Source organism: Psychromonas sp. SA13A (assembly GCF_011378715.1).
Classification (GTDB): domain Bacteria; phylum Pseudomonadota; class Gammaproteobacteria; order Enterobacterales; family Psychromonadaceae; genus Psychromonas.
Genome location: NZ_WTKU01000015.1, coordinates 1 through 57671, shown reverse-complemented (window position 1 = coordinate 57671; position 57671 = coordinate 1). Strand labels below are relative to the sequence as shown.

46 protein-coding genes (1 of these 46 running past the window's edge) are annotated in these 57671 nt (G+C 37.5%); 24 read left to right on the top strand and 22 right to left on the bottom strand.

From position 1 onward, the window contains the following. Positions 1-1196, top strand: partial view of a hypothetical protein gene (locus GQR44_RS13440; protein ID WP_166372271.1) — the 3' portion only. 355 nt of this gene lie to the left of the window's left edge; only the last 1196 of its 1551 coding nucleotides appear in the window; the start codon falls outside the window, past its left edge; it ends in the stop codon at positions 1194-1196. A 59-nt stretch (positions 1197-1255) separates the two neighbouring features. Here the strand turns inward: GQR44_RS13440 and dacB are convergent, their stop codons facing one another. After that, a complete protein-coding gene (dacB, locus tag GQR44_RS13435; protein WP_166372270.1) occupies positions 1256-2710 on the bottom strand; it encodes a D-alanyl-D-alanine carboxypeptidase/D-alanyl-D-alanine-endopeptidase in 1455 nt (484 codons plus the stop codon). Positions 2711-2881: 171 nt separating this feature from the next. Between dacB and pyrB the strand changes: the two genes are divergently transcribed. From pyrB to rraA, 3 genes are all read left to right on the top strand, one after another. After that, positions 2882-3817, top strand: a complete 936-nt coding sequence (pyrB, locus tag GQR44_RS13430; RefSeq protein WP_166372269.1) for an aspartate carbamoyltransferase — start codon at positions 2882-2884, stop codon at positions 3815-3817. Between the two features lie 9 nt (positions 3818-3826). Continuing rightward, positions 3827-4282, top strand: a complete 456-nt coding sequence (gene pyrI, locus GQR44_RS13425) for an aspartate carbamoyltransferase regulatory subunit (protein WP_205963075.1) — start codon at positions 3827-3829, stop codon at positions 4280-4282. A gap of 107 nt (positions 4283-4389) precedes the next feature. Next, entirely contained in the window at positions 4390-4905 is a 516-nt protein-coding gene (rraA, locus tag GQR44_RS13420) for a ribonuclease E activity regulator RraA (protein ID WP_166372267.1), read from the top strand. A 249-nt stretch (positions 4906-5154) separates the two neighbouring features. Here rraA and GQR44_RS13415 read toward each other — a convergent pair whose 3' ends face one another. After that, a complete protein-coding gene (locus tag GQR44_RS13415) occupies positions 5155-5388 on the bottom strand; it encodes a cell division protein ZapB (RefSeq protein ID WP_166372266.1) in 234 nt (77 codons plus the stop codon). A 171-nt stretch (positions 5389-5559) separates the two neighbouring features. On the opposite strand from GQR44_RS13415, the gene GQR44_RS13410 reads away from it, so the two are divergent. Beyond that, positions 5560-5781, top strand: coding sequence for a DUF1653 domain-containing protein (locus GQR44_RS13410; RefSeq protein WP_166372265.1), 222 nt, complete (start codon positions 5560-5562; stop codon positions 5779-5781). An 82-nt stretch (positions 5782-5863) separates the two neighbouring features. Here the strand turns inward: GQR44_RS13410 and cysE are convergent, their stop codons facing one another. After that, positions 5864-6643 carry a serine O-acetyltransferase gene (cysE, locus tag GQR44_RS13405; RefSeq protein ID WP_166372264.1) on the bottom strand — a complete coding sequence of 260 codons (780 nt, stop codon included), beginning with the start codon at positions 6641-6643 and terminating at the stop codon, positions 5864-5866. Positions 6644-6703: 60 nt separating this feature from the next. Then, entirely contained in the window at positions 6704-7636 is a 933-nt protein-coding gene (locus GQR44_RS13400) for a cation diffusion facilitator family transporter (protein ID WP_166372263.1), read from the bottom strand. A 572-nt stretch (positions 7637-8208) separates the two neighbouring features. Between GQR44_RS13400 and GQR44_RS13395 the strand changes: the two genes are divergently transcribed. Both GQR44_RS13395 and trmL read left to right on the top strand, forming a co-directional pair. Continuing rightward, on the top strand, positions 8209-8916 hold the full coding sequence (locus GQR44_RS13395) for a response regulator (protein ID WP_166372262.1): 708 nt from the start codon (positions 8209-8211) through the stop codon (positions 8914-8916). A gap of 415 nt (positions 8917-9331) precedes the next feature. Then, positions 9332-9796, top strand: a complete 465-nt coding sequence (gene trmL / locus GQR44_RS13390) for a tRNA (uridine(34)/cytosine(34)/5-carboxymethylaminomethyluridine(34)-2'-O)-methyltransferase TrmL (RefSeq protein WP_166372261.1) — start codon at positions 9332-9334, stop codon at positions 9794-9796. 162 nt (positions 9797-9958) lie between these two features. Here trmL and recJ read toward each other — a convergent pair whose 3' ends face one another. The 3 genes from recJ to xerD form a co-directional block, all read right to left on the bottom strand. Continuing rightward, a complete protein-coding gene (gene recJ / locus GQR44_RS13385) occupies positions 9959-11689 on the bottom strand; it encodes a single-stranded-DNA-specific exonuclease RecJ (protein ID WP_166372260.1) in 1731 nt (576 codons plus the stop codon). Positions 11690-11758: 69 nt separating this feature from the next. Further along, the gene (dsbC, locus tag GQR44_RS13380; protein WP_166372259.1) at positions 11759-12511 is read right to left on the bottom strand and encodes a bifunctional protein-disulfide isomerase/oxidoreductase DsbC; all 753 of its coding nucleotides are present in this window, start codon (positions 12509-12511) and stop codon (positions 11759-11761) included. A gap of 105 nt (positions 12512-12616) precedes the next feature. Then, complete coding sequence (xerD, locus tag GQR44_RS13375; protein ID WP_166372258.1) at positions 12617-13513, bottom strand: site-specific tyrosine recombinase XerD; 897 nt, start codon at positions 13511-13513, stop codon at positions 12617-12619. A 56-nt stretch (positions 13514-13569) separates the two neighbouring features. On the opposite strand from xerD, the gene fldB reads away from it, so the two are divergent. After that, positions 13570-14088, top strand: coding sequence for a flavodoxin FldB (gene fldB / locus GQR44_RS13370; protein WP_166372257.1), 519 nt, complete (start codon positions 13570-13572; stop codon positions 14086-14088). A gap of 453 nt (positions 14089-14541) precedes the next feature. Continuing rightward, complete coding sequence (locus GQR44_RS13365; protein ID WP_166372256.1) at positions 14542-16062, top strand: DUF3360 family protein; 1521 nt, start codon at positions 14542-14544, stop codon at positions 16060-16062. 214 nt (positions 16063-16276) lie between these two features. Here GQR44_RS13365 and GQR44_RS13360 read toward each other — a convergent pair whose 3' ends face one another. Continuing rightward, complete coding sequence (locus GQR44_RS13360) at positions 16277-16780, bottom strand: ACT domain-containing protein (RefSeq protein WP_028869099.1); 504 nt, start codon at positions 16778-16780, stop codon at positions 16277-16279. A gap of 540 nt (positions 16781-17320) precedes the next feature. Between GQR44_RS13360 and GQR44_RS13355 the strand changes: the two genes are divergently transcribed. From GQR44_RS13355 to rlmA, 4 genes are all read left to right on the top strand, one after another. Next, positions 17321-17605 (top strand): hypothetical protein, encoded by a 285-nt coding sequence (locus GQR44_RS13355; RefSeq protein WP_166372255.1) that lies wholly within the window; start codon positions 17321-17323, stop codon positions 17603-17605. Positions 17606-17623: 18 nt separating this feature from the next. After that, the gene (pflB, locus tag GQR44_RS13350; protein ID WP_166372254.1) at positions 17624-19909 is read left to right on the top strand and encodes a formate C-acetyltransferase; all 2286 of its coding nucleotides are present in this window, start codon (positions 17624-17626) and stop codon (positions 19907-19909) included. Between the two features lie 199 nt (positions 19910-20108). Then, a complete protein-coding gene (pflA, locus tag GQR44_RS13345; protein ID WP_166372253.1) occupies positions 20109-20849 on the top strand; it encodes a pyruvate formate lyase 1-activating protein in 741 nt (246 codons plus the stop codon). A gap of 131 nt (positions 20850-20980) precedes the next feature. Further along, the gene (rlmA, locus tag GQR44_RS13340; protein WP_166372252.1) at positions 20981-21796 is read left to right on the top strand and encodes a 23S rRNA (guanine(745)-N(1))-methyltransferase; all 816 of its coding nucleotides are present in this window, start codon (positions 20981-20983) and stop codon (positions 21794-21796) included. Position 21797: 1 nt separating this feature from the next. Here rlmA and yfbV read toward each other — a convergent pair whose 3' ends face one another. Continuing rightward, on the bottom strand, positions 21798-22247 hold the full coding sequence (yfbV, locus tag GQR44_RS13335; protein WP_166372251.1) for a terminus macrodomain insulation protein YfbV: 450 nt from the start codon (positions 22245-22247) through the stop codon (positions 21798-21800). 278 nt (positions 22248-22525) lie between these two features. On the opposite strand from yfbV, the gene GQR44_RS13330 reads away from it, so the two are divergent. Continuing rightward, complete coding sequence (locus GQR44_RS13330) at positions 22526-23725, top strand: acetate kinase (RefSeq protein ID WP_166372250.1); 1200 nt, start codon at positions 22526-22528, stop codon at positions 23723-23725. A 63-nt stretch (positions 23726-23788) separates the two neighbouring features. Continuing rightward, a complete protein-coding gene (gene pta, locus GQR44_RS13325) occupies positions 23789-25951 on the top strand; it encodes a phosphate acetyltransferase (protein ID WP_166372249.1) in 2163 nt (720 codons plus the stop codon). Positions 25952-26051: 100 nt separating this feature from the next. Here pta and GQR44_RS13320 read toward each other — a convergent pair whose 3' ends face one another. Both GQR44_RS13320 and GQR44_RS13315 read right to left on the bottom strand, forming a co-directional pair. After that, entirely contained in the window at positions 26052-27008 is a 957-nt protein-coding gene (locus tag GQR44_RS13320; RefSeq protein ID WP_240923659.1) for a class I SAM-dependent methyltransferase, read from the bottom strand. Between the two features lie 145 nt (positions 27009-27153). Beyond that, a complete protein-coding gene (locus GQR44_RS13315) occupies positions 27154-28272 on the bottom strand; it encodes an AI-2E family transporter (RefSeq protein ID WP_166372248.1) in 1119 nt (372 codons plus the stop codon). A 425-nt stretch (positions 28273-28697) separates the two neighbouring features. On the opposite strand from GQR44_RS13315, the gene adhE reads away from it, so the two are divergent. Beyond that, entirely contained in the window at positions 28698-31355 is a 2658-nt protein-coding gene (adhE, locus tag GQR44_RS13310) for a bifunctional acetaldehyde-CoA/alcohol dehydrogenase (RefSeq protein ID WP_166372247.1), read from the top strand. A gap of 707 nt (positions 31356-32062) precedes the next feature. Here the strand turns inward: adhE and GQR44_RS13305 are convergent. Then, positions 32063-32374, bottom strand: coding sequence for a hypothetical protein (locus GQR44_RS13305; protein ID WP_240923658.1), 312 nt, complete (start codon positions 32372-32374; stop codon positions 32063-32065). A 646-nt stretch (positions 32375-33020) separates the two neighbouring features. Between GQR44_RS13305 and GQR44_RS13300 the strand changes: the two genes are divergently transcribed. After that, positions 33021-33776: a PEP-CTERM sorting domain-containing protein gene (locus tag GQR44_RS13300; protein WP_166372246.1), complete on the top strand. Its 756-nt coding sequence runs from the start codon at positions 33021-33023 to the stop codon at positions 33774-33776. Positions 33777-34746: 970 nt separating this feature from the next. Here the strand turns inward: GQR44_RS13300 and GQR44_RS13295 are convergent. Next, complete coding sequence (locus tag GQR44_RS13295; protein ID WP_166372245.1) at positions 34747-35394, bottom strand: hypothetical protein; 648 nt, start codon at positions 35392-35394, stop codon at positions 34747-34749. 1258 nt (positions 35395-36652) lie between these two features. Between GQR44_RS13295 and GQR44_RS13290 the strand changes: the two genes are divergently transcribed. The 3 genes from GQR44_RS13290 (at position 36653) to GQR44_RS13280 (ending at position 40237) form a co-directional block, all read left to right on the top strand. Then, complete coding sequence (locus GQR44_RS13290; RefSeq protein WP_166372244.1) at positions 36653-37450, top strand: PEP-CTERM/exosortase system-associated acyltransferase; 798 nt, start codon at positions 36653-36655, stop codon at positions 37448-37450. Positions 37451-37461: 11 nt separating this feature from the next. Further along, positions 37462-39438, top strand: coding sequence for a ThiF family adenylyltransferase (locus GQR44_RS20065; RefSeq protein WP_166372243.1), 1977 nt, complete (start codon positions 37462-37464; stop codon positions 39436-39438). 343 nt (positions 39439-39781) lie between these two features. Then, positions 39782-40237, top strand: a complete 456-nt coding sequence (locus tag GQR44_RS13280) for a MerR family transcriptional regulator (protein WP_166372242.1) — start codon at positions 39782-39784, stop codon at positions 40235-40237. Between the two features lie 257 nt (positions 40238-40494). On the opposite strand, the gene GQR44_RS13275 is transcribed toward GQR44_RS13280, so the two are convergent. The 5 genes from GQR44_RS13275 to purL all read right to left on the bottom strand — a co-directional run bounded on the left by GQR44_RS13275 (position 40495) and on the right by purL (position 50475). Then, positions 40495-40680: a DUF1289 domain-containing protein gene (locus tag GQR44_RS13275; RefSeq protein ID WP_166372241.1), complete on the bottom strand. Its 186-nt coding sequence runs from the start codon at positions 40678-40680 to the stop codon at positions 40495-40497. A gap of 45 nt (positions 40681-40725) precedes the next feature. After that, the gene (locus GQR44_RS13270; RefSeq protein ID WP_166372240.1) at positions 40726-41166 is read right to left on the bottom strand and encodes a hypothetical protein; all 441 of its coding nucleotides are present in this window, start codon (positions 41164-41166) and stop codon (positions 40726-40728) included. A 614-nt stretch (positions 41167-41780) separates the two neighbouring features. Next, the gene (cls, locus tag GQR44_RS13265) at positions 41781-43259 is read right to left on the bottom strand and encodes a cardiolipin synthase (RefSeq protein ID WP_166372239.1); all 1479 of its coding nucleotides are present in this window, start codon (positions 43257-43259) and stop codon (positions 41781-41783) included. Between the two features lie 442 nt (positions 43260-43701). Continuing rightward, a complete protein-coding gene (locus GQR44_RS13260) occupies positions 43702-46446 on the bottom strand; it encodes an EAL domain-containing protein (protein ID WP_166372238.1) in 2745 nt (914 codons plus the stop codon). 132 nt (positions 46447-46578) lie between these two features. After that, positions 46579-50475, bottom strand: a complete 3897-nt coding sequence (purL, locus tag GQR44_RS13255) for a phosphoribosylformylglycinamidine synthase (RefSeq protein WP_166372237.1) — start codon at positions 50473-50475, stop codon at positions 46579-46581. A 157-nt stretch (positions 50476-50632) separates the two neighbouring features. On the opposite strand from purL, the gene mltF reads away from it, so the two are divergent. Then, a complete protein-coding gene (mltF, locus tag GQR44_RS13250) occupies positions 50633-52537 on the top strand; it encodes a membrane-bound lytic murein transglycosylase MltF (protein ID WP_346774356.1) in 1905 nt (634 codons plus the stop codon). A 462-nt stretch (positions 52538-52999) separates the two neighbouring features. Further along, complete coding sequence (locus GQR44_RS13245; RefSeq protein ID WP_166372236.1) at positions 53000-53413, top strand: CBS domain-containing protein; 414 nt, start codon at positions 53000-53002, stop codon at positions 53411-53413. Positions 53414-53546: 133 nt separating this feature from the next. Here the strand turns inward: GQR44_RS13245 and GQR44_RS13240 are convergent, their stop codons facing one another. The 4 genes from GQR44_RS13240 to ndk form a co-directional block, all read right to left on the bottom strand. Next, entirely contained in the window at positions 53547-53717 is a 171-nt protein-coding gene (locus tag GQR44_RS13240; RefSeq protein WP_166372235.1) for a hypothetical protein, read from the bottom strand. Next, a complete protein-coding gene (gene tadA / locus GQR44_RS13235) occupies positions 53710-54255 on the bottom strand; it encodes a tRNA adenosine(34) deaminase TadA (RefSeq protein ID WP_346774359.1) in 546 nt (181 codons plus the stop codon). The genes GQR44_RS13240 and tadA overlap by 8 nt, the downstream gene beginning before the upstream one ends. Before the next feature lie 191 nt (positions 54256-54446). Continuing rightward, positions 54447-55319, bottom strand: a complete 873-nt coding sequence (locus GQR44_RS13230; RefSeq protein ID WP_166372234.1) for an A24 family peptidase — start codon at positions 55317-55319, stop codon at positions 54447-54449. Between the two features lie 384 nt (positions 55320-55703). Next, complete coding sequence (ndk, locus tag GQR44_RS13225) at positions 55704-56138, bottom strand: nucleoside-diphosphate kinase (RefSeq protein ID WP_166372233.1); 435 nt, start codon at positions 56136-56138, stop codon at positions 55704-55706. Between the two features lie 110 nt (positions 56139-56248). On the opposite strand from ndk, the gene GQR44_RS13220 reads away from it, so the two are divergent. Continuing rightward, positions 56249-57181 (top strand): endonuclease/exonuclease/phosphatase family protein, encoded by a 933-nt coding sequence (locus GQR44_RS13220; RefSeq protein ID WP_166372232.1) that lies wholly within the window; start codon positions 56249-56251, stop codon positions 57179-57181. A gap of 101 nt (positions 57182-57282) precedes the next feature. Next, positions 57283-57671, top strand: a 389-nt coding sequence (locus GQR44_RS13215) for a helix-turn-helix domain-containing protein (RefSeq protein WP_166371881.1), incomplete at its 3' end; no start/stop codon positions are given.

Sequence of the window (57671 nt, the reverse complement as noted above, 5' to 3'; positions counted from 1 at the left end):
CCGTAGCATTACGTGTTGATAGAATTCATCATATGGCTTTAGCACAATCCTCATTACAATGCGCTAAACCACTTAATACCTTTCGTTTTAAAGCAAAAGGAGAAGATCCCTACTGGCGTATTAATATGCACGACAACCAGTTATTTTTTGCGACAAAAGCCAGTAATCAATCTTACCTATTAGGCAACGCTAACTTCGAAGCAACACAAATTAACCACTTAAAAAGCAGCAATGCTGAAGGCCAACAGTTAGCTTTAAATATTCAACCTGGGCATTGTTATATGTCTGACGATAAAGAATATTGGGGATATATCACTGAAGCAGAAACCGTTTATGGACACTTTAGCGGCTGTGGCCAACCTGGTTGGTTAGAAACTTCTACTACCTTTGCAGGTTACTACTTAAAAGCAGCAACCAATCAATCCCCAGCAATTAATTTGACCTTAAATGAAAATCATAGCGCCGAATATGTACAAGGTAATAAACCTTACCAAATTATAAAAACAGGTTATTGGAAAAGTAATACACCAGACAATGTTGTCGTCATGCTCGCGCAGCAAGGTGATCAACCGATACAAGAAGAAATCATCTTCAAACAAAGTGGTTTAAGTATTTCAAGCAATGCGATTAATATAAGTAATATACAAACTTCATTTGCTACTCCTTTAACCTTTAAAAAAATGAATTTACAGGCTGGTTTATCTGAAGATGAAACTGTACAAATTACGCGTCAGTTTACCGCTCAAAACATTGCGCCTAAAATGCAAATAGATACGGAAGTACAAGCAGCATTACGTCAATATTTTAAAATTCATAGAACCGACCCTAAACAGACTAAATTTAGTTCAGTTAGGTTCGATTTAAATGGAGATGGGCAAGATGAAGCTATCGCCTTTTTAGATTGGTGCTCTAGTACTGGCTGTGAAATGATAGTGTTTGAATCAAAAGACGATAACCTTGTTTTTTCAAGCCGTATATCAAGAGTTTACGCACCGATCACGGTTGCTAAAAGCCAGCATTTTTCATGGCAAAGCTTAGCCTCGAAAAAAGGTCAACAGTGGTCACAGTTAGAATTTGACGGTTTAAGCTATCCATTGAAAATACATAAAATAGCAAGTTCAGAACAGTTACCAGAACCCACTGGTGTGGTTTTATTCAGCCAAGGTAAACCCAATAAGTGGTTCCCAATTAAATAGCTTGAATGGATTACTCAATGCAGATGATTGAGTAATCCACAATATAAAAACTTCACACATTAATCTAAAATGCGCTCAAAAAAGGCTTTTTCAAATAAATACACAGACGCTTTTTGATGGCGAGGAATATTAGCGTCCACGGAGCTATTTTCTGGATTATATCCGTTAAGCATTAGCACAAATAATCTGTCCCCTGCTTCACCTTTCACAAGTCCGACTAAATTAGCAACGCCCTTTAAGGAACCTGTTTTAGCAATCACCTTACCTTTAAGTGCAGCTGTATTAACGCCACGGTGATACTTTAAAGTGCCATCGATACCGGCAATGGCAAAACTATTGATTAACCCTAATTGCTTATCCTGCGTATAAACAAACTTCATCACAGACATAAATAATTCGGCGCTCATTAAGTTGTGTCTAGATAAACCAGAGCCATCTGCTATATAAGCATTTTCAAGGTCAATACCATGTTCTTTAAGGATCGCTTTCATCGCCTGAGAGCCATTACGAAAGTTACCAGGTTGGTGAAAATAATGAGCACCAATAGTTTTAAATAAGCTATCAGCAATTAAGTTATCGGACTCTTTCATCATTTGTTGCAATAACACATCTAATAAAGGCGATTGATAAAGCGCTAACGTCGATGCAGGATCTAGTTTTAGCTCGGGTGTTATCGGCTGTGAATCAATTTTTACTGTCCCCGCTAACGAGATCCCTACTTGCTGTAGTTCACTTGTAATGATTCGCTGTGCATAAGTATTAGGATCAGTAACTGCAAAGGCTAAAGGAAAAGCACGTTTTCTCGGCACCATACAGCCCCAAAGGTGATAATTATTATTGCTGTTGCGAGTCACTTCTAGCGCACAAAATTGCTCTGCACGTTGTGCTTTAGACACAACAGACACATCACTACTAATCTCCACTGGCTCATAACTTGGAATAAACAGGGTTGCTTTGGTGGCATCAGCACTGGCTAAACTTAAATTACCTAACACACAGTTTCTATTAACAATGATGGCATTAGCTGGTGCTGTATAACATACACCTAAGTCGTTCCATGCTTGACCATCACTCCACTGATAACCATTAAATTGACTGTTATTGAGTAAGAAGTTTCCCTTAATACGATTGATCCCTTGTGCTTTAAGAGCGCGTAATAATTTACGGATATGCTGCCGCGTTAAAGTTGGGTCTCCACTAAAATATAAACTAATGTCACCTTGATACTGGCCTTTCTTAATCGCTTTTTTATCGCCTTTAATAACCGTTTGATAACGATATTTTTCACCCAAATACAACTTAGCGGTAGTCGCCGTCAGTAGCTTTTGAACGCTAGCTGGTGTTCTTAATGACTCTTCTTGAAAAGAAGCGACTTTAATTTTTGTTTTAGCATCGATAACTAAATATGAAACCTGAGTACCCTTTGGCAATAATGCCTGTAAATCCTGCCATTCTCGCGCGATGACACCTGTACAAAAAATACTACTTATTATTAATAAACAAACTTTTAACATCTCAAACCACTCAACCAGAAAATCAATTTTGAGGATAACCTTTATCAGCAACCCATGCGATCAAAATTTAGTAGGATTAATAACAACAAAAGCAATTGATAGTGATATAATTTTTGCCATTATCTGCTTCACTTATCCGAATAACATGGCCGACAACATGAGTGTGAAAAAATGAATAATCCGTTATACCAAAAAAATATTATCTCCATTGCTGATTTATCACGTTCAGACCTAGAACTAATCCTTCAAACTGCCCACTCCTTAAAACAAACTCCACAACCTGAACTGTTAAAAAACAAAGTGATAGCAAGTTGCTTTTTTGAAGCCTCAACGCGAACTCGTTTATCCTTTGAAACAGCAGTACAACGTTTAGGTGGCAGCGTCATTGGATTTGATAGTGGTGGTAATACATCATTGGCACAAAAAGGTGAAACACTGGCCGATTCGGTAAAAATTATTGCGTCCTATGCGGATGCTTTTTTTATGCGTCATCCACAGGAAGGAGCAGCGCGTTTAGCTTCTGAGTTTACTGAAATCCCAGTAATTAATGGCGGTGATGGTTCTAACCAACATCCCACGCAAACTCTCTTGGATTTGTTCACCATTTATGAAACACAGGCAACCTTAGATAATCTAAATATTGCCTTTGTTGGCGACCTTAAATATGGGCGAACCGTGCATTCTTTAGCGCAAGCTTTATCCTTATTTAATTGTAACTTCTACTTTATTTCGCCCGAAGCGTTAGCTATGCCTGATTATATTATCGAAGAGCTGAATGAACGTAATATCAATTTTTCTCTGCACAGCAGCATTGAAGAAGTGGTCGATGAACTGGATATTTTATATATGACCAGGGTGCAAAAAGAACGCTTTGATGAAACAGAATACCAGCATATGAAGTCAGCTTTTTTATTAAATGCCAGCATGCTAGGTAATGTTAGAGACAACCTGAAAGTCTTACACCCTTTGCCACGCGTTGATGAAATCAATATAGATGTCGACGACACGCCCTATGCGTATTATTTTCAGCAAGCGCAAAATGGGGTGTATGCACGCCAAGCATTACTTGCTTTATTATTAAGCAATCATTTTCAAGCAAACGCTTAAGGTTTTATGATGCAAAAAAAATTACAAGTAGAAGCAATTGAACACGGTTCGGTGATTGACCATATTCCAGCACAGCAGGGTGTAAAAATACTAAAATTTTTTAAATTTACACAGACCAATGAAAAAATAACCATCGGTTTAAACCTTGCAACACATAATGGTCAGGGTAAAGATTTAATTAAAATCGAAAATACATTCTTTAATGATCAACAAGCGAATCAATTAGCTTTATTTGCACCTAATGCAACCATTAATCAAATTAAAGATTTTAAAGTGGTTAATAAATTTCAGGTGCAATTACCAAGCTCATTTATTGGTGTTCTTGCCTGCCCTAATAGCAATTGTATTAGCCATAATGAACCGGTTCAAACACGCTTTTATGTTAAACAAAAAAGCACCTTAAAACTAAAGTGTCACTACTGTGAGAAGTCCTTTGAACGCAGTACTTTTGACGAATTAGACTAACTTAAAAGATTGCTCTAATTTTCGACAAATATCAGAGAATAAGATTGAAATAGAGTGTGTTACGTTTATACTGAACTTATACTTCATCATTAAAAGTGAGCATGCATATGCAATACAATACCTCTGTTTTATGTGATATCTACGCGGATACCATTGACGTCGCAGAACCACTATTAACTAATTTTGGTGGGCGTAACTCCTTTGCGGGGGAAGTGGTAACCATTAAATGCTTTGAGTCTGTTGGTTTAATATATAAAGCATTAGAAGAAAATGGTGCAGGTAAAGTATTACTGATTGATGGTGGCGGCTCTTTACGTCGTGCCCTAATTAATGCACATATTGCCGATTTAGCCGTGGAAAATGGTTGGGAAGGTATTGTAGTTAACGGTTGTGTACGTGAAGTAGACACACTAGAAGAATTAGATATTGGCATTCAAGCGATTACTGCAATGCCAGTCGGTGCAGATGATAACGAAGTGGGTGAAATTAACTCACCGGTGAATTTTGCTGGGGTGACTTTTTTACCTGAAGACTTTTTATATGCCGATAGTACAGGTATCGTTATTTCTCCAGAGCCTTTAGTTTTAGAAACTGAAGATGCCGATGAAGAAGATGTGTTCTAGCGTTTTTAGTTAGTGGTATTGGCGACTCATAGAATCACTCCAAACAATGAGCATAGCCTTTACATTAATTAACCTTTGCATTAAGTAGCAATGTAATTAACCTTCGCATTAAGTAGCAATGTAATAGACACAAAAAAGCCCAATTTAATTGGGCTTTTTTAATGCTTCTTTTTAACGTTTAACTTGTGATCAGTTATTTAATCAAACAATTATTCGTTTTAAAATAGAGTCCAAAAAATCGATTATCAATTATTCAACATTCTCTTCAGCTTGTTCAATCTTACCCACTAAAGCGCTTAAACGATCTTGCCATTGTTGATGCTCAGCATTCAAACGTTCGTTGTCAGATTGTAATTGTTCAGTTTTGTTTGCTAGATTAACTTTATCTTCTTTAAGTTCTTCAATTTCCATTTGCAGTAGTGCAATTGTCTCTACAGCTTGGTTGATTTTGTTTTCTAATTTTTCTAATAGCTCAAATGTCATTTGGAGTCCCTTAATACAAAGTAGTTGTTAACTGGAATGCAACGAGAATAAGCATTCCAAGACGCTTATTCAACCTTTGTTTTGATTTTTATGGAAAAAACCGCCAATTCCTCTTTAAAGTTGAAGTATGTTAGTCTAATCTGCAATTTTTTTAATTTTTTAGGTAATAAAATGTCAAAACAATTACAAATGGGTAAATACCAACATTATAAAGGCAGCTTTTATCAAGTTGAAGGAATAGCTTTTCACAGTGAAACTGAAGAAGAAATGGTCATTTACCGACCTTTATATGGACAAGGCGATTTATGGGTAAGACCCTTAGCAATGTTTGTAGAAAATGTCGAAATAGAGGGGAAAAGCCAACCACGCTTTGCGTATGTTGACTCAGAATAATTAGTATTTAAGCAATTTAGGATTTAAGCAACTCAAGATTGAATTTGCCAAGCCCGTTATTTATAACGGGCAAGCGAGCTATTCACAAACACTGTTCCATGGATAACGACGGCATATCACAAGATGGTCTACCAACAATTTTAGCCGGTACACCTGCTACGGTAGTATGAGCCGGCACAGCCTCTAGAACGACACTACCCGCACCTATTTTTGCTCCGATACCGATTTCGATATTACCCAATACTTTTGCACCCGCGCCAATCATAACTCCTTGGCGAATTTTAGGATGACGATCACCGCTCTCCTTACCTGTGCCTCCTAAGGTAACACCTTGTAAGATTGAAACGTTATCTTCAATAACCGCGGTTTCACCCACCACCACGCCAGTAGCATGGTCAAACATAATACCTTTACCAATAGTCGCTGCAGGATGTACATCTACACCAAAGATAACTGAGCTGCGATTTTGTAAATACAATGCTAATGCAATACGATTTTGTTGCCATAACCAATGTGCTACACGATGGATTTGAATCGCATGAAAGCCCTTTAGATATAATAACGGAATAGAATAGTCTTCCACGGCAGGGTCACGCTCTTGTACAGCAAGAATATCGGCCATCGCACTTTCTAAAATACTTGGATCATGCTCAAAGGCTTCATCAATCACTTCTCGTACTAATATACCCGGCATAGTACGGCTATCTAAGCGATTAGCTAATTGGTAACTTAATGCTGATGATAAGTTTTTATGGTTTAAAATGGTAGAGTGAAAAAAGCTAGCCAAAATAGGCTCACTAGACGAACTTGCCCATGCTTCTTCCCTGATTTTTTTCCATAGATCTTTAATTTTGTCTTCCATTTTTTACCCTTAAACTTTCAAATCAATGTTATACGGTTCTATATTTATCTTATATCTGTACTAGACCGGTGCGTCGATGTTTACTGCTTCATTTCGTTTCTCTATCGGTACCACAGAAATAGGGTCAAGATGAATCAATATATCTGCACCGGGAAAAGCGGCTTGTAAGCCAAACTCAAGCTTGTCTGCTTTGTTATGCGCATCATATAAGCTTTGTCCATCATCTAACTCTAGATGTAATTGTATAAATTTAATGTAACCGGAAGAACGTGTTCTTAAATCATGCACACCACGCACGCCCTCTACTTTATAAGCCAATTTAAGGATCAGCTCATTATCTTCTTGAGGGAGTTGTTTATCCATCAAAGCATCAATTGATTGGCTGCCGATTTCCCATGCACCGTGTAAAATATAAAGGCTCACTGCAATGGCAAACACACCATCAGCCCACCCCCAACCATAGCCAGCTAAAACAATAGCCAATAACACCGCACCATTCAGCACAATATCAGTTCGGTAATGTAAAGAATCGGCTTTTATCGCCATGCTGTTGGTTTTTTTCACCACATAACTTTGAAAGAAAACTAATGCAAGCGTCACAACTAAGGATAAGATCATCACCGAGATCCCTAAATTAGTAGCAACGATTTGATGATTGTTAATCACCGCTGAAATACCATTGATCATCAGGAAAACAGAAGACCCAGAAATAAACGCGGCTTGTACTAATCCGGCTAAGCTTTCTGCTTTGCCATGACCAAAACGGTGCTCTTTATCGGCAGGCTGTAGGGCAACCTTAATTGCAAAAAGGTTAATAATAGAAGTGGTTACATCCATTAATGAATCCGTCAACGCAGCAAGGATACTTGATGATCCGGTCACCATCCAAGCAACAAGCTTCACAATAATCAATAAAGAGGCGGCAATAATAGCTGCTTGACCTGCTCGTTTTACTAAGTATGCATATTCTTCAGGTTGTTGTGTTTTTTTCACAAGATTACAGCTCTAAAAAGTGTTGGTTGGCTATTATACCCGTTAAGATTTAATAAACAAAACGCAGTGACAACACAATGAAAAGGCAGTACACATAACTCAATTTAAACGATTAACTTGAAGTCTTGCGGTTTTAACTTCAGGTATTACGTTTTTAACTTCAGATATTGCGCTTTTAACTTCAAGTATTGCACTTAATTCGAACCGATAAAAAATCATGGTTAAGCAGGCACATTAACAAATAGAAAATATTGTAGTTTATTAAACTCCCCCTATTTATCAGTGCAATTATGTTGACCTACTTCAATAGATTATCATTTATTCAATCATTTACGTGCAAGATATAAAATAGAGACCTACAATATACCTCTTTATAGGGTATAGTGTAGTCAATCTATTGAATTCATTGATTTACTTAAATATGCAGAGCCAAGTTTAAGATTCATTTTTACAAAAATCTTAATAAATAAAACGCTAAACATAGCTTACTTTTCCCTGAAATAACAATAATGCCACTTCAAGCAGACTCGCTACTTGATATTGCTATTCACACGATTTACATAGGCTATACAATGAAAAATTTATTATTAATCGATGATGATAAAGAGTTAGTTTCCTTACTCGATAAAAACTTAACTTCCGAAGGTTTCATTGTTGAAACAGCCTACGATGGCGAGGAAGGCTTAAATAAATTCTTAATAAAAGATTACGATTTGATCATATTAGATGGGGTAATGCCACGTATGTCTGGCTTTGAGATGCTAAAACTAATAAGACAAAAAACGGATACCCCAGTATTAATGCTGACAGCAGAAAATGATCAAACCGAACAAGTGATCAGCTTAGGAATGGGAGCAGATGATTATTTAACCAAACCTTTTAGTGAGCGTGATTTATCCGGTCGAATTAAAGTGATGTTACGACGAATTCAATACAAAAAAGGCAATGCAGATAATAAAATATCACATTTAGATATTGAGTTATTTCCTAGTCAACAACAAGCCTTGTGCCAAGAACGTACCATTGAGCTTACTAATACTGAATTATTGTTATTAGAAAAATTCTTAACCAATCCCGGTCAGTTATTGGAAAAATCAGCATTAAGTGAACAGGTTTTAGGTAAAAAATTACAAAAATTTGACCGCAGTATTGATATGCATTTAAGTAACTTACGTCGTAAATTACCTACTCGTTTAGATGGTCAAATTAGGGTAAAAAACTTTCGTGGCAGAGGTTATATGTGGTTAGATAATGACGCACCTTCAGTAAATGAACATTAATATAATCACCCCATGCAATACTCTGTATCAAAGTCGTCATTACATCATATTGTAACTGCGCGAATACCAGTGAGGGCAAAGTTGCCCTTGTTGCGATATAGCAGTTATGGTTCAACAAAAATCTTTTATTAATCCTATCTGATTATCCTCAGTAAAGTGGTACACTTTTTATTTGAATTCAAGTTTAGATAAATAGCGCTCTTATGCATTTATCATTGCTCATAAAATTCCATTACGTTAAGAAGTGATCACCAATAGACGGTAAAAATAGTTAGCAGCAAGTAGAGAGTCTTTAAACATGACTCCCTATTTTTTATGGCATTTTGTGAAGGTTCCTCAAAATCCTAGACTATTTTTTCAAATAAATTGATCAGTTATTTATTGGCGTTAATATCAATAACAGTAGAGTAAAAAAATGATTGAAGTTGCATTGTACGAACCAGAGATCCCACCTAATACTGGTAATATTATTCGCCTATGTGCCAATACAGGATGTGTATTGCATTTAATTGAACCGCTCGGTTTTGACTTAGATGAAAAAAAAGTAAGACGTGCAGGGTTAGATTATCACGAGTTGACCAATGTACATTTGCATAAAGATTTTGATAGTTTCTTAAAAGTAATAGAAGGTAAACGTTTACTGGCTTGTACAACCAAAACAACTACCTACCATCATAATGCAAATTTTCAAGATGGTGATGTTTTGTTATTTGGCCCAGAAACACGAGGATTACCAGCATCGATATTAGATGCTTTACCCTTACAGCAAAAATTACGTATTCCAATGAAAGCCGATAGCCGTTCTATGAATCTATCCAATGCGGTGTCTGTTTTTGTTTATGAAGCGTGGCGCCAACTAGATTTTCCGGGCGCAGTATAATAGTAAGTTAGCACTTAATATTTGAATCTAAATAATGTTGTAATAGTCATGTAATAATAGTGTAATAATTGTGTAATAATCAAAAGGTGATGACTTACCTTTTGATTATCGTCTCTTAAACCCTGTTAAATGTCATTTAAATTAGTGCTGCTATTATTCTGGTCATTTTGGTTGTAACAATTGTACTAATAACTGCACAGTTCTCTGCCCTCTAAATTCATTAACATCTAAACTATAAACACAAAAAACCTCTTTTACTGACAAATCAGGCCAAGCTTCAGGGTCAATGTTAAAGGCAATGGCGTCAATTAATTTATCCCCCTGCTGTAACACCATTTTTAAATGTTTTTGCCCTACAATTCGCTGTTGCTTTAATGCAAAGACTCCATCAAAAATAGGCGCGGGGAACCCTTGTCCCCACGGTCCTGCATCACGCAACTCTTGAGCAATACTCAAGTCAAACTGCTCAGAGGATAATTGTCCGTCTGATAAAATAACGTTATTTAATAAATCCTCATCCACTTGCGCTTTTAAAATGGCATTTAGCGTATCATTAAACAGATCAAAATCTTTTTCTAACATACTCAATCCTGCAGCCATAGCATGACCACCAAACTTTAAAATAACGCCGGGCAGAGTTTTATCAACTAAGTCCAGCATATCGCGAATATGTACGCCAGGAATAGAACGAGCAGAACCTTTGATCTCACCGCCATTTGCACGGGCAAAAGCAAAGGTAGGACGGTAATATTTTTCTTTGATGCGAGAAGCCACCAGACCAATAACACCTTGATGCCAGTCAGCCTCAAACAAACATAATGCCAAGGGTAAGTTATTTTGATCAATCGATAATTTTTGCAAGCTCAGCATCGCTTCCTGCTGCATGCTTTGTTCTATCTCTCTGCGTGAGAGATTTAGTGCATCTAACTCAGAAGCCAACGTATTCGCACGTAAATAATCATCGCATAACAGCAATTCAACGCCATGACTCATTTCATCCAAACGTCCCGCCGCGTTAAGTCTAGGCCCTAATGAAAAACCTAAATCCGTAGCAACTAATTGTTGTTGATTACGTTTTGCCACTTGAATAAGCGCACTAATACCCGGTCGGCAGAACCCAGCACGAATACGTGCTAACCCTTGATGCACTAAAGTTCGATTATTTGCATCTAATTTAACCACATCAGCAACGGTGCCTAACGCAACAATATCTAGAAAGTTAGCTAAATTAGGCGCAGCAAAATCGGTGAAACAGCCCTTTTCCTGCATCAAAGAGCGCAACGCCAACATGACATAAAAAGCAACTCCCACACCTGCTAAGTTTTTACTGGGGAACTGACAACCGATTTGATTCGGATTAACAATAGCATCGGCAACCGGTGTTTCCTCCCCAGGAAGATGATGGTCAGTCACTAATACTTCAATGCCTAAATCTTTAGCATGAGCCACACCACTAATACTCGAAATACCGTTATCCACTGTCATCAACAATTGAGCACCTTGCTGTGCAGCTAAATCTACAATTTCAGGGCTTAAACCATAGCCATAATCGAAACGGTTAGGAATTAAATAATCAACATGTTGAAACCCTAAAGCACGAAGCGATAAAACGCTCAAGGCGGTGCTAGTTGCACCATCGGCATCAAAATCGCCCACAATAATTATTTTTTTACTATCTAAATAAGCTTGATATAACAACTCACAAGCAGTCGCCATACCTTTCAATTGATTAGCATGAATGAGTGTTTTGGTGCTGTTATCTAACTCGCTGTCGGCAGTAATGCCACGGTTAGCATAAAGCTTAGTTAATAATGGAGAGCAAGATAATGATAGCAGGCTAGTATCATGCTGAAGGCGTTGTTGAACTTGTGTTTTTGGTGTTTCTGAAGACATAAAAAAACTGCACGATATTGGATTATCAATGCAGTTTATTATGAAACAGACAATAGCAGAAGTATTAGTCTAAATTTTTTCTTGTATTGCTTGAAGTAAACGGTCTGCAGGTAAGTAACCTGGCATCGCAGTACCATCTTCTAAAAACAAAGTAGGTGTACCAGTAATGCCTAGTGAAACACCTAAATTGTATTGATCAATTACAGTATTGTCGCAAGATAATGATTTAATTGAGCGATTACTTTTTTCATCGTCCATTGCTGACTTAGGGTCATCAGCACACCAGATTGAAACCATCTTACGGTAAGCATTAGATCTTTCTCCTCCACGAGGAAAAGCTAAGTAACGGATAGTGATACCTAATTTATTATAATCGGCAATCTCTGCGTGCAATTTTTGGCAATATGGACAACTTGTATCGGTAAATGCCGTAACAACATATTTTTCGTTAGCCGCTTTATAGACAATCATGTCTTTTTCGAAGCTTTTAATCTCTGCAAATTGCTCAGCTGAATTTTCGCGGCGAATGTCAGATACTTTGGTAGCAGTAATATTTTTCATTCCATTATTAGTATCGTAAATACTACCGCTGATTAAAAACTGTCCGTCTTCACTTAAATAATAGATAGCCCCTTCACTCACTACCTCATAAAGCCCCTTAATAGGCGACTCAGTAATCGATTGTGCATCGACTTGTAATGATTCTAGCTTTTTAGTTAATAAATCATGGACTTGATTTGAAACGGCAGCAAAGCTACTGGCACTTAACAACATGCTCACTACGAATGTGATTACACTTTTTTTAGCCTTTAATATGGACATTATAAATTCCCGAAAATAAAATTATAGTACTCGATTATGCCTATCTTAAAACATAAAGTGAATGTTAATTACAGCCATTCTTATTATGTATATTAAGTTATGAGACTAAGCGCGAGGGTGATGTTCACTATGTAAACTTTTTAGTCTATCTTTTGCTATATGAGTATAAATTTGAGTAGTTGATAGGTCACTATGCCCCAATAGCATCTGTACGACCCGTAAGTCAGCTCCATAGTTCAATAAATGTGTTGCGAATGCATGGCGTAAAACATGTGGCGACAACGCCTCTTTATCAATTCCCGCTAGCTGTGCATAATACTTAATACGGTGCCAAAAGGTTTGTCTAACCATTTGCGTTCCACGACGGCTAGGAAACAAGACATCGCTACTTTGGCCTGATAATAAAGTCGGTCGCATCTCTTCAATATAACGTTCTAGCCAATAAACAGACTCCTCTCCTAATGGCACTAAGCGTGTTTTATTACCTTTACCAGTGACTCTTATCACTCCCTGTTGTAAGTTAATTTCTTCCATGGTCAAGCCCACTAATTCAGTAACACGCAACCCCGTTGCATATAAAACTTCTAACATGGCTTTATCACGAAATTGCACAGGGTCGTTCAGCTCCGGGGCGGAAAGTAATGCATCAACTTCAGATTCAGATAATGATTTAGGCAGGGGTTTGACAATTTTAGGACTTTCTAGTTTTGCACTTGGGTCATCTTCGCGCATTTTTTCACGGCATAAATATTGATAATAACGCCTAACCGCACTCATTAATCGTGCCGTAGAGGTATTCTTATAATCAATTTCACCCTGTAAACGTGCATCAAAATAATCACTCAAATCAATAGCGCTGGCCTCACTTAAGGTGATTTCTTGTTTTTGTAAATATCCCTCCACCAAACTTAAATCATGGCGGTAAGAGTCTAGCGTATTTTTTGATAGACCACGCTCTAACCAAAGTGAATCTAAAAATTGTTCGATGCTTAATACTTCCATTCCAACGGCCTTAACGGTAAATTAGCGCCTCTTATATTTTTATTCAAAGGTCACTTATGAAAATCGGTTTATTTTATGGTTCTAGTACTTGTTATACAGAAATTGCTGCAGAAAAGATTCAAGCAGAGCTAGGTGAATCATTAGTAGACATATTTAACATAAAAGATGACGGTTTAAGCAAGATAAATGATTATGACATTGTTATTTTAGGCATTTCTACTTGGGATTATGGTGAACTTCAAGAGGATTGGGGTAAGTTATGGGATCAAATCGACGGCCTTAATGTTAATGGCAAAATAGTTGCGCTATTCGGATTGGGTGACCAAAATGGTTACAGTGAGTGGTTTATTGATGCAGTTGGTATGTTGCACGACAAATTATTACCCCAACATCCTAAATTCATCGGTTATTGGCCCATTGAAGGATATGACTTTGAGGCATCAAAAGCATTAACCGAAGATAAACAATATTTTGTCGGATTAGCGATTGATGAAGATACTCAATATGAACTAAGTGACCAACGTATCAGTGATTGGTGCTTACAAATACTAGAAGAGATGCAAGATCTACTATAGCCAACTTCTAAATATAACTTGAAATATAATTCCGGAGCTATGCCCTAGAATATAGGCTCTGAACATCAATCTATAAGCAAGTATAGAAGTTATTAAAGCCAACATTTTTTTATAACTTCTATTATGCATTTCGAGTTTTACACCTATATTTCTTACACCTTTCCTCTATCATGTAAGTTAAATACGCAATTAATTATCAAAAATACGGCTATAAGTAAGTTATTAGCGGGGTATTAATGGAAATACCTCATTTTTTTGTAATTTAATTTCAGCATGAGAACTCTTCTGATCCAGATCAAGCGATTTTTTACTCACTTTGGTTAAGCTAAGCTATATTAAATTATCGATGCATAATTAACCCATTCCATAACCGCTGACAAAATGATATCAGCGCTTATTTAGCACTAAATTAACGAATTTTAAATTTAACCAGAGTAAGGGAGTACCTCCTCAATGCCAACTGATAAACAAACTAAAAGCTATAGCGAGCTGCATAAACCCGCAAGCGAGTTTGCAACACGGTCTGATTATTTGGATCACGAATTACAGATAATGAAACCTCGCCGTTACGGGTTAAATCTACCCGGCCGAGATTTCCGCTTCGAATGGGAAGATTTAGTACCCGCTGTAGCAGGTACCATCGGCATCATCGCAATGTACTCTGCGGTAATGATGTCTTGGGCTGATGGTTTAACAGAGCAATGGGCGCACATCACTTTAGGTAAAGATTTTGCTATCGAAGTGGCGCGAGTTGAAATGCTTATCCCCGCCTTTTTATTTTGTATTGTTGCTTCGGGCTTTGTTAACCCTAAAGCCAACCTAGCGGGTAACCATGGTCCAATGATCCCGTTAATCGGTGCAATTGCATTAGCGGGTGCTCACCCACTTGCTTTAGCTATCTTACTCGGTGTATTTGGTTTATTGCTCAGCTACTTTAAAGGTGGATCTAAACTGGTTAATTTAACCGGAGAAGGCGTAGCAGGTGGGTTACTGGTGTTCCTTGGGTTTACTGGTGCATTCAGTCAAATAGGTCAAGTTCAAGACTGGGCTAAAGGGTTACAATCTGCAGATGTTGCAGCAGGTAGTATGGGATATGTTGGCTTAGTTGTATTAGCAACAAATATCATTCTTTATGCTTTCCTTGCAAAAATTAACAAACGTTGGTTAGCTATTCCAGCTTGTGCAATTACAGGGTTATTGATCGCGCTAGCACTCGGGGCAGGCTTTAACCTAACCTTCGAAACAGAAATGGGACTACCTAATTTAAACCCTGTTTACTGGTGGGGAAGCACTACTGAAGGTTGGATGTTAGGTTTACCAAACCTTGAACACTTCATTGCCTCATTACCTTTTGCAATTTTAGCCGTAGCGATGTGGTCACCGGACTTCTTAGGACACCGTATTTTTCAAGAATTAAACTACCCAAAAAAGACTGAAAATGTATTAATGGATGTGGACGATACGATGACCATGTGTTCAGTCCGTCAAATGGTTGGTACTGCAGTGGGTGGTGGTAACATCACCTCTTCATGGGGAACTTATATGATCCCTGCGGCGATTGCTAAACGCCCTATTCCAGCGGGTTCAATTATATTAGGCAGCTTAGTAATGTTAATTGCATTTCTAGGCTTCCCAATGGACATCGCAGTATGGCCACCAGTAATGCGTATTGCTTTATTAGTTGGTGTTTTTTTACCCTTACTAGAAGCTGGTATGCAAATGATTAAAAACACCAAAGACTCACAAGCTGCTGGTATTTGCATCTTTACTGCTGCAGTATTTAATCCTGTACTTGCTTGGGCATTAACCATGTTATTGGATAACAACGGTTTAATTGGAGATAAGGAACGCGCTAAACGTCTATCATTTTTAGATAAGATTATTATACCGGGTTCAGTATTAGTGGTTTGTTTTATTGCTATGTTAGCAGTAGGTATGTTCGAGAAACAATACGGCCTACCATCTTTATTATAAGTAATATTAGACGCTGATAGGATTAGTATTTATTAAACATAATAACTTTATTTAACCTACTAGCTTTGTTAAAAGATGAAACAAAAAGGGCGCTATTGATAGCGCCCTTTTTTATGCCTAAAATTTATATAACCACTTAGATTTGCATGACCAACCTATATTTATATAACCAATCTAGACTCGCATAAAAATACAACTTCAGCTTTAAGGTTATTTATAAGCCTTTAATATCGATAATGAGATCGTTAGATATCTCTTGTAATGAGGCAATCAACAGGTTCTGGTCAAAGGCATCGGACACAGCTATTTCAAAGTGGCTCGTAAACACTGTACCACCAATGTCAGGCACACCAATTCTGTTGCACTCCATATTTTCAACCTTAACGCTATTTTCACTTAACACTTGTGAAATATCATTCACTAAACCTGCACGATCTCTCGCATCAATTGATAAATTTAAATGATTAGGCTTTTCTTTCGGTAAGCGCTTCAGTTCAACCCAATCGATATGAAGAGGTAAGGTTTTAAAACCATTTAAAAGTGTTTCAACTTTTTCTGGCTCTAATTCAATCTTAATTAATCCAGCCATATACCCTTCTATATGGTTAATTTTGCTGGTTAACCATTTACCGTTTAATGCATGTGTTTTTTCTGCAAGGCATTTAACTAAATCAGGTTGGTAAATACCAGTGATCGTAATTAATATTTGTACGTTCATAAACTAACTCCTTCTAGAGAGATATAAATTAGTGAAATTCTATTAAAAATAATTATACCTTAACTGACTTATCCTTTGGCTAAAAACCATACAAAAACATGGGTTATATACTATTTTTTGTATTTATTAGAGGCATCTAAAAAAGATAACAAAAATATATTTAAGATTCATTTGACTAAGTTATAATCGAACATTAATAAAAATAAATAGTTGAGTTAAATTTCAATAAATATTCAGCAGTTTATTTATGTAATATTTTTTAATAAGCTATTAATTTTCTTAAGATAACATCTTCTTATGGCAAGAGTGTTCGAGAGGAAGTTGAAATTAAATTACCTTTTCAAGGTTAAATTTAAACAATTTAGTGAATAAGAGTGATATTTATATCACTTTAATCGGTACATTATTCAAGCAAAAAAGGCTTTTTAAAATAAAAATGTAATTTTATTACGAGATCGCTGTGCAACTTGATATGAATCAATTTTTGTACAAAAGCATTTGTTAAACTAAGCACTAATCCATCACGGGGTAACTTCTAAGATGCAAATAGACAATAGCGTTAACGAGTATTTAGCTTACCAAATACCAAGCCAAAGCAATCGTATTGCTAACAGTAAAATAAGCAAAACTATTTTGCCTGTGTCTCTTCTTTCAAACAATACAAGCATACTTATTGCACTCCGTATTATTTTCTATTTTGTTATTGCCCCACCTGCGCTTATCGCATTTTCAACACTACTAAGTGCGCATGCATTAAGTGCGGTACATAGGATGTACCAAACATATTCACAAACAACTAATTTATACACATTTTTTAATCACTAACGGTAAAGGTAAATCTTTATGACTAAATTAAACGAAGCATTTGCATCAGCATGGGAAGGTTTTGCTGGCGACACTTGGAAAACAGAAGTTAATGTTCGTGACTTCATCCAAAAAAACTACACCCCTTTTGATGGCGATGAAAGTTTCCTAGCTGACGCGACTAAAGCGACTGACGAGCTATGGGAAAATGTAATGGTCGGTATCAAACAGGAAAACGCAACGCATGCACCTGTTGATTTTGATACTGATGTGGTTTCGACTATTACTGCACATGATGCAGGTTACATCAACAAAGACTTAGAAACGATTGTTGGTCTACAAACAGAAAAACCATTAAAACGTGCGCTTATCCCTAACGGTGGTATTCGTATGATCGATGGTTCTTGTAAAGTTTACGGTAAAGAATTAGATCCAACTATCCGTAAAACTTACTCTGAATACCGTAAAACACATAACCAAGGTGTATTCGACGTTTACACTGGCGACATTCTTAAATGTCGTAAATCAGGTGTATTAACAGGTTTACCTGATGCTTACGGTCGTGGTCGTATTATTGGTGATTACCGCCGTGTTGCTTTATACGGTATCGACTACCTAATGACTGAAAAAGCAGCTCAGCATAAAAGTTTAGAAGCTGAATTAATCGCAGGTACTTCATTAGAAGATACAATGAAATTGCGAGAAGAGATTTTTGAGCAATATCGTGCGCTTGACCAAATGAAAGTGATGGCAGCGAAATACGGTTATGATATTTCTGGACCAGCATCAAACGCTAAAGAAGCAATCCAATGGACTTACTTTGGTTACTTAGCGGCAATTAAATCACAAAATGGCGCTGCAATGTCATTTGGCCGTACCGCTTCTTTCTTAGATATCTACATTGAAAAAGATCTAAAAGCAGGTCTAATCACTGAAACTGAAGCACAGGAACTAATCGACCACTTAGTAATGAAACTACGTATGGTTCGTTTCCTACGTACACCTGAATATGATGACCTATTCTCTGGTGACCCTATCTGGGCTACAGAGTCTATCGGTGGTATGGGTGTTGATGGACGTACGCTAGTAACCAAAAACAGCTTCCGTTTCTTACACACACAATACACTATGGGCCCTTCTCCAGAGCCAAACATTACTGTTTTATGGTCTGAAGCTTTACCAATTAACTTCAAAAAATACTGTGCAAAAGTATCTATCGATACTTCATCTATCCAGTATGAAAATGATGACTTAATGCGTACTGATTTCGATAACGATGATTATGCTATCGCTTGTTGTGTATCGCCAATGATTGTTGGTAAACAGATGCAATTCTTTGGTGCACGCGCCAACTTAGCAAAAACATTATTGTACTCCATCAATGGTGGTGTTGATGAAAAATCAAAAATGCAAGTAGGCCCTAAAACTTTACCAGCAATTACTAGTGAAGTATTAGATTACGAAGAAGTTTACGCAAACCTTGATCACTTCATGGATTGGTTAGCAGAGCAATATGTCACAGCACTTAACTGTATTCACTACATGCATGACAAATACAGCTACGAAGCTTCATTAATGGCACTTCATGACCGTGATGTGGAACGTACAATGGCCTGTGGTATTGCCGGTCTTTCAATTGCAGCGGATTCATTAGCAGCAATTAAATACGCAAAAGTTCGTCCTATTCGTGATGAAGATGGTATTGCGACTGACTTTGAAATTGAAGGTGATTACCCTAAATTTGGTAATAATGATCCACGTGTTGATGATATTGCTTGTGAACTAGTTGAAACGTTCATGAAGAAAATAAAATCACGCCCTATGTACCGTAATGCACGTGCTACACAGTCAATTCTTACTATTACATCTAACGTTGTATACGGTAAGAAAACAGGTAACACACCAGACGGTCGTCGTGCAGGTATGCCATTTGCACCAGGTGCAAACCCAATGCATGGACGTGATGAAAAAGGTGCAGTAGCATCATTAACATCAGTATCTAAACTACCGTTTGCTTACGCACAGGATGGTATTTCTTACACATTCTCAATCGTACCAAATGCACTAGGCAAAACAGATGATTCTCAAAAATCTAACTTGGCTGGTCTAATGGATGGTTACTTCAAGCACACGCCAGATATTGAAGGTGGTCAACACTTAAACGTTAATGTAATGAACCGTGAGACATTATTAGATGCAATGGACCACCCTGAGAAATACCCTCAGTTAACAATCCGAGTCTCTGGTTATGCAGTACGTTTTAACTCATTAACTAAAGAACAACAAAGTGATGTTATTACACGTACTTTTACAGCAACACTATAAAAAATAGACGATAACAGGTTCACTTTTATATTAGCCTGCTATAATAAAAAAGGTTTCATTCTTCGGGATGAAACCTTTATTTTTATCACAACAAAAGTAATTATTTTTATCAGTTGTTATGGCACTGTATCCATTGTTATAACGCAGTCATGTTCAATTAATAGTTGATACAAATAATTAGTTTTTATGAGGTTATAAGATGTCAGTTACTGGACGAGTACACTCAGTAGAAACCTGTGGCACCGTTGATGGGCCAGGGATCCGCTTTATTATCTTCTTACAAGGCTGTTTAATGCGCTGTCAGTATTGCCATAACCGCGATACTTGGGATACTGAAGGCGGTAAAGAGATGACCGTTGATGAATTAATGAAAGAGATGCTGCAATACCGCCATTATATGGACGCGTCCGGCGGTGGTATTACTATTTCTGGTGGCGAAGCAATGCTACAACCTGAATTTGTGCTGGCGATGTTTGAAGCCTGCCGTGCAGAAGGCATTCATACTTGTTTAGATACCAATGGTTTTGTACGAAAAATTGACCAAACAACTCAAAATATTCTTAAACATACTGACCTAGTCTTATTAGATATTAAGCAGATGGACAATAAAAAGCATATCGACTTAACCCATGTTAGTAATAAATATACTCTAGAGTTTGCAAAGTATTTAGCTGAGCATGATCAAGCGATCTATCTACGCTATGTTGTTGTTCCAGGTATCACCGATAGCCTTAAAGACGCCCATTCGTTAGGTCAATTTATTCAACCAATGAAAAATATTGAAAAGATTGAAATGCTACCCTATCACGAGCTTGGAAAACATAAGTGGACAGCAATGGGAGAAATATACCCTCTTGATGGCGTTCACCCACCATCAAGAGATACTATGCTTGCTGTGCAAAAGGTACTTCTTGAATACCATGACAATGTTATTTTTTAATACCTTTGTTCAGTGAAACCTTCTCAATAAGCACTTAGCTAAGTATACTTTGCTTAGTTTATTGTCCTCAATTCTTAATAAAGACAGTTTTTACTGTCTTTATTTTTACTTCTTACTAAATAGCAGCTTCTATGACTCCTTTTATTTGCCCGCTTTGCCAAACTTCATTTAATCAAATCAATAACACCCAAGTGTGTGAAAATAATCATCATTTTGATATTGCTAAGGAAGGATATTTAAATTTATTACCGGTGCAATCAAAAAGCTCTAAAAATCCAGGTGATAATCAAGAGATGATGGCAGCTAGGCGAGCATTTTTAAATACTAGCGGCTACTTACCACTCGCAGAAAAAGTAGCACAAATAAGTAAACAATATTTAGCTGATACCGAACAAGCACAGATCCTAGACTTAGGCTGTGGAGAGGGTTATTACACCGATATTATCAATCAACAATTGCCACAACATCGTATCTGCGGCATTGATATTTCTAAAGTGGCTGTTCGTTATGCCGCTAAACGCTATAAAAAAATTGATTTTTGTGTCGCCAGCGCCTATCAAGTTCCATTAAATGCACAAAGTATTGACCTAATGATACGTATCTATGCACCATCAAAAGCGGAGGAGTTGTTACGTCTAATTAAGCAAAACTGTTATTTAATTACAGTAACACCTGCGCCACGTCACTTATTTCAATTAAGAGAGTGCATTTACGAACAAGTAAATGAGCATGCGCAGGAGAATGAGGCAGTCGAAGGTTTCAGTAAAGTGGAGCAAGTAAATCTCAGTTATGAACTAGATATTGATTCATCTCAGCAGTTAAAAGACCTCATTAACATGACCCCTTTTGCTTGGAAGTTTACACCAGAAAAACTAGCTAAATTACTTAGCCAGCCACACTGGAAAATTGAATGTGATTTTAATATTGAAGTATTTCAAAAAAGCTAACTTATATTAGTTCATTGTTATATAAAAAGTTATCCCCTCCTTTTTTGAAACCTTTATTCAACAACTTAGCAAGGTCGATAAAGCGCAACTGATCGACCATGGTTCGTTGCCCATTGTCTTTTCCATGTAAGGCTTCACTTACCTCAAGATACCAATTAAATAGCGCAGGTGAGAGCGTTTGTTGCGAACGTTTTCCTAACCATAATAAACAATGCGCAGGTAATCCGATTAAAAATAAAATAAATGTAGCGGTACTTGGCCAAGAAAAATAAGTTGGAAAAAACATGTACAAGGAAGCAACAAGCACAATAAAAATCGGGAATACTTTAATTAATAATTGTGTATAACAGACCATTTTACTTTCAATAAATAAAGAATACAGACAGTTTTGTTTTGGCCATATTTTTAAATAATGGTCGCCTTTTTTTAATAGCTCAAAAAAATTAAACAAATAAATTCTCCTTTAAAATTGATAACTCAATCACAACAATACAAATCATGCCTAATTTATGGAAATGTTCCAACTAAAATTGATTTCGAATAATTTTTATCAATTTGATATTTGTAATTTTATTACATAAAGGTAAAATTGATAATATAGCTTAATATGGACAATGTTGCCAAACGCTACGTTCTTATTCAGTTATATCTCACTATTATACCCTAGCTTAATATCAAAAATTAGAATTGATATTTATATACTTATTATTTACTGACTGGAATTTTTTCATGAGCAATAAATTAGTCCTTGTACTTAACTGTGGTAGTTCTTCGCTTAAATTCGCTGTAATCAATGCAAACAATGGAGATGAAATAATCAGTGGTTTAGCTGAATGTTTTAATCTTCCCGATGCTCGTATTAAATGGAAGTTTGACGGTAAGAAAGAGTCAACTAACTTGCCTGAAAATAGTGCTCACTCTGCAGCCATTTCATTCATTGTAGAAGATATTATTAAAAAAGTTGAGGGTCTTGAGTCTCAACTTATTGCTATAGGCCATCGAATTGTTCATGGCGGTGAAAAATTTACTAAGTCAGTTATTATTGATGAAGAAGTGCTTGAAGGCATTGAGGAATGTGCTTCACTTGCACCATTACATAATCCTGCACATATTTTAGGTATTAAAGCAGCACAAAAAGCGTTCCCATCATTAACACAAGTTGTCGTGTTTGATACTGCTTTCCACCAAACTATGCCAGCAAAAGCTTTCCTATATGCGTTGCCATATAATTTATACAAACAATCTCATATTCGTCGTTACGGCATGCACGGCACCAGCCACTTATTTGTTACCAATGAAGCAGCTAAAGCATTGGGCCAAAAAGTAGAAGAAACAAATATCATCTCTGCTCATTTAGGTAATGGAGCATCGGTTGCAGCGATTAAAAACGGCCAATCAGTTGATACAAGTATGGGTATGACTCCGCTTGCCGGCTTAGTAATGGGTACTCGCTGTGGTGATATAGATCCAAGTATTATTGATCACCTTGTGGAACGTGAAGGCTATAGCCTGAAAGGTGTAATGGACATGCTACAAAAACAAAGTGGCCTATTAGGTATATCTGGTATTTCAAGTGATTTCCGAGATATCGAAGAAAACTACCAAAAAGGTCACCAAGGCGCTATCCTTGCAATTGAGATGTTTGCCTACCGTTTAGCTAAGTATATTGCATCCTACGCCGTACCACTTGGTCGTATTGATGCGATAGTATTTACGGGCGGTATTGGCGAGAACTCTGAACGTATTCGTACGAAAGTATTAGAAAACTTAACTATCTTTGGATACCAAGTAGATGCAGAGAAAAACAAAGCTGCAAGACTAGGTAATTCAGGCGTGATCACTACCGATAACTCCCCAATTGCAATGGTTATACCAACCAATGAAGAATGGGTTATCGCGCAAGATTCTGCTGCACTTGTTGGTGCGTAACTTATAATAATTTTTTTGAGGGAGTATTTACTCCCTTTTGTCATCTATTAAAAAGGAATAGTCATGGCTCGTACAATAATGCTGATCCCTATTGGCGCTGGTGTTGGTGTCACTTCGGTTAGTCTCGGAATGGTTCGTGCAATGGAACGCCAAGGTGTTGCCGTTAATTTTTTCAAACCAATTGCACAACCACGCCCAGGCGATGCAGGTACAGAACGCTCAACAACAACATTACGCAATTCAAGTAACATCCTTCCTCCAGAACCTTTTGCTATGAAATATGCCGAAACGCTTATTTCATCAGGACGTACTTCTGAGTTACTAGAAAATATCGTAGAGCGTTTCCGTGAAGGTACTAAAGACAGTGATGTGATCATTGTTGAAGGTTTAGTCCCTACCGATAAGCATCAATTTGCTAATAACATCAACTACAGTATCGCTAAAGCATTAAGTGCTGATATGGTATTTGTTACGCATCCAAGTAACGATACGTCACAACAATTAAAAGAGCGCATGGAAATTGCTATCTCTTCATTTGGTGGCAAAGAAAATAAACATATTGCTGGCTGTATTATTAATAAAGTGGGCGCACCTGTTGATGAGAATGATAAAACGGGTACCGATTTAACTGAAATGTTTGATATTCCTGAAGGTAGTATTAATAACAACCTTGAAGTATTACAAATGTTCAGCAAAAGCCCATTACCAATTTTAGGCTGTATTCCATGGAGTGCTGACCTGATCGCACCACGTGTTAAAGATCTAGCGATCCATTTAGAAGCTAAGATCCTTAACAAAGGTGACCTTGATAACCGCCGTTTACAATCAGTAACTTTCTGTGCTCGTTCAATCCCTAACATGGTTGAGCACTTTAAAGCTGGTTCAATGTTAGTAACATCGGGTGATAGAAGTGATGTGATCATTGCCGCTTGTTTAGCTGTAATGAACGGTATGAAAATCGGTTGTTTATTATTAACCGGCGACTACCCACCTGAAGATGAAGTGATGAAGCTTTGTAAAAGTGCAATGGACGCAGGATTACCAGTGCTACTGATCAAAAGTAACACGTGGCATACAGCGCAACGTTTACAAAACTTCAACATGGAAATCCCTGTTGATGATTTAGAGCGTATTGAAAAAGTACAAGAGTACATTGCCAGCCATATCGACAAGCATTGGTTAAACACGTTAACACAAGATTCTTCATTATCGCGTCGTTTATCGCCACCAGCATTCCGTTACCACTTAACGGAATTAGCACGTAAAGCAAACCAACGTATCGTATTACCTGAAGGTGAAGAGCCTCGTACTATTCAAGCTGCAGTTATTTGTGCAGAACGTGGTATCGCTAAACCAGTATTATTAGGTAATCCTGAAGAGATCCACCGTGTTGCAACGCAGCAAGGTATTGTTTTGACTGATGAAGTTGAAATTGTTAATCCTGTTGATGTGATAGAGCAATACGTAGCACCAATGGTTGCTCTTCGTAAAGGTAAAGGCTTAACAGAAGTTGTTGCACGTGAGCACCTACAAGATACCGTTGTATTAGGTACTATGATGCTAGCTGAAAATGAAGTAGCCGGTCTAGTTTCTGGTGCAGTTCACACTACTGCTAATACTATTCGTCCTGCATTACAGTTAATTAAAACAGCACCAGGTGCAAGTTTAGTTTCTTCAATCTTCTTTATGTTATTGCCAGACCAAGTATTAGTTTACGGTGACTGTGCAATTAACCCAGACCCAACGGCTGATCAACTAGCAGATATCGCAATTCAGTCTGCTGATTCTGCGATTGCTTTTGGTATTGACCCTAAAGTAGCAATGATCAGTTACTCTACTGGTGATTCAGGTGCGGGTTCAGATGTTGAGAAAGTACGTGAAGCGACTAAAATTGCACAACAACGTCGTCCTGACTTATTAATCGACGGTCCATTACAGTACGATGCAGCGGTAATGGAAAATGTAGCGAAGAGTAAAGCACCAGACTCGAAAGTAGCAGGTCAAGCAACTGTGTTTATCTTCCCAGATTTAAACACAGGTAACACCACTTACAAAGCGGTACAACGTAGTGCAAACTTGATCAGTATTGGTCCAATGCTACAAGGTATGCGCAAACCTGTTAATGACTTGTCACGTGGCGCACTAGTAGACGATATCGTTTACACCATCGCGTTAACAGCAATTCAAGCAACACAAGCAGCAGAGCAATTAGCATTAAAAGGTTAATCTTTTAAACTAACTAATTACTGCATTAAAAAAGCCCTACTTGACTTAATTTTAGTCATCTAGGGCTTTTTTTGTATCTTCTATTTATGATTTTATTGGCTTAAATACTGACCAATACACATTTTAAGCCTTTATCTCGGTCACTATTAGTAAACTCAATTGGCGGCTCAATAACATTGATTACTTTTGCCGTAGGGCAATGCTCAGCTAATGCATCGTAGATAAACTGAAAATCAAGATCGGGGCTATTCAAACATAAAAGCGCTTGCCCACCTGGTTTTAATAACTCCGGCAAACGACGCATGATCTTAGGATAATCACGTTGGATATTAACACTCCCTTTTTGTAATGATGGCGGATCAGCAATCACAATATCATAGGGTCCTAAACGTTTAACTTTACCCCATGATTTAAAAAGATCATGCCCAAGATACTTAACTTTATCTAAATCATGGCCATTAAGCCGATGATTATCACGCCCTACTGCTAACGCCGCTTTGCTCATATCGAGATTAACGACTTGTTCAGCTCCACCAGCAATAGCAGCATTAGAAAAGGCACAGGTATATGAGAATAAATTTAATACACGTTTTTGTTGGCTATTTTTTCTTAACCAAGCACGGCCATTTTTCATATCTAAGAAAATACCGTAGTTTTGATTTTTACCTAGGTTTATTTTATAAGCGAGCCCATTTTCACAAGCGATAAAATCATTAACCTGTTCGCCATATAACAATTCCGTAGGCGCAAGCTCTCGGCAACGAAACTGCACTTGAATACTATCAACAACAAAGCCTCTTTCAGTCATTTCTGCGAGTAGAAAATCACTCAAATTAGCCAGCCATTGTGCATCTTCCTCTTTGTACAAAACAATCAACACCACCGGTGCTAACCAATCTATATTGATATGCTGGTATTCTGGATAAAAGAATCCACGGCCATGAAATAAGCGCGCTATTTCTTTATTTGACTCGTTAGCAACTGTTGAGCTTTGTTCTGCTGTCGATAATGTCGAATTGTCAGGAAAATGCATTTTTTCTAATAAAGCTGTAAACATATTATTTTTCTTCTTTGCTATTCAATGAAACTGAAACCGTATCTTCAGTCTCGTTATTTGTATCTTTGCTTGCTAGTAATTCGCTTACTCATAAAGCCAACTAATAAAGCTAATTACTAAATGGTTAACTAATCGATCATCGCAGTTACTCAGTCTCGTTCGACTGAGTATTTTTCGATGAAGCTTCTTTATCAGCTTCATGCGCCTTTGATTTTTCTATATTAGTTTGTTCAAATGCAGAGACTTCCTGATCAGAACTTAATAAAATAGCAAACCAACGCCCATCTTCACTATTTTCTAAAGCAATTTTTAAGATCATCGTCAGCGGAACCGATAACAGCATACCGACGACACCTAATAACCATCCCCAGAAAATTAAAGATAAAAACACGACTAGCGTTGATAACCCTAAACTACGCCCCATGAAACGCGGCTCAACAACATTACCCATGATCATATTAACACTCACAAATAACCCAACAACCACCGCTGCATACCCAGGACCTAATTGTAAAAAAGTCAGAATCACTGCCGGTACTGCTGAAATAATGGAGCCGATATTAGGGATATAATTTAATAGGAAAGCGAGTAATGCCCATAACACGTAAAATTGTACTCCCATTGCCCACAGCACCGAGCCAATAACAATACCAGTACCTAAGCTAACCATAGTTTTAATCGCCATATAACGATTCACCATGCTTAAAAAATGGTCTAACTTTTTCTCTGTTTGCTCAGAATCATCAAATGCTATATGCAGTTTCTTAGGGAAAACTTGTCCTTCCGCTAACATAAATACAACCGTTAATAACAACAGGAAAATATTACCCAACACACTACTGAACCCAGATAAGGTCGTCGTCACTAAATTCATCACCTTAGCAGGGTCAAAATAACCACGCACTTCATCCATTGACAACCTAATATCATGTTTTCCTAACCATTCAATTAACCAGGTTAGCTGTTCTGATAGTTGTTCCTCATAGGTGGGTATTGCTTTACTAAAATCATTAACAGCAGCGCCAACGACACCACCTAACACAATAAATAAAGAGAAAATAACCACGATAACAAAAGCAATCGCAAGCCCTCTAGGTAAGCGTTTACGCTCTAAATAATTAATCGCTGGATTACAGATAATAGCCACAAATAATGACAATAAAAAAGGAACAACAATCGGTGCAGCTTCTTTTATCCCTGCTAACGAAATGACTAAAGCAGAAAAGTACAACGCTGTACGGCCCGCCGTGGATACACTTACCATGTTTATTTTCCTTTAAGTGAAACAGTCGCTTTGTATACCTCAACAGAGGTTAAATAAAAACAAGAAATGACAGTATAAATGATTGCCATAGATTAATGAAAATTAGATCTCAAGCTGTAGACTCTTGTTGTCTAATGGACATACAATGATTTCGATTTATTTTGACTCAATAAGTCTTCACAACTGATTTTAACGATTATTAAGAGAGAATGAGAAACCACAAAAAAGTGATTTAAATCACACTAAATAATCGTAGCACATTCACTTTATAGTGATCTCGATCAATACGAGAAAGAGTGTTATTTCTATAATGACTGTGAAAGTTTTTTACTAAGTCCATTTTTAATAGCCAGTTTTGATAAAGAGATACGATTTAATAGAACATTTTTAAAACTTTTAAATTTATTAAACTTTTGGAGAAATATATGACGGTAAGTAATGTCACTGAACTAAATGCAATGGTTGCACGTGTAAAAGCGGCGCAAAAAGAATTTGCAACTTACTCACAGGAGCAAGTTGATAAAATATTCCGTGCCGCATCATTAGCAGCATCTACAGCACGTATCGAACTTGCAAAAATGGCAGCCAACGAGTCTGGCATGGGCATCATGGAAGACAAAGTAATCAAAAACCACTTTGCATCTGAATTCATTTACAACAAATACAAAGACGAACTAACTTGTGGTGTTATTGACCGCAATGATGAAGGCGGCACTATCACTATTGCTGAGCCTGTAGGTATCGTTTGTGCCATCGTCCCAACAACAAACCCAACTTCAACTGCGATTTTTAAAGCGCTAATCTGCCTTAAAACACGTAATGGCTGTATCTTCTCTCCACATCCACGTGCTAAAAATGCAACAAACTATGCAGCAAAAGTTGTATTAGATGCAGCAATCAAAGCAGGTGCACCAAAAGATATTATTGGTTGGATTGACGTACCATCAGTTGAACTTTCAAATGCATTAATGAAACATGATGATATCAACCTTATCCTTGCAACTGGCGGTCCAGGCATGGTTAAAGCAGCTTACTCTTCAGGTAAACCAGCAATCGGTGTTGGCGCGGGTAACACACCTGTAGTTATCGACGAAACCGCTGATATCAAACGTGCAGTTTCTTCAATCTTAATGTCTAAAACTTTCGATAACGGTGTAATTTGTGCTTCTGAACAAGCAGCAATTGTTGTTGAATCAATTTACGACGAAGTAAAAGCACGTTTTGCAAAATATGGCGCAGCAGTATTAAGCCAAGCAGACGCAGACAAAGTACGTAAAGTGATGATCATCGATGGCGCATTGAACGCTAAAATCGTAGGTCAACCAGCTTACAAAATTGCCGCATTAGCCGGTGTTAAAGTACCAACGTCTACTAAAATCCTGATCGGAGAAGGTTTAGAAGCTTCTTGGGATGACGAATTTGCACATGAAAAACTATCTCCAACATTAGGTTTATTTAAAGCAAAAGACTTTGAAGATGCAGTACGCCAAGCAGGTATCGTGTTAGATATAGGTGGTGTTGGCCATACATCAGTACTTTACACAGACCAAGATGCAAACGCTGAACGTATCGCTTACTTTGGCGACAAAATGAAAACAGCGCGTATTCTTATCAATACACCAGCATCTCACGGCGGTATCGGTGACCTTTACAACTTTGAGTTAGCACCTTCTTTAACATTAGGTTGTGGTTCATGGGGTGGTAACGCTATCTCTGAAAACGTAGGTCCAAAACACCTTATCAATAAGAAAATTGTTGCGAAGCGAGCTGAAAATATGTTGTGGCATAAACTACCAAAATCAATCTACTTCCGCCGCGGCTGTTTACCAGTTGCAATGACTGACCTTGAAGGTAAAAAACGTGCATTAATCGTGACTGACCGTTTCTTATTCAACAATGGTTACATCGATGACCTGCGCTCTATCCTGAAAGAAAAAGGCATGGAAGTTGAAGTGTTCCATGAAGTAGAAGCAGATCCAACATTAGCAGTCGTAAAAGCAGGTGCAGCAGCATGTTTAAGCTACCAACCTGATGTGATTCTAGCAGTTGGTGGTGGTTCACCAATGGATGCAGCGAAAATCATGTGGGTAATGTATGAGCACCCAGAAACAGATTTTGAAGACTTATCAATGCGCTTTATGGATATCCGTAAACGTATCTACAAATTCCCGAAAATGGGTTCTAAAGCAGAGTTAGTATGTATTACTACAACCTCTGGTACAGGTTCTGAAGTAACACCATTTGCTGTTGTTACAGATGAAAAAACTGGTCAAAAATACCCATTAGCAGATTACGAGCTAACACCAAACATGGCGATTGTAGATGCAAACCTTGTTATGGATATGCCTAAATCTTTATGTGCTTTCGGTGGTTACGATGCAGTAACTCACGCAATGGAAGCTTACGTTTCTGTATTAGCGAATGAATACTCAGACGGCCATGCACTACAAGCGCTTAAAATGCTTAAAGAGTACTTACCAAGCTCATATGCTAACGGTAAAAAAGACCCAATCGCACGTGAAAAAGTACATAACGCAGCCACTATCGCTGGTATGTCTTTTGCTAATGCATTCTTAGGTGTTTGTCACTCAATGGCGCACAAACTAGGTGCTGAATTCCACGTCCCACATGGTTTAGCAAATGCACTATTAATTGCAAATACTATTCGTTTCAACGCAACGAATAACCCAACTAAGCAAACTGCATTCTCACAGTACGATCGCCCTAAAGCACGTGCTCGTTATGCAGAAATAGCGGCACACTTAGGTTTCACAACAGGTAACACTGAAGACAAACTTAACGCGCTATTAAACTGGTTAGAAGAGTTAAAAGTAGCATTGAATATTCCACTATCAATCCAAGCTGCAGGTGTTGATGAAGCTGCATTCATGGCAAAAGTTGATAAACTTGCTGAAGATGCGTTCGATGACCAATGTACAGGTGCAAACCCACGTTACCCATTAATCGCTGAGCTTAAAGAAGTATTAATCGCTTCTTACTACGGCACGGCTTACGCTGACGTAATGGATGTACCAGAAGTGGAAGTTAAAGCAGAACCAAAAGAAGAGAAAAAAGCTAAATAGTTTATAATTTAGTACCCCACTTTTAGCCTGCTTTATGCAGGCTTTTTTGTGTTTGGAATTTGGTAAATAAACGACAAACCTAAAAAAGGATTAACCACGAAGCGCTGCGCTTCACAGAGGGCACCAAGAAGTAAGCGTAAACATGAGGGGGGTTTGAATAAGATTAAACGTCATGAGTATTCAGAACTTCAATATGGGATATGATAAATAAACGGCAAGCCTAAAAAGAGAATTAACCACGAAGCGCTGCGCTACACAGAGGACACGAAGAGTTGAACATAAAAGATAAATGGTTTGAAAAATTAAACGTTATGAGTATTCATAACTTCGATGAGGATGCGGTAAATAAACGACAAACCTAAAAAGAGCATTAACCACGAAGCGCTTCGCTACACAGAGGTCACGAAGGGTTAATCGTAAAAGATAAATAACCTTGAAAAAATTAAACCTCATGAATATTCATAATTTCAATTTGGATATGATAAATAAACGGCAAACCTAAAAAGAGAATTAACCACGAAGCGCTGCGCTACACAGAGGTCACGAAGGGTTGTTAGTAAAACGCAAGTTACTTTTTAAAGAGGTTACCTTTTAAATAAGTTACTTTTTAAATATGATTAAACGTTATTTTTCCGGTACCTTGCTTTCAATGACTAAAAAGTAAAAGGTCAAAGCAAAAACCAAGATTCCCCGTCATCCCCCTAAAACTATTTAACTCTCATTAAGCTATGCAAACTGTTTTCCAATTCTATTTTAATCGCTTGAGAGCGTTGCATATTATTCACATCATTAATTATTTCAGGCTGATATCCCTGCTTTTCCATCCATTGCATTGGCTTATCAAAACTGTCCTCACTGACCACAAAAGTATCGTTAAATAAATTGCTCTTTTGCCCTGTTTTTTGCTGAATACTAACTATCCAAACTCGATCTTGAAACTGCTGTGTCTGAGAACAAAGCAGAGTAAATTTTTGCCAGTTTATCGATAAAAACGTAGCCATTTTATTGAATAGATTCATTAGTATTATTTACCTGTTAGATATGCACATTAGATAACAAATGATCCGATGCAGTGCCGGCGAGATCCGCTAAAAAAAACTTATTAAGGTCACGTAAAATATCGCTATTGCATTATTACTTTAATATTAAAGATTTTAACATTAAAAATAGATCCCAAGAAGCACAGCGAGATATACAGAGGTAATAGAGTGTATCCGCAAGTAACACTTGGGATTGTCGAAATGCGTCATAACAAGCTATCTCAGAGCCTTTAAAACAGTATGGACAAAGGTAGTTTGAATGTGAATTCAGGGTAAAATTAGTGGTTGTTCTGAACCATCATTTCCGAGCTAAACGAGTATTAATTACTTCTTATTACAGTAATGCTTAAGTTGACGTAATAGATGTATCAGAAGTAGAACCAAAAGAAGAGAAAAACTATTTAAAAAATCACTTTATTTATTAAGGCTAGTATTTTGTCGATATATTTTACATGTTTTTTATTTAAGCTATTTTTGGGGATTTTATAACACTTTCAAAATCTCTTTTTGTTAACAATTGCTTGATATAAATATGCTTTATTTAGTTGGAATATTTTATGCTTATTATTTAATCGAAATAGCAATTAAGCTTTTTTATTAATAGAAATCAACATAAGGATATAAAATGAAATCTATAATTTATGCAATAAGCGGAGCAATGATTTTATCGGCAAGCTCAGCTCATGCCACATTTATTGGTGCAGCTAATGGCAATCTATATGATTATAATATTTCCACTAACAGCTCTACTTTAATTGGTAATACAGGGATTATGTTTGATATCGCACTAAGTACTTCAAACATATTATATGGTGTAACAAGTGGTAGCCAACTTTATTCTATCGACCAAACTACAGCCGCTAGGACTTTAATCGGAAATACTGGTGCAAGTGTAAATGGTTTAACATTCGCCAGTAATGGAATATTGTATGGCAGTGGTGGTAATGGTTTATATTCAATCGATACAACTACCGGTAATGCCTCTTTAATAGGCACAGGATCATATAATTCATCTGGTGATATTTCTTTTGATGATTTAGGCAACCTTTACCTATCATCTACAACTGGTGGAAACGGCGACAGTCTTTGGTCACTGAATACGGCAGATGGTAGTGGGACATTGATTGGTTCAACTGGTTACTCTTCAGTTTATGGTTTGAATTACTTTAATAATACTTTGTATGGTTTTACTTACTCCGGTGCAACGCTTTCTCTGGATACAACCACTGGGACAGGTACCTTTGTGTCTCAAAACAATATTAACACTAATGGCGCAGATGGTGGTGGAGCAGTGGTTAATGTACCTGAACCAGCATCAATACTTTTATTTGGATTAAGTTTAGTTGGTTTGAGCTTTTATCGTAAAAAACCAAAAGTTTAATATTTATTTGAATAAAACATCACATAATTAAAGATATTTTTAACTGTGTGGTGTCCGCCTACTGCATTTCTTTCTCCCCTGAAAAAAGTTTACGAATGTTCATCTCCTATCGATAAGAACTAATCACGGGAAAAACAAGAAAAACTCGACAGCCAAGTGTTTAAAATCCCAAAATAATACACATTTGAACATAAACCGTGAATTATGCCCACGCTAACGATTAGCTATCGCTAATTATATTTTTATTAAGGAATTTTTAAGAAAGGTTAATGAGCTTGTCGTCGTAACTGGTTTTTACTCGCTATCCAGCATTTACCTGTGTGCTCTGCAAATGAAGCTATCTCCTCTAAAGAGCCGACAGCACCTTGATAGTCTTTACCAAATCGACTGGCTAACGTTAACCAAGTGGCTTCATCAAGCCCAATCTTGCTGAGTAATTTAGAATGATGGCCAGCGCACCTAGCTTATCTTCTCGTAAGATACGTCCGCTCCAATAAACTAACTCTAGGTAATCTAATAATGAAAAAGCAATGCCTTGAGCACTATCACTTTTATCGCATTCATAAACACCACCAGTGAAACCAAATAAAGTTTTTTTATTGAAAAGATATTCTGATGGATTATCTTGTGGCTGAGCTATGCCAACTTTTTTGCAGGGGATCTTCTCGATGTGGAATACGGTAGATAAATGACAAGCCTAAAAGAAAATTAACCACGAAGCGCTGCGCTACACAGAGGGCACGAAGAATTATATGCAGAGGTGTTCTTTTAAATATACTAAAAATCATTGCTTGTCTAAAACATGGTTTTTAGTGCAGTGAGAGATCACAAAAAAGAAGGTAAAATGTTATTTTTAGAGAAATTCTACAACTTCAACGCCGTTTTAAGTTGAAATTTACAGTGGGATATAATCGCGAAGCGATGGCCCGCTGTAATTTTTCAACTTGAAAACTCTTGTTATACAACATTTTTAGATAGAGTTTAACTTTTCTAAAAAAGTGTACACATCATTGCCATTAGGCAATTTAACTCGAGTATCTGAAGTTGTTGTAGGATCTTCAATCAAATCTATAATTTCTTGAATAAATATAACAATATTTTCTAAGTCTGCTACCTCGAATTTCAGCTCAAAATCTAATTGCCCCATTGCAGCTTTTAAGTCTGTATGAGCTAAAACTTTATTGCGCCACTTTTTAATACCTGTTGACTCATAGAATGACTCTAATTCGATAACTAAGCTGTTTAGCTCATTACTATTGCAAAGTTCAGTGAACCTTCTTAAAGTCATATTCTTATTTACACCATCTCGACCACTTGTTGCAGGATCAAGGAGACAGGCAATTTTCAAACAAATTCTTTCCAAATAGGATGATTGCAATCGACCGAAAATTACAGGACTAAATTCATTTAATATTTGAATAGAATTGACGTCAGAAAATAATTGTTTATAAATTGTTAGATCTGTACACAAAGCTACAAAATAATTTTTAAACAAACCAATTTCATTTATATCAATTTTTGAACGGTCTATTTTAGGTTGATTTGGCATTTCAAGATCCATTCTTTTAAAAAAGTCTTCCTGAGTAGAAATTCTGCCAATTTTATTATTCTCACTCATGATTACACTACCCTGATGTTGTATAACATCGTAATTAAGCAGAACTATTCCGTATTTCCGGTGGATAGATAGAACGCGATTATTTATTTAAATTTGACGTCAGAATAACAAGCTGAATAAACTAATCAACAAGTTAAAAATAAAACTGAAACCTTAGTCATGTAGATAGACAGAATAATCCCACACTTATGGTGGAAATGCAGAACCAAATAGATTATGTGAAAAATAGATTATAGTTTTGCCTCGCTGAATAAAATAAGCAGTTAACATTGCCTATCATGGACGGACAATCTCACCGTTGAGTTTTCCCAAATCATCAATGGCTTTTAGTAAAACCAAACAAGATGTTTGGGTTAGGCTCGTTTGGCACATCGATGTGCCGTAAGAGCCGGTGCGTTATAAAAGCCATTTATATTATTTGGGTTTGAAAACGATTCAGCGTCAGTTCTTTTGACTTTTCTGGGTACTGGTTTCTTTTCTGATAAAAGAAAGACGTGTCGCCAACAGGGTGAAACCACTGACAATAAATATCAAGCTTGCTCGATGAGCACAGACGAACCTAACTCAAAGCCAACCCATCCAAAGCATTAGCTTCAATAAAATGCATAAAAATATTGCTCAATGTGGACGGACAATCTCACCGTTGAGTTTTCCCAAATCATCAATGGCTTTTAGCAAAGCCAAACAGGATGTTTGGGTTAGGCTCGTTTGGCACATGGATGTGCCGTAAGAGCCGGTGCGTTATAAAAGCCATTTATTATTTGGATCAGAAAACGACTCGGTGTCAGTTTCTTTGCCGCCTTTCTTTTCTGATAAAAGAAAGACGTGTCGCCGACAGGGCGAAACCACTGATAATAAATATCAAGTAGACCGGATGAGCGCAGACGAAATCACTCTAAGCAGTAACTCTAGCTTCAACAAAAAGCATAAAACATTACTCAATGTGGACGAATAACCCCACCGTTAAGTTTTCCCAAATAATTAATCGCTTTTAGTAAAGCCAAACAGAATGTTTGGGTTAGGCTCGTTTGGCGCATGGATGTACCGTAAGCGCAGATCGGTAATAAAACAAAATCGAGACATTTATTTTTAAATGCGTGTGACATAGTGACTAAAATCGTAAAGCTTTAAATTTGAGGTTATTTCCTTAATATTTACTGACACGTATCAATTAAGTATCAATAAAAACAAGGTGAAACAATTTATAACTGCTATATTCGATGATACATAATATAACCTTTGAAATTGCTAACGAACAATGACTCAATATTCAATTGCGGAAAACTTTAATCAATTCTTCAAAATACGATTTGCTGATACAAAAGAACTCAGACAAGAAGCATTCAAAATCAGATACGGTGTTTATAGTTCTGAATTAGGCTGGGAACCCGAAAATGAGCAAGAAATGGAATCTGATGAATGCGACGACTACGCATATCATTGCTTATTAGAACATAGACGCACAGGCGTCTTTGCAGGGTGTATCCGCTTAATAATCCCTCCAACCGATGTTCCTAACAAACAATTACCTTTTGAGACGAATTGTCTACACAGCGCAAGAAAAGAAGTGTTTGATACCAGCACCTTACCTCGTGGTAGTTTTGGTGAAATATCACGCTTAGCTGTGCTTGCTTCGTTTAGACGTCGTGAAAAAGAAAAAAATGTACCTTATGTACTTAATAACATTAATCCAGAAACCATCTATTCAGAAGAAGAACGTCGAAACTTTCCTAATATCGCGATGGGGTTGTACTTAGGCGGCATTGCATTAGCAAGTTTATGTCAACACCAAGGCATGGTGGTGATGATGGAGCCAAGGCTGAATAGACGCTTGAAGCGTTTTGGACTACCTTTCCAACAAATTGGTGATGAAACCGATTATCATGGCCAACGCGCCATGTTTTATTTAGCGGCAAATGATTTTCATAAAGATCTCACTGAACAACTTGAAGCTTTATATGCCATTATTTATAAAGAAATGGCCGAGCAAATAGCACTAAAACAATATAATAACGAACCCTTTAAAATTCCAAGTACCGATGTAACTGATAGATAGAGAGCCTTATAATGAGCGATGCTTTTAGCTATGACCTTGCCTTTTCTCGAAATCTTGGCTGGTTTACTGAAGATGAACAAGCAATTCTAAAAACCAAAAGAATAGCCATAGCTGGAATGGGTGGAGTGGGAGGTTCACATTTACTCACCTTAGTTCGCGTAGGTATTTCAAAATTTAACCTGTCTGATTTTGATGAATTTGGTTGCGAAAATACTAATCGACAAGCCGGTGCAAATACCAACACTTACGATAGAAAAAAATTAGATGTTATGGTCGAAATGGCCAAATCTATTAATCCTAACGTTGAGATTAACGTATTTCCTGAAGGCATTAATCACGACAATACTGATGCATTTTTAGAAGATGTTGATTGCTACGTTGACTCATTAGACTTTTTTGCCATCGAAGCCAGAAAACATGTTTTTAAGCTATGTGCTGAAAAAGGTATTCCCGCTACGACTGCAGCCCCGATAGGTATGGGTACCGCCTATTTAAACTTTCTTCCCGGAAAAATGACTTTTGAAGAGTATTTTCGTTTAGAAGGTTACACTGAAAATGAACAATACTTACGCTTTTTCCTCGGTTTAACACCCGCAGCATTACAACAAGCTTATTTAGTCGATCCTACGCGATTAGATCTTGGTAACAAAAAAGGCCCTTCTACCATGATGGGTTGCCAATTAGCATCAGGTGTTGCCGGCACTCAAGTTGTTAAAATATTACTTAATCGCGGCAAAGTACTTAATGTACCTTGGGGATTACATTTTGACGCCTATACCAATCGTTTCAAAAAAACGTGGCGTCCCGGTGGAAACAATAACATTATTCAACGTATCGCATTTGCTATTGGCAAAAAGAAATTACTTAGCAAGCTGCCAACAACTCCACAGCAAGAACCAGTAGAACTAACGCCTATAGAAAAAATTCTCGATTATGCACGTTGGGCGCCAAGTGGCGATAATATGCAAACATGGCAGTTTGAAATTATCGACGACACATCCTTTGTTATTCATGGCACCGATACCAGAGAACATTGTGTTTACGACCTAGACGGCCACTCAAGCCATTTAGCACATGGAATCTTACTTGAAACTATTGTTATTGCAGCTGCCCAATTTGGTTTTTCCCTTCAAACGACTAACGATTTTAGTGATGACAAACACATTAAAATGACAGTTAATCTGACTGCAGATGACATTGTGAATGACAGTGAGAATGACAAAGTGAGTAGCAGTGACTTATTTCCATTTATAAAAATTAGAGCTGTTCAACGTAGAGCGATGGGCACAAGAGCTTTGACCAGTAGCGAAAAAACAGAATTAGAAAGTGCCTTGCCAGCAGGATATAGCCTAACGTGGTTTGAATCCTTTGATGACCGCTTGAAATTAGCAAAACTTAATTTTTGCAATGCCAAAACGCGCTTAACCATGAAAGAGGCCTTTTATACCCACAGAGACATTATTGATTGGCATAAACAGTTTAGTGAAACTAAAATCCCAGAAAAAGCACTTGGTGTAGACTGGGCAACAGCTAGACTAATGCAATGGTTATTTAAAAGCTGGGATCGCATTGAGTTTATGAATAAATATTTTGCCGGAACGCTTTTACCTCGCATCCAATTAGATTTTATTCCTAGTTTAAAAAGTTGTGCTCACTTTGCCATACAAACCGACAACCAAACTAAATCCGTTGAAGACTATGTTGCAGCAGGACGAGCGCTACAACGTTTTTGGTTAACAACAGCAAAACTAGGCCTTGGCTTTCAACCCGAACAAACACCTGTAATTTTTTCTAAATATTTAAGGCAAGATATTAAATTTACAGAAAATGAAGCGGTCGTGCTTAATGCCGAAAAAGGTCGAGCTATGTTTGAAGCTTTAGTACCTAATACTGAGAACACCTTATTTTTAGGTCGATTAGGAAGAGGTCAATTACCTACGTCTCGTTCAATAAGAAAACCTTTAAAAGATTTAATGCTAAAACCATAGGTCTTTTTTTCGGTATTACCCCGAACGACAATACTTTTATTGGCACAACTAGTCTGACACAGGGGGCCTGCATTCATGGATGTTTGAAGTAAGCTCATTTGGCACATGGATGTGCCGTAAGATCTGCCGCGATATCAAAGCGAATAAACATCAAACGGGCAGAATGAACGCAGACGAACTATAAATAAAATACAAAAAATCAGACTAAAGCCGAAGCCCTAAAATATCAATGCTCAAATGCGATGATAAAATGTCGGCGTTCAATATCGATTATTTTTTGCTTTTATTTAAAAAATCTGCTTGACTCTGTACCTAGGTACAGAGTGTAGGATAGGAGCTATCGATGAATGAGAATAAACCAATTACTATTGGCGTGCTGGCTAAAGCAGCAAATGTTGGCGTAGAAACAATTCGTTTTTATCAACGTAAAGCCATTATTGAGCAACCACCAAAAATCAATGGATTTCGTCATTATTCTAATGAGGATATTCGCTCGATTCGTTTGGTGAAAAAGCTTCAAGGTGTTGGCTTTTCCTTAGATGAAATTAAGGAGTTTCTCATTTTCGATCATTGTTGTAGTCAATCACGATCAGTCGTTAAGCATAAATCGTTAACAAAAATCGAAGAAATTAAAACACAGATTTCTGAATTACAGGCAACGGTTAAAGCATTAGAAGTATTTTCAAATTCTTGTGGTTCAAGCAAGAGCGCTGAGACTGGTTGTCATTTACTAGATTGTTTTGAAAATCATTGGCAGTGCTGTAGTACTGACAACGATCCTAACCTAACTGGAGAGTAAGCATGAGTGAAGTATGTAAATGTTGTGAAGACAAAAAAAATCCGAGCTGTTGTTGTAATACAGATAGCTGTAAGTGTGCAGAAAGTTGTGCTTGTGGTGACTGCTGCACTAATTCAGATTGCTGCTAAACCCTTTAACATCTGAATAAGAACTGCCTATCTATTATAGTTTGCTCTTTACTGAGCCTGAGATAGGCAGCTTTTTAACAAACAAGCTCAAAGTTTGAGGAGTCTCATTTTTTTGCCTTTCATCGCTATTCAGCTCATTTCAACTTTTATTTTTAGCATTCTCTTTTTAAGCTCTTTTTGAAGAATAGTGATGTTATATGGCGTCATTGATTTCCATTTTTGACATTCATTTTTCGTCCTGCCACATCCCGAACACCACCCTTTACTACCTGAAAAATCACACTGTTCAATACAAGGGCTTTTTCTTTTCTTCATTTCTGATATCTCGCTTTATAGTGCTTTTACACTCAAAAAAACACTTTATTCAATTTTAAGCAACACTTGATTGATGCTTTCTTCTAATAGACGAAGACGATTAAACTCTTCAAATAAACGTTGTTCTAGGTTTTTAAAATTAAGGGGCAATGTGCGTTGGCAAATACCATAGCTACTTTCGAGCTTTTTATACCCATTCCAACTTTTTATACGTTTCTCTTCCAGAGCCATAAATTGAAGGATGAATTCAGCCTGAGAAGGACAATCTTCTTCCACATGCATGCAGATAGGAAAGGACTTTTGCTTAATCTGCGGCCCTTCTATAAAGGTTTCAAAGTGAATACCACCTTGGTTTTGGTTAAACCAATTATGTTTGGAGAGTTGCATGTAATTGCCACGATTATAAATTTCCCAGCCATCATCAAACCAACTCGCTTTCTGGAGCATTTTTTCGAGATTACGGAATACACTTTTTACATCTTTCATTAAATTTATTCTCATCCATTGCGACGTAAACTTGCACAAGTTCTACTTTGCTAATAAGAGTACCAGAAATTTAGCAAGTAAATAAGCAAGCTGAAAAAGAGGTCGTGTATTGTCATTATCATCGAACACTCTTAATTAATGAGCAATATTAAATACCAAAACTGACAGGTTAAGGTACTCAAATGCGATAATAAAACCCCACCGTTGGGCTTTCTAAAATCATCAAATTGACTGGAAGAGCTCAGACGAACTCACTCTAAGCAGTAACTCTAGCTTCAATAAAAAGTATAAAAACATTGCCCAATGTGGACGAACAACCCCACCGTTGAGTTTTCCCAAATCATCAATGGCTTTTAGCAAAGCCAAACAGGATGTTTGGGTTAGGCTCGTTTGGCACATGGATGTGCCGTAAGAGCCGATGCGTTATAAAAGCCATTTATTATTTGGATCAGAAAACGATCCGGTGTCAGTTTCTTTGCCTTTTCTAGGCACTGGTTTCTTTTCCGGTAAAAAAGACGTGTCGCCGACAGGGCGAAAGCACTATAAATAAGTACTAACCAGACTGGACGAGCGCAGACGAGTGTTAAAGCAATAAACTAAAGTCTATACTCAAGCTACAACAACGGGCTAAATAAATAGATAATGCTTTCTAATAAACGTTTGAAAAAAGATCGTTGTCGCCATTTCACCAAACTCACTTGCCTAGACGCTAACGTATAATGCATCTGTGCTGTTAACAACTCACCTGCAAACTTCGCATTATCAATCAACATCGTCATCTCAAAATTCAACCAGAAACTACGGCGATCTAAATTTACCGTACCAATTAAAGCAATTTTTTCATCAATCACAATACTCTTAGTATGCAATAAACCACCATAAAACTGATGAATCTCCACACCTGCACTTAGCAAGTCTTCAAAAAAAGCACGAGAGGCGTATTTCACCATCAGCGAATCATTTTTTGCCGGCAATATAATCTTCACATCGACACCACGCATTGCGGCTACCTGCAAAGCGGTTAATAAACTTTCATCGGGCACAAAATAAGGCGTGGTTAACACTAAACTGTATTTGGCTTCATAAATCGCCGTCAGTAATACTTGATGAATGCCTACTTTGCCAAACTCAGGTCCCGAGGGGATCAATTGAGAGTTTTCATCTCCTTCAATGCAAAATAGATCATTATTCGCAGGTGGTAGGTTAAGCACATGCTCTGTTTCTAAACACCAATCCCATACAAATAAGCCCTGCATATGTTGTACGATCGGGCCTTCACAACGCACCATCACATCGACCCACTCGCCAATGCCTTTATGTACATTAAAAAAAGCAGGGTCAACTAAATTCATACTGCCGGTATAGGCAATATGGTCATCGATACACACTAATTTTCGATGTAACCTTAGATCTTGTCTTTGAAATAATAAGCGCAACGCACCCACTGGCAGACCTTCAACCACTTCTACACCGGCTTTACGTAATTGAGCAGGTATTGCAGAGTTAAAAAAATCATGACTGCCTACTGAATCTAAGAGTAATTGGCATCTCACTCCTCTAGCTGCGGCGGCTTTTAATTCATTCAACAGTTGATTAATAAGCCCGCCTTCGTTGCAGATATAAAACATTAAATAACAATGTTTTTGTGAGGCTTTTATTTCTTTGATCAGTTCCAACAATATCTGATCCGTATCGGTGAGCAATGTGTGTTTATTGCCTTTAACCATCGGCATATTGGTATAGGATTCGACAAAGGCTTGCATTGAATGCGCATTGGCACTGATCTTATCTTTACTTTGCTTATGGGTGGTGGCTTGCTGTTGTATCCAGTTTAAAAACTCTCCTGCTAATAGCTTACGTTGCTTACTGCGCTTTGCACCTAGGGTTAACTCTCCGAAAATAAAATATCCCACCATTCCCACTAAAGGCAGTGCAAAAATAAGTAATAACCACGCTAATGACACACCAATTTGATTACGCGTTAATACCACTCGAAATGAGACAATAGTTAGCAGGCCAAAATAGAGTGTTGCGGAAAGTACAATATATATTTCACTCTCTAGCCACGTCATATGCGGTATAAAACGATCCATAAATTTCCCATTAAAATGATTAAAACCTATCTGTAGTATTTACTGGTTAACAATATAGAAAGATAAAAAACAGTACAGCTTTATTCGAATAAGCAATTGATGCCCAGTGATATACTCGTCAGCGCTTCATCTTTATACCTAGAATATTTTCACCTTGCGACAAGCTGATTTTTTACATCTTGAGTGATGAAGGATATGAATACGCTCAGAACATTAGTAATACTACGAATAAAGCGAGAAAGAGACAAAAAAGTTAATAATAACAAATATTTATCGACTCAATTATTTATTTTAAATAGCTTTCTTATAAATAATTTTCTTATAAGTAACTTTCTATAAGTAAACAATCGAGTCTATAAATTAAGAAGCAGAGTAAAGACAATAATGGAGAGCAAAACTAGTGCTTAGTCGTTATGTACTTATGTTCTGAATCCAAGTGTCTTTAATGGCGCTTATAACACCTCAAATAAAAAGTGGCTTCAGTCGCACTCATCGCTTCCTTTGGCTGATGGTTTTTCTCATTACCAAGTGTTTTATCACAAACAGCATTATCTTGAGACTGACTATCGATACAATCACCAACCACGTCAATACCTAATGAGTGAGCTAAAACAAACAGGGATTTTAACATTGCTTCACCTGCTAAATAACCAGGCACACCTTGAATGAAGTGTTTAGAAATTTTAAATTTTTCAATATTTAATTTATCGATCGAATATAAAACAGACCGCTCTGCACCAAAACCATCTACGGTTAATGAAATACCTAAACGACTTAAATTCAGTAAATTTTCTTGTAGCGTCGGTAAGGTACTACTAAATAAACTTTCATCAATTTCAAATTCAAACCATCTTGCCTCACAGCCCGTATCTAATAACACCTGTTGAATTGAGCCAATTAAAGTTACCTGTGACAGTTCTAGTTTTGATATATTAATCGCAATGCGACCAAAATTAATACCTGACTGATGCCACTTTGCAGCTTGCTTCGCTGATTTAGTAAAAGTTCTCAAGCCGAGTTCAATCAATAGACCAGATTGCTCTGCTAATATTGTAAAACAGCTTTGAGATAACACCCCTTGCTTTGGGTGATTCCAGCGTAAAAGAGATTCCACAGCCACTATTTGGCGTTTATTAAGGTCATACTGAGGTAAATAACAAATTTCGAATTGGTCTTCTTCAAAGCCTTTTTTTAACTCATTTTCTAATTCAAGCTGATGTGCAGAATGCACGGTTAACTCATTCGTATAGAAGTGATAAGTGCTACTTTGGTCTTTTTTACAACGTAACATGGCACTTTCTGCGTTAGAAAGGATCGAGTTTAGATCCATACCATCATCGGGAGAAATACTGATCCCAATAGATGAGGATAAATTAACCGGCATATCATCGATAATAAGATTTTCTGACAGTTGTTGATTAATTTTTTGTGCAATTAATGCCGCAACTTGCTCGTTGTCTAACTCTTCAATAACTAATACAAACTGATCATCACTAATACGAGCAATGATATCTCGGTTAGAGACACACTGCTGTAAACGTTTAGCCACGGTTTTAAGCACCCAATCACCTTTGTTATGACCATAACGTTCATTAATCAGTCTAAAGTCTTTAATTTCAACAAACAAAACGGCAATAGAAGTTGATTTATGAGCAGAACGAGCAATCGCTGCCTCTAAGTGGTTAAACAAAGCAATTCGATTATGTAATCCGGTCAAAGAGTCATGTCGAGATAAATACTTTATTTTTTCTTCGTTATGTTTAGTTTTTGTAAGGTCAGTAAAAGAATAAACACGATTTTCTGCTTTTATCCCTTGTTGCTTAATTTGATACACTTCTAACCAAAAATAACTTAAGTCACCATTTTTGGTATGAAAAACAGCATTACCTTGCCATTTACCTTCTTTTTTCAATCCACGTTCAATATCAACAAACAAACGACGGTAATCTCTACCGTAGGCAAAACTACTGATTTTTTTATCCAATAACTCATGTTTGGAATAGCCAGATATTTTTACGCAGGCATCATTCACACTGTCAACAACACCTGTTCCATCGGTCACTAATATACAGTCGCGACTGTTTTCAAAGACTAACATAGCGAGTTCAAGCTGTTTTTTTATCAAACTTTTTTCAGTGATATCTCGACCAATAGCAACTAAACCTTGTACCTTGCCATGTTTATCTTTAAGCGGTACTTTCTGCATGTAGATGTAATGTTGCTCACCATTGTTATAGGTCAAATATTCGTTATTATTGTATGTTTCATCATTAGCAATTACTTGTGCATCTTGGGCTTGGCACATTCTTGCTTGATTTAATTCAAATAATTGGTCATCTTTTTTGCCCACAATATCAGCTTCAGAACAACCCACAAATATTTCAAATTGCTTATTACAACCAATAAAGCGGCTCTCTAAATCTTTAAAGAAAATAAGATCTGAAGATAGATCGGCTGTAGCGCGCAACATCACACGTTCTTTTTCGATTTCGTATTTAGCAGCATTCATGTCAGACACATCAAATAGCATACCTATTTGCAGCTCACTACCATCAGCGACTTCTTCGCGAATTAAAAATTCACGTTTAATACCAGTTACATCGCGGATTTCACATTCAAGTAAATCGACTTGATGATCGTTAAACATACTTAATTTAGATGGGCGAACCTTTTTCGCGAGACCGTTCGGTAAAACGCTTTCTAAGGTTTGATTGATCAAGTTTTCAGGCAACAAACCAAACACTTGAGAGAAGTAGGTATTGCAGGCAATAATCTTACCCTGCATATTTTTGTAATAGATTGGGATACTAATACAGTCTAATGCGGCTTCCACCTCTGCTGAGACTAATAGAGCCTTACTGGAATCTTCTTCCATATTTACTTCACTAGACACTTCACTTTCAAGGCTAGTGTTAGCGGGACAAGTATTACCAAGGTAACTGTTATCAAGGTAAGTACAATCTAAGTGAGTAAATTTTTCAGCAATACGGGCTTTCACTGCAGCGTTTATAGGTAGCTCAGAAATTAAATATTGGTAGTGATCTGCTGCAATGACCTGTTCCAAGTTATCAGTCGACAACAAATGAATAAGATCAAATTGCACTAAAGAAGAATTTAATGAAAGTAAGGTTTTAGCTAACTTTATATTAGCCCCTATATATAACACCTTATTTACCGTAATAGACAAGACTCACTCCTTTACTCTCATATTTATATTTTCATTTAAAATTAGCCGCAGACTAAATGTAAATGAAAATATAAAAAAGGGGATATCAGATCCCCTTTTATTTAACTATATTTATTTACTTTACTACGTTTATTAACCTAATTGCTTACGCACATTTCTAAACATACGCATCCAAGGGCTATCCTCTTTCCATTCATCAGGATGCCATGAATTAGCAACTGTTCTAAATACACGCTCAGGATGCGGCATCATGATAGTTACTCGGCCATCTTTTGAGGTTAAACCTGTAATACCATTTGGCGAACCATTTGGATTAGCAGGGTAAGCTTCAGTATTGTTGCCGTAGTTATCGATAAAACGCAACGCCACAGAACCGCTTGCTTCAATCGCTGCAAGGTGAGCACTATCAGCAACTTCTACACGACCTTCGCCATGTGAAACAGCAATAGGCATATGTGAGCCAGCCATGTCATTTAAGAACAATGAATTAGACTTTTGCACTTCAACTAAACTAAAACGCGCTTCAAAACGTTCAGAGTTATTGCGAACAAAACGTGGCCATAAGTCTGAACCTGGAATTAATTCATTCAGGTTTGATAGCATTTGACAGCCATTACACACACCTAATGCAAATGAATTCTCACGCTCAAAGAAAGTTTGGAATTGGTTACGCGCTTGTTCATTAAACAAGATTGACTTAGCCCAACCTTCACCAGCGCCTAATACGTCACCGTAAGAGAAACCACCACAAGCGACTAAACCAGCAAAGTCTTTCAATTGAACATCACCTGATAAGACATCACTCATGTGAACATCAATTGCAGAGAAACCAGCGCGATTAAAGGCTGCGGCCATCTCTTGTTGAGAGTTTACACCTTGTTCACGCAGAATAGCCATGCGCGGTTGAACACCTTTAGCAATATAAGGCGCAGCAACATCTTCATTAAGATCAAAAGTTAACTTAGTTGATAGGCCTGGATCTTTATCATCTAATTTAAGATCAAACTCTTGCTGTGCACATTCAGAATTATCACGTAACGATTGCATTTTAAGCGTTGTTTCAGCCCAAATACCACGGAACTCACTACGTTTTGCAGTTAAGACTTCTTCACCATCACGAATAAATTCGATTTGGTCAGTTTCATTTAATGAACCAATCACTAATGAACTTGACGATAAACCGTGTCCAGCAAGTGTATTTAATACTGCTTCTTTGTCTTCACGTTTAACTTGGATAACCGCGCCTAACTCTTCAGAGTAAAGGGCAGCAAAGTCATCACTTCCCACTTGGTCAAGTTTAACAGTCACACCGCAATGTCCAGCAAAGGCCATTTCAGTAATAGTAGAAAATAAACCGCCATCACTTCTATCGTGATAAGCCAGTAATTTTTGATCAGCAACTAAAGTTTGCACGGCATTAAAGAAGCCTCTTAATAGTTCAGGGCTATCTAAATCTGGTGTCGTTTCACCTAATTGCTTATAAACTTGCGCAAGTGATGAACCACCTAAACGGTTTTTACCATTACCTAAGTCAATCAGAATTAAATCAGTTTCACCTTGGTCTGTACGCAACTGCGGTGTCACCGTATTACGGATATCACGCACTGCGCCAAATGCGGTAATAATTAAAGATAGCGGAGAAATAACTTCTTTATCACTGCCATCTTCTTGCTGCCAACGTGTTTTCATTGACATTGAATCTTTACCAACAGGGATAGTCAGTTCTAATTCAGGACATAACTCCTCACCTACGGCTTTAACTGCTTCATACAAACCAGCATCTTCGCCAGGGTGACCCGTTGCAGACATCCAGTTAGCAGATAGTTTAATACGTTTGAAATCACCAATATCAGAACATGCGATATTAGTAATTGATTCAGCCACAGCCAAACGAGCAGAAGCACCAAAGTTAAGCAATGCAACAGGCGTACGTTCACCCAATGCCATCGACTCACCGAAGTACGTATCGTAACTTGCAGCTGTTACCGCACAATCGGCAACAGGCACTTGCCAAGGGCCAACCATTTGGTCACGCGCAACAAGACCGGTTACTGTTCTGTCACCAATCGTAATAAGGAAGGTTTTTTCAGCAATAGACGGTAAACGTAATAAACGCTCAGCAGCCCCCCTAACGGTTGCACCAGAAAGATCTAACTTCTTACCTGTTGCTGTTTGCGTTTTAACATCGCGATGCATTTTAGGTGCTTTACCTAATAATACTTCTAACGGCATATCGATCGGTTTGTTATCAAATTCAGGATCGTTAAGTGTTAAATGCATCTCTTCTGTTGCTTCACCGATCACTGCATATAGTGCACGTTCACGCTTACAGATAGCTTCAAAAGTAGCTAAGTTTTCAGGCTTAACGGCCATTACATAACGTTCTTGAGATTCATTACACCAGATTTCATGCGGTGCCATGCTTTTCTCATCATTTGGAATAGCACGCAAATCGAAAATACCACCACGACCGCCATCATTCACAAGCTCAGGCATTGCATTTGATAAACCACCCGCCCCTACATCGTGAATAAATTGGATTGGGTTATCTTCACCCATCTGCCAACAACGGTCGATCACTTCTTGACAACGACGTTCCATTTCTGGGTTTTCACGCTGTACAGAAGCAAAGTCTAGATCTTCAGATGAAGCACCAGAGTCCATTGATGATGCAGCACCACCGCCTAGACCGATGTTCATTGCAGGGCCGCCTAATACGATTAACTTAGCGCCTACTGGAATTTCTTTTTTCTGAACATGTTCACGGCGAATATTACCTAACCCACCAGCCAACATGATTGGTTTGTGGTAACCACGGATTTCATTGCCGTTATGACTTTCTACTTGTTCTTCATAAGTACGGAAGTAACCAAGAATATTAGGGCGACCAAATTCATTATTAAAGGCTGCGCCACCTAATGGCGCTTCTAGCATAATATCTAACGCAGAAACGATGCGGCTTGGTTTACCAAAGTCCGTTTCCCATGGTTGTTCAAAGCTTGGAATACGTAAATTAGAAACAGAGAAACCGACTAAACCAGCTTTAGGCTTAGAACCAATACCGGTTGCGCCTTCATCACGAATTTCACCACCAGAGCCCGTTGCAGCACCAGGGAAAGGCGAAATAGCCGTTGGGTGGTTATGGGTTTCTACTTTCATCAAGATATCAATATCTTCATGGTGGTAACCAAATTCTCTGTCATCAACGCTTGGGAAGAAACGCCCTGCTTGATAACCTTCCATCACTGCCGCGTTATCTTTGTATGCTGATAATACATATTCAGGATGTAGTTCATGTGTATTTCGAATCATTTTAAACAATGATTTAGGCTGTTTTTGGCCATCAATTGTCCAATCCGCATTGAATATCTTATGACGACAATGCTCTGAGTTTGCCTGTGCAAACATCATTAATTCGATATCGTTAGGGTTACGACCTAACTTAATAAAGTTTTCAACTAAGTAATCTATTTCATCATCTGCTAGTGCTAAACCTAAACTCACATTGGCAGCTTCTAATGCGCTTCGGCCTTGGCCTATCACATCAATGCTTGTCATTTCACCCGCTTTACCGTGAACAAATAATGTCGCCGCATCATCCAATGACGTTAAAACTACTTCCATCATTCGATCATGTAACAATTCTGTTAATGCTTTGATTTGTTCTGGATTCAGTTCAGCACTGGTTTCAACATAATAAGCGATACCTCGCTCTAGGCGCTTCACTTTGGTTAAACCACAGTTTTTAGCAATGTCCGTTGCTTTTGAGGACCAAGGCGAAATGGTGCCAGGGCGTGGTGTCACAAAGAGTAGTATCCCTACAGGATCATGCTCTGCTATTTTCGGTCCGTAAGTTAATAGCTTTTTTAATACAGCTAACTCTTGGTCATTTAAAGAATCAGATAAATCTGCGGCATGCATAAATTCAGCATATAGGCCTGTCACAGGTAAATCTAACGCTTCACAGTTTTTCAACAACTGATTAACACGAAATGTCGATAAGGCAGGTGCCCCTCGCAAAATTTCCATAGGTTATTACTCTCGTTGGATAAATAAATGAACTTGGGTTTAGCTCTATATTATAAAAGAAAAGCATTTTTTATTAAATAGAAACACTCTATAGTCTGTGATAAATAAACCCGTTAATTGGTAAATAAATGGATATTTAAATCCTTTATTGGATAATGTGACCACTCGACTAACTGGATTGATACAACTGTCTATGAATAAACCTGTCTCTTTTACTCTTATTTCTTCTCGCTTAAAGATTTTTTTATCCATTATTTTGGTGTCTTTTATCAGCGCCTGTAACCCGTTTGTACACACTACAGACCTACAAGAAATGCAAAAACGCCGCACATTAATAATGGGCACCACCAACAGTTCATTAACTTATAACTATGATGGTGAGAATTACAGCGGTCTAGATTATGAACTTGGAAAGAAGTTTGCTAATTATTTAAAAGTAAAATTAGTAGTCAAAGAGTTCGAAAACTTAGACGATTTATTTTCTGCACTAGATAATAACGACATTGATTTTGCCGGGGCGGGATTAACGCTAACGCCTAATCGAGCAGAAAAATACCGTAGTTCCCCGCCATACTATTACCTCACTCAAAAACTTGTTTACCACAAAGGTACCTATCGCCCGCGAGAAATGGCAGACATTAATGGCCCCGTGAGTGTGTTAAAAGGCAGTAGCCACGAAGAAAACATTAGTAAATCACAACAAGAATACCCAGACCTAGTGATCAATGTATTAGAGAACGAAGATCAAGAGTCCTTATTACGAAAAATAGCAGAAAAAGAGATCAAATTTGCGATCGTAGACAGTACCACTTTGGCACAAAAACAACGCTACTACCCCGCACTAGCAGAAGCATTTACTATCAATGAAAAGCAGCCTGTAGCTTGGTTAATTCGAAAAGCTCCTGACGATACTTTGTATTCAGCAATGATTGAATTTATGGGCAATCAATACAAATTAGGCACCATTGCAAAAATAGAAGAAAAGTACTTTGGTCATGTTGGACACTTCGATTATGTGGATACGCGTACCTTTTTAAAACGCATTACAAGCAAATTGCCAAAATACGAAACCTTATTTAAAAAATACGCGACACCAGATGTAGATTGGTTATTACTTGCCTCCGTAAGTTATCAAGAGTCACATTGGAACCCTAAGGCTCGATCTCCTACGGGTGTGCGAGGCATGATGATGTTGACCCTAGATACAGCCAAGTTTATCGGTGTCAAAAACCGACTCAATGCAGAACAAAGTATTGAGGGCGGAGCTAAATATCTGACTCAACTGATAAAAAGATTACCTGAAAGCATCCCAGAAGATGAGAAAATTTGGTTTGCATTAGCTTCCTATAATATAGGTTTAGGTCATTTATTAGATGTACGCCGAATTACTAAAATGCGTAAACAAAACCCCAATTCATGGGCCGATGTAAAAGATAACTTACCTCTATTGCATCAACGGAAATGGTACACAAAAACTCGCTATGGTTATGCACGTGGGCGCGAAGCACAACATTACGTAGATAATATTCGCCAATATTTGAAAACCTTGACTTGGCATGTACAAGAACAAGAAAAAGCACAAAGAATAGAAGCAGAAAAGCAAGCTGAAATAGAACGACTAGCAGCAATTGAAGCCGCAGAGAAACAAGCTGAAATAGATCGGTTAGCGGCAATCGAAGCGGCAGAAAAGCAAGCGGAAATAGATCGATTAGCGGCTATTGAAGCAGCAAAACAAGCGGAGATAGATCGTTTAGCGGCCATCGAAGCAGAGAAACAGGCCGAAGTCACACGTTTAGCTAACATCGAAGCAGAAAAACAAGATGAAATTAAACGCTTGGCGGCGATCGCTGCCGCTAAAGAACAAGCCGAGTTAGATCGTTTAGCAGCGATTGAAGTCGCTAAGCAGCAAGCGAAAATAGATCGTTTGGCGGCGATTAAAGCAGAGAAAGAAAAAGCATTGAAAAAGGAAGCTGCGGAAAAGGCTGCTAAAAAAGCACTTGAAGCAGCATCCAGCGCGGCAATAAAAACACAAACGGATGCAACTTCAACAGACAAAAAATAAACATAAGCTCCCCGCAGTGAGCCGGCTTTGCTCACTGCTTTAATTATGTTTTCTAAGTTTGTTTTTTAAGTCTGTTTTTAATCACACATTTAAGCTGCGACCTTTTAATCAAGGCCTTTAATTTGGTCTTAATTGGGGCTACTCACTTATCGCTGCTATCATTCAAGATGCAAAAATTAGCAAGGTATGAAGGTAACTGTTTCTAAACATAAACCTTCGTTTAATACTATGTTTTCAATTTAATACGTTACATCTAAATTATGTACATCTATGTTAATTTAATATCCTAAACAGCCACGATCTGCCATTATTACTACTATACCGACACTATTACCATTACGGCATAAAATAGCTTAAAACTATCAAACCAATAAAAACAATCGATTTTAACTATCGAAATTATTGCAGTATTATCCTTACATCAAACAGAAACTAAATAAGCTAACTGATTAAGGTAATAAAATGAGCAAGCAAACGGTACAACAAATTATGCAAAAACAACCTCTTAGCGTGCAGTGTCAAACACCGTTGGCAGAGATTATTAAAGTATTGATAAGTAGTCAACAGGCACAATTACCCGTGATAAATAGTAGTCAGCAACTCATTGGTATGGTGTCGCTCATTGACTGCCAAAAAGCATTAATGATCAGCGCTTACCATTGTGATAAACCAGTTCGAGTAAACGATATAATGGCTAAAGAGTTTACTTTTTTAAAGGCCGATGAGGACCTTTCAGAAGTCGCGATTAAAACGCAAAAATACACAGAGAATATTTTCCCTGTACTTAATGAAGGGAAATTGATCGGAATAATGAAACGGGTTGATTTGTTAGTTCACCTACAACACAACTTAGCGCTTTGCTCACAGGCTCAATAAATCTAATTACTTATACTTGCTTACTTAATGACTTGAATTCAGGCCTTATAAAAAGAGCGATGTTGGAATCCAAGTGTTTCAACATCGTAATATCCAAGCTTTCAAACATCGTGGTGTAAGAGGGATTAAGTAATTAGTCCTTCTTTTCTATAGTAACTTGTATATTTTTGCTATTTCCAGCAAACCACTTTTGCACATATAAACTACCAACAATAGGCGCTTGCCCTTCTTCTGGTACTTCTTTGTAACGTACGCTATTTTTAGTCTCTTTTTCAATTTCAAAATTAATCACTTTACTAGACATTGCCTTTCTCTCCTTTGTTTGCCTGTTTAAGCGCCTTTTTCTCTTTGCGGCGACGCCTGAAAAAATCACTTATTTTATTCGCACACTGTTCAGCATAAATACCCGATGTCACTTCAATCTGATGATTTAAATGTTCATTACGTACTAAATCAAAAACACTGCCCGCAGCCCCCGTTTTATAATCACCCGCGCCATACACTAACCTTTTGATACGAGCGTGTACCAAAGCCCCCGCACACATAGGACAAGGCTCTAGTGTCACATATAGCGTACAATCAATAAGACGATAATTTTTTAATACTTTACCTGCATTAGTGATCGCGATAATTTCTGCGTGCGCACAGGCATTATGCTCAACAATAGAAAGATTCCAACCTTCTGCAATCACTTCATTATTTTTCACTAATACAGCACCAACGGGTATCTCACCGACGGCTTCTGCTTTATCTGCCAATGCGAGTGCATACAGCATCCAATCTTGGTCGTTATAGTCTGTAGTGTTTTGACTATTAAACTGGGCTTTTGGGCTATTTACAATAGGTGATTGTTCTCGCGATACGGAGCAAGGTGTCATAGGAATATTATTCTCAGCCATAGGTACATCACCGCTAGGCGAGGAGGAGCTATAGCCTTCTATAGAACCACTACAGTCTGCCATAAAATCACTACAGTCAAACTGTTGAAGTGTATCTTGATTTGATTTTTTACACATATCTTGATGCTATTAAGCTATAAAATAAGAGAATAATATAATGTTGTTAGTTCAACACCATATATGAGATAAACCCAGCCAGCGATTGCCAAATAAGGTCCAAAAGGTAATGGTCGACTTTGTTTATCTTTAGAGGCGGCAATCACAGCAATACCGATGATTGCACCTGCAAATGAAGATAATAGAATAATCAGCGGTAATGCCTGCCAACCAAACCAAGCTCCTAGTGCAGCCAGTAATTTAAAATCACCGTAACCCATCCCTTCTTTACCGGTGAGTAATTTAAACCCCCAGTAAATAGACCACAGGCTCAAATAACCAAATACAGCACCGAGCAAAGCATCTTCTAGCCCAGTAAAAATACCGGACATATTCACCAATAATCCTAGCCAAATTAATGGCAACGTGAGTTGGTCAGGTAACAGCATGGTATCGAAATCGATAAAAGTAAGGCAGATCAATACCCAAGTAAAAATCAAGGCAAATAAAGCGGGCCAACCAAAGGGAACAAAATAAGCAACCGCAACGGACATTACCCCTGTCAGCAACTCTATGCTTGGGTAACGCGCTGATATCTTGCAATCGCAATGCTTACAACGGCCTTTTTGAACTAACCAACTAATCAGCGGAATATTTTCAAGAGAGCCAATAAGGTGGCTACATTGAGGGCAACGCGAACGTGGCAATACGAGATTAAAAGGTGTTTCGTCTAGGTCAATATTGGCTTCAGGGAAAGCATCTTTGCATTCGGCTTTCCAACTGCGCTCCATCATCACCGGTAAGCGATAAATAACAACATTCAAAAATGAACCAATCAATAGTCCTAAGATTAAAACAGTTCCAAAATAATAACTTGGAACTTGCTCCATTAGCATGATCACTTCATTCATAATTGCCTTAACTTTATCTATTAATTAATTGTGGATAATACCGTTTGTATTGAGTATGTGCTCTATATGATTACGATTGGCATAATATCCTAATGATACTTTGAGATACAAAGTCAGCAAGGAAAATTTATGCAATGGATACATTTCAAGGTAAGTTTCATGCCTCTTAACCAGAAAGCGTAAACTATGGGATCAATTCAGCATTGCTATAATCACCAAGGAAGCATCACTACTTGATATGGCACCTCACTATTTGATATGACAGATGGTTGTGACAAGCAAGCTAGTTTTTAACAAAGCATTTGAAGTAGCGTGAGGATAAAAAACTACTTGAACCTATGAGAACAAGTAGTTTTAAGAAAGCGCATTTGTAAATAGAATAAATTAATTAGCTGTAGGCAAGCAAATTTCATCATCAGTGAAGAAGTAAGCAATCTCACGAGAAGCAGATTCAGGACTATCTGAACCGTGCACAGCGTTATAACGAGTCGAATCAGCATAATCTGCACGAATAGTACCTGCAGCTGCTTGAGTAGGGTCTGTTTTACCAATTAATTCACGGTAAGTAGGGATCACGTTCTCGCCTTGTAAAACCTGAACCATAATTGGACCTGAAGTCATAAACTCAACCAGTGGTTCGTAAAATTCTCTGCCTTTATGTTCTGCGTAAAAACCTTCTGCTTGTTCACGAGTTAATTGCATCATTTTTGCAGCAACAATCGTAAAATGAGCATTCTCAAAACGCTGTAAGATAGCGCCAATTAGGTGTTTACCGACAGCATCTGGTTTAATAATGGAAAGTGTTCTTTCTAATGGCATAATAGCTTCTTAAATCGAGTTAATAGGAAGTGCAATATAACCCGTATAGATAGTAGCTATCAATGACAACATAACTATAGGGGAATTAATATCACATTTCATTTAGGCAGATGTTTATTTATCAAGCAACTTATAGTCGTTACCATTCAAGGAAATTCAACATTAAAATTCATCTTCGCAAACGAATCTTAACCAAGAAAATTATCTTTGGTATTTTACTATTACTGACGGCTGTCTTTGGCTGGAGTTTTTTACCAAGTAGTCCAGGGAAAATGACATTAATTGATCAGCAATATCGCCAGTACTCTACAACTTGTCCTGCGCTCATTAATGTAAAAAGTACAGCGCCCACCGATGCGCTCAATAGTACGTTTTCTTTATTAAACTGGAATATTTATAAACAGCAGCATCAACAATGGTCTAATAAGTTAAATGAATGGGCAAATCAAGCGGATCTAATCACTTTGCAGGAAGCTAAATATGACCAAGACTTGATCCATTTTAGCCAACAACAAAAACTGTCCTATTATCAAAACATTGCCTTTAATTACCAAAAACAAAATTATGGCGTTAATACATTTAGTCGCGTTCAAGCACAACAAGCCTGCGGAACGCGTTATTCTGAACCTTGGACCCTAGTTCCTAAAACAGGTATAGCAACTACCTATGCATTTAAAGACACAACACAATCATTATTATTGGTGAATTTACACGGTGTGAACTTCACTTTTACGGCTGAACCACTTAAAGAGCAAGTTGCACCTTATATCCAACTTATTGAACAACATCAGGGTCCAATTATTATTAGTGGGGACTTTAATACTTGGAGTGAGGCAAGGACGAAAGAGATCATCGGTACACTTGTAAAAGCAGGCTTTAATGAAACACAGTTCTCTAAAGATCAGCGTCTGACTATTCTTGGCCTACCCTTAGATCATATATTTTTTAGAGATTTAGAAATGATTAATGCTAAAAGTATTGCAACGATTGCCTCTGACCATACGCCACAATTAGTCACCTTTAGTTTATTAACGAAAAATTAATAATACTTGGATTCAGATTATAAGTGCATAACTTGAATTAGTAGAAAAAGCGGTCAGCTGAATATATGCTTATCGCTTTTTCTCCGGCAAGAGATGCAACAATGAAAACATATAAACAACTGACCTATGGGCTAAGATGCCAGATTTATGCTTTAAAGAAAATAGGTCTGAGTCAAAATAAAATTGCGCAACAGTTAAAAGTTAGTCAATCAACTATCAGTAGAGAGCTTTCTCGTAATACAGGTAAGCGAGGATATCGCATTAAACAAGCCCAATCGTTTGCACATCATCGTCGATTACATTCTCGTAAAGCAATTAAAATGACGAGTAGCCTCATTGCATTAATTAACTCAAAGATTCGACTCGAATGGAGTCCCGAGCAAATATCAGGATGGTTGCGAGAAGAACACAAAGTGCGGATTAGCCATGAAACGATTTATCTTTATATTTGGTCTGATAAGAAACGTGGAGGTCAGTTATTTCAATACCT

Coding starts and splice junctions, on each gene's coding strand:
- dacB (WP_166372270.1), bottom strand. CDS start 2,710: ATGTTAAAAGTTTGTTTATTAATAATAAGTAGTATTTTTTGTACAGGT.
- pyrB (WP_166372269.1), top strand. CDS start 2,882: ATGAATAATCCGTTATACCAAAAAAATATTATCTCCATTGCTGATTTA.
- pyrI (WP_205963075.1), top strand. CDS start 3,827: ATGCAAAAAAAATTACAAGTAGAAGCAATTGAACACGGTTCGGTGATT.
- rraA (WP_166372267.1), top strand. CDS start 4,390: ATGCAATACAATACCTCTGTTTTATGTGATATCTACGCGGATACCATT.
- GQR44_RS13415 (WP_166372266.1), bottom strand. CDS start 5,388: ATGACATTTGAGCTATTAGAAAAATTAGAAAACAAAATCAACCAAGCT.
- GQR44_RS13410 (WP_166372265.1), top strand. CDS start 5,560: ATGTCAAAACAATTACAAATGGGTAAATACCAACATTATAAAGGCAGC.
- cysE (WP_166372264.1), bottom strand. CDS start 6,643: ATGGAAGACAAAATTAAAGATCTATGGAAAAAAATCAGGGAAGAAGCA.
- GQR44_RS13395 (WP_166372262.1), top strand. CDS start 8,209: ATGAAAAATTTATTATTAATCGATGATGATAAAGAGTTAGTTTCCTTA.
- trmL (WP_166372261.1), top strand. CDS start 9,332: ATGATTGAAGTTGCATTGTACGAACCAGAGATCCCACCTAATACTGGT.
- recJ (WP_166372260.1), bottom strand. CDS start 11,689: ATGTCTTCAGAAACACCAAAAACACAAGTTCAACAACGCCTTCAGCAT.
- dsbC (WP_166372259.1), bottom strand. CDS start 12,511: ATGTCCATATTAAAGGCTAAAAAAAGTGTAATCACATTCGTAGTGAGC.
- xerD (WP_166372258.1), bottom strand. CDS start 13,513: ATGGAAGTATTAAGCATCGAACAATTTTTAGATTCACTTTGGTTAGAG.
- fldB (WP_166372257.1), top strand. CDS start 13,570: ATGAAAATCGGTTTATTTTATGGTTCTAGTACTTGTTATACAGAAATT.
- GQR44_RS13365 (WP_166372256.1), top strand. CDS start 14,542: ATGCCAACTGATAAACAAACTAAAAGCTATAGCGAGCTGCATAAACCC.
- GQR44_RS13360 (WP_028869099.1), bottom strand. CDS start 16,780: ATGAACGTACAAATATTAATTACGATCACTGGTATTTACCAACCTGAT.
- GQR44_RS13355 (WP_166372255.1), top strand. CDS start 17,321: ATGCAAATAGACAATAGCGTTAACGAGTATTTAGCTTACCAAATACCA.
- pflB (WP_166372254.1), top strand. CDS start 17,624: ATGACTAAATTAAACGAAGCATTTGCATCAGCATGGGAAGGTTTTGCT.
- pflA (WP_166372253.1), top strand. CDS start 20,109: ATGTCAGTTACTGGACGAGTACACTCAGTAGAAACCTGTGGCACCGTT.
- rlmA (WP_166372252.1), top strand. CDS start 20,981: ATGACTCCTTTTATTTGCCCGCTTTGCCAAACTTCATTTAATCAAATC.
- GQR44_RS13330 (WP_166372250.1), top strand. CDS start 22,526: ATGAGCAATAAATTAGTCCTTGTACTTAACTGTGGTAGTTCTTCGCTT.
- pta (WP_166372249.1), top strand. CDS start 23,789: ATGGCTCGTACAATAATGCTGATCCCTATTGGCGCTGGTGTTGGTGTC.
- GQR44_RS13320 (WP_240923659.1), bottom strand. CDS start 27,008: ATGTTTACAGCTTTATTAGAAAAAATGCATTTTCCTGACAATTCGACA.
- GQR44_RS13315 (WP_166372248.1), bottom strand. CDS start 28,272: ATGGTAAGTGTATCCACGGCGGGCCGTACAGCGTTGTACTTTTCTGCT.
- adhE (WP_166372247.1), top strand. CDS start 28,698: ATGACGGTAAGTAATGTCACTGAACTAAATGCAATGGTTGCACGTGTA.
- GQR44_RS13305 (WP_240923658.1), bottom strand. CDS start 32,374: ATGAATCTATTCAATAAAATGGCTACGTTTTTATCGATAAACTGGCAA.
- GQR44_RS13300 (WP_166372246.1), top strand. CDS start 33,021: ATGAAATCTATAATTTATGCAATAAGCGGAGCAATGATTTTATCGGCA.
- GQR44_RS13295 (WP_166372245.1), bottom strand. CDS start 35,394: ATGAGTGAGAATAATAAAATTGGCAGAATTTCTACTCAGGAAGACTTT.
- GQR44_RS13290 (WP_166372244.1), top strand. CDS start 36,653: ATGACTCAATATTCAATTGCGGAAAACTTTAATCAATTCTTCAAAATA.
- GQR44_RS20065 (WP_166372243.1), top strand. CDS start 37,462: ATGAGCGATGCTTTTAGCTATGACCTTGCCTTTTCTCGAAATCTTGGC.
- GQR44_RS13280 (WP_166372242.1), top strand. CDS start 39,782: ATGAATGAGAATAAACCAATTACTATTGGCGTGCTGGCTAAAGCAGCA.
- GQR44_RS13275 (WP_166372241.1), bottom strand. CDS start 40,680: ATGAAGAAAAGAAAAAGCCCTTGTATTGAACAGTGTGATTTTTCAGGT.
- GQR44_RS13270 (WP_166372240.1), bottom strand. CDS start 41,166: ATGAAAGATGTAAAAAGTGTATTCCGTAATCTCGAAAAAATGCTCCAG.
- cls (WP_166372239.1), bottom strand. CDS start 43,259: ATGGATCGTTTTATACCGCATATGACGTGGCTAGAGAGTGAAATATAT.
- purL (WP_166372237.1), bottom strand. CDS start 50,475: ATGGAAATTTTGCGAGGGGCACCTGCCTTATCGACATTTCGTGTTAAT.
- GQR44_RS13245 (WP_166372236.1), top strand. CDS start 53,000: ATGAGCAAGCAAACGGTACAACAAATTATGCAAAAACAACCTCTTAGC.
- GQR44_RS13240 (WP_166372235.1), bottom strand. CDS start 53,717: ATGTCTAGTAAAGTGATTAATTTTGAAATTGAAAAAGAGACTAAAAAT.
- GQR44_RS13230 (WP_166372234.1), bottom strand. CDS start 55,319: ATGAATGAAGTGATCATGCTAATGGAGCAAGTTCCAAGTTATTATTTT.
- ndk (WP_166372233.1), bottom strand. CDS start 56,138: ATGCCATTAGAAAGAACACTTTCCATTATTAAACCAGATGCTGTCGGT.
- GQR44_RS13220 (WP_166372232.1), top strand. CDS start 56,249: ATGTTTATTTATCAAGCAACTTATAGTCGTTACCATTCAAGGAAATTC.